49 protein-coding genes (1 of these 49 cut by a window edge) are annotated in these 57,428 nt (G+C 72.1%); 10 read left to right on the forward strand and 39 right to left on the reverse strand.

Annotated elements, in window-relative coordinates:
- The 6 genes from AC0QR5_RS03185 to AC0QR5_RS03210 form a co-directional block, all read right to left on the reverse strand.
- Nucleotides 1-638, reverse strand: the 5' portion of a protein-coding gene (locus tag AC0QR5_RS03185; protein WP_430970676.1) for a GntR family transcriptional regulator. The gene continues 151 nt to the left of window position 1, outside the view; only the first 638 of its 789 coding nucleotides appear in the window; it begins with the start codon at nt 636-638; the stop codon falls past the left edge of the window.
- Nucleotides 639-904: 266 nt separating this feature from the next.
- Nucleotides 905-1,306, reverse strand: coding sequence for a cytochrome c oxidase subunit 4 (locus AC0QR5_RS03190; protein WP_329861431.1), 402 nt, complete (start codon nt 1,304-1,306; stop codon nt 905-907).
- Between the two features lie 2 nt (nt 1,307-1,308).
- On the reverse strand, nt 1,309-3,027 hold the full coding sequence (gene ctaD, locus AC0QR5_RS03195) for an aa3-type cytochrome oxidase subunit I (protein ID WP_329861429.1): 1,719 nt from the start codon (nt 3,025-3,027) through the stop codon (nt 1,309-1,311).
- Nucleotides 3,028-3,032: 5 nt separating this feature from the next.
- Nucleotides 3,033-3,905, reverse strand: coding sequence for an aa3-type cytochrome oxidase subunit II (gene ctaC / locus AC0QR5_RS03200; protein WP_329861428.1), 873 nt, complete (start codon nt 3,903-3,905; stop codon nt 3,033-3,035).
- 201 nt (nt 3,906-4,106) lie between these two features.
- Nucleotides 4,107-4,481 carry a HesB/IscA family protein gene (locus tag AC0QR5_RS03205; protein WP_329861426.1) on the reverse strand — a complete coding sequence of 125 codons (375 nt, stop codon included), beginning with the start codon at nt 4,479-4,481 and terminating at the stop codon, nt 4,107-4,109.
- Between the two features lie 98 nt (nt 4,482-4,579).
- Nucleotides 4,580-5,992, reverse strand: coding sequence for a dipeptidase (locus AC0QR5_RS03210; protein ID WP_329861424.1), 1,413 nt, complete (start codon nt 5,990-5,992; stop codon nt 4,580-4,582).
- A gap of 64 nt (nt 5,993-6,056) precedes the next feature.
- Here AC0QR5_RS03210 and AC0QR5_RS03215 point away from each other — a divergent pair, with 64 nt between their 5' ends.
- Entirely contained in the window at nt 6,057-6,644 is a 588-nt protein-coding gene (locus tag AC0QR5_RS03215) for a DUF3043 domain-containing protein (RefSeq protein WP_329861423.1), read from the forward strand.
- Between the two features lie 224 nt (nt 6,645-6,868).
- Here AC0QR5_RS03215 and AC0QR5_RS03220 read toward each other — a convergent pair whose 3' ends face one another.
- Entirely contained in the window at nt 6,869-7,939 is a 1,071-nt protein-coding gene (locus AC0QR5_RS03220) for a quinone-dependent dihydroorotate dehydrogenase (protein WP_329861418.1), read from the reverse strand.
- A gap of 78 nt (nt 7,940-8,017) precedes the next feature.
- Between AC0QR5_RS03220 and AC0QR5_RS03225 the strand changes: the two genes are divergently transcribed.
- Nucleotides 8,018-9,364 carry an alpha/beta hydrolase gene (locus AC0QR5_RS03225; protein WP_329861416.1) on the forward strand — a complete coding sequence of 449 codons (1,347 nt, stop codon included), beginning with the start codon at nt 8,018-8,020 and terminating at the stop codon, nt 9,362-9,364.
- Here AC0QR5_RS03225 and AC0QR5_RS03230 read toward each other — a convergent pair.
- The 7 genes from AC0QR5_RS03230 to AC0QR5_RS03260 all read right to left on the reverse strand — a co-directional run bounded on the left by AC0QR5_RS03230 (nt 9,304) and on the right by AC0QR5_RS03260 (nt 16,864).
- Nucleotides 9,304-10,149, reverse strand: a complete 846-nt coding sequence (locus AC0QR5_RS03230) for an isoprenyl transferase (RefSeq protein WP_430970680.1) — start codon at nt 10,147-10,149, stop codon at nt 9,304-9,306. The two genes, AC0QR5_RS03225 and AC0QR5_RS03230, sit on opposite strands and share 61 nt — an antisense overlap.
- Nucleotides 10,149-10,901 (reverse strand): DNA repair protein RecO, encoded by a 753-nt coding sequence (recO, locus tag AC0QR5_RS03235; protein WP_329861413.1) that lies wholly within the window; start codon nt 10,899-10,901, stop codon nt 10,149-10,151. Before recO ends, AC0QR5_RS03230 begins: the two co-directional genes overlap by 1 nt.
- A 109-nt stretch (nt 10,902-11,010) precedes the next feature.
- Nucleotides 11,011-12,753, reverse strand: a complete 1,743-nt coding sequence (gene leuA / locus AC0QR5_RS03240; protein ID WP_329861412.1) for a 2-isopropylmalate synthase — start codon at nt 12,751-12,753, stop codon at nt 11,011-11,013.
- A 216-nt stretch (nt 12,754-12,969) separates the two neighbouring features.
- Nucleotides 12,970-13,941 (reverse strand): GTPase Era, encoded by a 972-nt coding sequence (era, locus tag AC0QR5_RS03245; protein WP_329861411.1) that lies wholly within the window; start codon nt 13,939-13,941, stop codon nt 12,970-12,972.
- Between the two features lie 5 nt (nt 13,942-13,946).
- Entirely contained in the window at nt 13,947-15,275 is a 1,329-nt protein-coding gene (locus tag AC0QR5_RS03250; protein WP_329861409.1) for a hemolysin family protein, read from the reverse strand.
- Nucleotides 15,272-15,745 (reverse strand): rRNA maturation RNase YbeY, encoded by a 474-nt coding sequence (ybeY, locus tag AC0QR5_RS03255; RefSeq protein ID WP_329861408.1) that lies wholly within the window; start codon nt 15,743-15,745, stop codon nt 15,272-15,274. Before ybeY ends, AC0QR5_RS03250 begins: the two co-directional genes overlap by 4 nt.
- Nucleotides 15,746-15,748: 3 nt before the next feature.
- Nucleotides 15,749-16,864, reverse strand: a complete 1,116-nt coding sequence (locus AC0QR5_RS03260) for a PhoH family protein (protein WP_329861407.1) — start codon at nt 16,862-16,864, stop codon at nt 15,749-15,751.
- A gap of 265 nt (nt 16,865-17,129) precedes the next feature.
- Between AC0QR5_RS03260 and AC0QR5_RS03265 the strand changes: the two genes are divergently transcribed.
- A complete protein-coding gene (locus tag AC0QR5_RS03265; RefSeq protein WP_329861406.1) occupies nt 17,130-18,071 on the forward strand; it encodes a GerMN domain-containing protein in 942 nt (313 codons plus the stop codon).
- A gap of 60 nt (nt 18,072-18,131) precedes the next feature.
- Here AC0QR5_RS03265 and AC0QR5_RS03270 read toward each other — a convergent pair whose 3' ends face one another.
- The 3 genes from AC0QR5_RS03270 to hrcA are packed head-to-tail and all read right to left on the reverse strand — an operon-like array spanning nt 18,132 to nt 21,112.
- Nucleotides 18,132-18,929, reverse strand: coding sequence for a 16S rRNA (uracil(1498)-N(3))-methyltransferase (locus tag AC0QR5_RS03270; protein WP_329861404.1), 798 nt, complete (start codon nt 18,927-18,929; stop codon nt 18,132-18,134).
- Complete coding sequence (gene dnaJ / locus AC0QR5_RS03275) at nt 18,929-20,047, reverse strand: molecular chaperone DnaJ (protein WP_329861403.1); 1,119 nt, start codon at nt 20,045-20,047, stop codon at nt 18,929-18,931. The genes AC0QR5_RS03270 and dnaJ overlap by 1 nt, the downstream gene beginning before the upstream one ends.
- A 51-nt stretch (nt 20,048-20,098) precedes the next feature.
- A complete protein-coding gene (gene hrcA, locus AC0QR5_RS03280; protein WP_329861402.1) occupies nt 20,099-21,112 on the reverse strand; it encodes a heat-inducible transcriptional repressor HrcA in 1,014 nt (337 codons plus the stop codon).
- Nucleotides 21,113-21,330: 218 nt separating this feature from the next.
- Between hrcA and AC0QR5_RS03285 the strand changes: the two genes are divergently transcribed.
- Nucleotides 21,331-22,182 carry a DUF3097 family protein gene (locus AC0QR5_RS03285; RefSeq protein WP_329861422.1) on the forward strand — a complete coding sequence of 284 codons (852 nt, stop codon included), beginning with the start codon at nt 21,331-21,333 and terminating at the stop codon, nt 22,180-22,182.
- A gap of 116 nt (nt 22,183-22,298) precedes the next feature.
- Complete coding sequence (locus tag AC0QR5_RS03290) at nt 22,299-22,715, forward strand: DUF4870 domain-containing protein (protein WP_329861401.1); 417 nt, start codon at nt 22,299-22,301, stop codon at nt 22,713-22,715.
- Nucleotides 22,716-22,732: 17 nt separating this feature from the next.
- Here AC0QR5_RS03290 and hemW read toward each other — a convergent pair whose 3' ends face one another.
- Together hemW and lepA are read right to left on the reverse strand one after the other, a co-directional pair.
- The gene (hemW, locus tag AC0QR5_RS03295; RefSeq protein ID WP_329861400.1) at nt 22,733-23,962 is read right to left on the reverse strand and encodes a radical SAM family heme chaperone HemW; all 1,230 of its coding nucleotides are present in this window, start codon (nt 23,960-23,962) and stop codon (nt 22,733-22,735) included.
- A 5-nt stretch (nt 23,963-23,967) separates the two neighbouring features.
- Entirely contained in the window at nt 23,968-25,821 is a 1,854-nt protein-coding gene (lepA, locus tag AC0QR5_RS03300) for a translation elongation factor 4 (RefSeq protein ID WP_329861399.1), read from the reverse strand.
- 121 nt (nt 25,822-25,942) lie between these two features.
- Between lepA and AC0QR5_RS03305 the strand changes: the two genes are divergently transcribed.
- Together AC0QR5_RS03305 and rpsT are read left to right on the forward strand one after the other, a co-directional pair.
- The gene (locus tag AC0QR5_RS03305) at nt 25,943-26,581 is read left to right on the forward strand and encodes a type II toxin-antitoxin system PemK/MazF family toxin (protein ID WP_329861398.1); all 639 of its coding nucleotides are present in this window, start codon (nt 25,943-25,945) and stop codon (nt 26,579-26,581) included.
- Nucleotides 26,582-26,769: 188 nt separating this feature from the next.
- A complete protein-coding gene (gene rpsT, locus AC0QR5_RS03310) occupies nt 26,770-27,030 on the forward strand; it encodes a 30S ribosomal protein S20 (RefSeq protein ID WP_329861397.1) in 261 nt (86 codons plus the stop codon).
- Nucleotides 27,031-27,197: 167 nt separating this feature from the next.
- Here the strand turns inward: rpsT and holA are convergent, their stop codons facing one another.
- The 7 genes from holA to AC0QR5_RS03345 all read right to left on the reverse strand — a co-directional run bounded on the left by holA (nt 27,198) and on the right by AC0QR5_RS03345 (nt 39,127).
- Entirely contained in the window at nt 27,198-28,211 is a 1,014-nt protein-coding gene (gene holA, locus AC0QR5_RS03315; RefSeq protein WP_329861396.1) for a DNA polymerase III subunit delta, read from the reverse strand.
- Between the two features lie 37 nt (nt 28,212-28,248).
- The gene (locus AC0QR5_RS03320; protein ID WP_329861394.1) at nt 28,249-30,786 is read right to left on the reverse strand and encodes a ComEC/Rec2 family competence protein; all 2,538 of its coding nucleotides are present in this window, start codon (nt 30,784-30,786) and stop codon (nt 28,249-28,251) included.
- Entirely contained in the window at nt 30,783-31,601 is an 819-nt protein-coding gene (locus AC0QR5_RS03325) for a ComEA family DNA-binding protein (RefSeq protein ID WP_329861393.1), read from the reverse strand. The genes AC0QR5_RS03320 and AC0QR5_RS03325 overlap by 4 nt, the downstream gene beginning before the upstream one ends.
- Nucleotides 31,602-31,814: 213 nt before the next feature.
- Entirely contained in the window at nt 31,815-32,873 is a 1,059-nt protein-coding gene (locus AC0QR5_RS03330) for a DegV family protein (protein WP_329861392.1), read from the reverse strand.
- A 50-nt stretch (nt 32,874-32,923) separates the two neighbouring features.
- Complete coding sequence (gene leuS / locus AC0QR5_RS03335; RefSeq protein WP_430632752.1) at nt 32,924-35,515, reverse strand: leucine--tRNA ligase; 2,592 nt, start codon at nt 35,513-35,515, stop codon at nt 32,924-32,926.
- A gap of 167 nt (nt 35,516-35,682) precedes the next feature.
- A complete protein-coding gene (gene glpK / locus AC0QR5_RS03340; RefSeq protein ID WP_329861390.1) occupies nt 35,683-37,200 on the reverse strand; it encodes a glycerol kinase GlpK in 1,518 nt (505 codons plus the stop codon).
- 175 nt (nt 37,201-37,375) lie between these two features.
- On the reverse strand, nt 37,376-39,127 hold the full coding sequence (locus tag AC0QR5_RS03345; protein WP_329861389.1) for a glycerol-3-phosphate dehydrogenase/oxidase: 1,752 nt from the start codon (nt 39,125-39,127) through the stop codon (nt 37,376-37,378).
- Between the two features lie 150 nt (nt 39,128-39,277).
- Here AC0QR5_RS03345 and AC0QR5_RS03350 point away from each other — a divergent pair, with 150 nt between their 5' ends.
- Together AC0QR5_RS03350 and AC0QR5_RS03355 are read left to right on the forward strand one after the other, a co-directional pair.
- Complete coding sequence (locus AC0QR5_RS03350; RefSeq protein ID WP_329861388.1) at nt 39,278-40,315, forward strand: sugar-binding transcriptional regulator; 1,038 nt, start codon at nt 39,278-39,280, stop codon at nt 40,313-40,315.
- A gap of 80 nt (nt 40,316-40,395) precedes the next feature.
- The gene (locus AC0QR5_RS03355) at nt 40,396-41,292 is read left to right on the forward strand and encodes an alpha/beta fold hydrolase (RefSeq protein ID WP_329861387.1); all 897 of its coding nucleotides are present in this window, start codon (nt 40,396-40,398) and stop codon (nt 41,290-41,292) included.
- On the opposite strand, the gene AC0QR5_RS03360 is transcribed toward AC0QR5_RS03355, so the two are convergent.
- From AC0QR5_RS03360 to pyrR, 13 genes are all read right to left on the reverse strand, one after another.
- Nucleotides 41,258-43,297 (reverse strand): primosomal protein N', encoded by a 2,040-nt coding sequence (locus AC0QR5_RS03360; protein WP_329861386.1) that lies wholly within the window; start codon nt 43,295-43,297, stop codon nt 41,258-41,260. The genes AC0QR5_RS03355 and AC0QR5_RS03360 overlap by 35 nt on opposite strands.
- Nucleotides 43,298-43,307: 10 nt before the next feature.
- On the reverse strand, nt 43,308-44,513 hold the full coding sequence (gene metK, locus AC0QR5_RS03365; protein WP_329861385.1) for a methionine adenosyltransferase: 1,206 nt from the start codon (nt 44,511-44,513) through the stop codon (nt 43,308-43,310).
- A gap of 9 nt (nt 44,514-44,522) precedes the next feature.
- Complete coding sequence (coaBC, locus tag AC0QR5_RS03370; protein ID WP_329861384.1) at nt 44,523-45,794, reverse strand: bifunctional phosphopantothenoylcysteine decarboxylase/phosphopantothenate--cysteine ligase CoaBC; 1,272 nt, start codon at nt 45,792-45,794, stop codon at nt 44,523-44,525.
- Nucleotides 45,795-45,804: 10 nt separating this feature from the next.
- Complete coding sequence (rpoZ, locus tag AC0QR5_RS03375) at nt 45,805-46,074, reverse strand: DNA-directed RNA polymerase subunit omega (RefSeq protein ID WP_329861383.1); 270 nt, start codon at nt 46,072-46,074, stop codon at nt 45,805-45,807.
- A gap of 45 nt (nt 46,075-46,119) precedes the next feature.
- Entirely contained in the window at nt 46,120-46,698 is a 579-nt protein-coding gene (gene gmk, locus AC0QR5_RS03380; protein ID WP_329861382.1) for a guanylate kinase, read from the reverse strand.
- Between the two features lie 42 nt (nt 46,699-46,740).
- Nucleotides 46,741-47,076, reverse strand: coding sequence for an integration host factor, actinobacterial type (gene mihF, locus AC0QR5_RS03385; RefSeq protein ID WP_329861381.1), 336 nt, complete (start codon nt 47,074-47,076; stop codon nt 46,741-46,743).
- 105 nt (nt 47,077-47,181) lie between these two features.
- Nucleotides 47,182-48,057, reverse strand: coding sequence for an orotidine-5'-phosphate decarboxylase (gene pyrF / locus AC0QR5_RS03390; protein WP_329861380.1), 876 nt, complete (start codon nt 48,055-48,057; stop codon nt 47,182-47,184).
- Nucleotides 48,050-51,346, reverse strand: a complete 3,297-nt coding sequence (gene carB, locus AC0QR5_RS03395; RefSeq protein ID WP_329861379.1) for a carbamoyl-phosphate synthase large subunit — start codon at nt 51,344-51,346, stop codon at nt 48,050-48,052. The genes pyrF and carB overlap by 8 nt, the downstream gene beginning before the upstream one ends.
- Nucleotides 51,346-52,530 carry a glutamine-hydrolyzing carbamoyl-phosphate synthase small subunit gene (gene carA, locus AC0QR5_RS03400; RefSeq protein WP_329861378.1) on the reverse strand — a complete coding sequence of 395 codons (1,185 nt, stop codon included), beginning with the start codon at nt 52,528-52,530 and terminating at the stop codon, nt 51,346-51,348. Before carA ends, carB begins: the two co-directional genes overlap by 1 nt.
- Nucleotides 52,527-53,051: a PH-like domain-containing protein gene (locus AC0QR5_RS03405; RefSeq protein ID WP_329861376.1), complete on the reverse strand. Its 525-nt coding sequence runs from the start codon at nt 53,049-53,051 to the stop codon at nt 52,527-52,529. Before AC0QR5_RS03405 ends, carA begins: the two co-directional genes overlap by 4 nt.
- Nucleotides 53,048-54,394: a dihydroorotase gene (locus tag AC0QR5_RS03410; protein WP_329861375.1), complete on the reverse strand. Its 1,347-nt coding sequence runs from the start codon at nt 54,392-54,394 to the stop codon at nt 53,048-53,050. The genes AC0QR5_RS03405 and AC0QR5_RS03410 overlap by 4 nt, the downstream gene beginning before the upstream one ends.
- 23 nt (nt 54,395-54,417) lie before the next feature.
- Entirely contained in the window at nt 54,418-55,386 is a 969-nt protein-coding gene (locus tag AC0QR5_RS03415) for an aspartate carbamoyltransferase catalytic subunit (RefSeq protein ID WP_329861374.1), read from the reverse strand.
- The gene (pyrR, locus tag AC0QR5_RS03420; RefSeq protein WP_329861373.1) at nt 55,383-56,024 is read right to left on the reverse strand and encodes a bifunctional pyr operon transcriptional regulator/uracil phosphoribosyltransferase PyrR; all 642 of its coding nucleotides are present in this window, start codon (nt 56,022-56,024) and stop codon (nt 55,383-55,385) included. Before pyrR ends, AC0QR5_RS03415 begins: the two co-directional genes overlap by 4 nt.
- Nucleotides 56,025-56,141: 117 nt before the next feature.
- Between pyrR and AC0QR5_RS03425 the strand changes: the two genes are divergently transcribed.
- Nucleotides 56,142-57,329 (forward strand): PrsW family intramembrane metalloprotease, encoded by a 1,188-nt coding sequence (locus AC0QR5_RS03425; RefSeq protein ID WP_329861372.1) that lies wholly within the window; start codon nt 56,142-56,144, stop codon nt 57,327-57,329.
- The last annotated feature ends 99 nt before the right edge of the window (nt 57,330-57,428 follow it).

Below are 57,428 nucleotides of genomic sequence, written 5' to 3' on the forward strand. Positions count from 1 at the left end.
GGGGCGCCGAGTTCCACGCCGAGGTGCGGCGCGTTGGAACTCGTCGCGGCCGTCGCCTCGATCTGGTCCTCGCCCCACTCCAGCACGAGGCCGTAGCGCTCGTTGAGGGTGTTGTAGAGCGACGTCGGCGGAGGCTCGTCGATCAAGCCCGGCACCTTGTCGGCGGGCAGGTAGTTCTCATCGAGGCTCATGGGGGCCCCGTCGGCGAGCAGGAGCCGGCGGAGGCGGATGACGGGAGTGCCCTCGGTCAGCTCCATCTCGCGCGCGAGGGCGCCGGCGGCCGGGATCTCCTCGAAGCGCAGCACACGCGAGGCCGGGACCATTCCGCGCCGCTGCATCTCCTCCGAGTAGGACGTGAGCTTGACCTGCAGGTCCATCTTGGGCCGGGCGACGAAGGTGCCGACGCCGATGATCCGCTCCAGGACGCCTTCCTCGACGAGCGCGTCGATGGCCTGGCGGACGGTCATGCGGGCGACGCCGAAGAGCAGCGTGAGCTCCCGCTCCGACGGAATCGCCTGGCCGGGCCGGCAGACGGCCGTGGCGTGCTCTCGCAGGATGGCCGCGAGTTGCTGGTGCTTCGCCACGGCCGAGGCGGGATCCAAACGACCCGCTATGGAGTCGACGCGGCTACCGGGCACGGCGGGAAGCGTCGCTGAGGGGCATCACTCCCCCATTCTAGGGCGGCGACAGCGCGCCGCGGGCGTCGGCACCGCGGCCCCTTCATCCACGGGCGCGGGCAGGAGGCGGTGTGCCTCCGCGCCGTGCCCCGGCAGGGACGTCGACCCGGGCCCGGGGGCAGGCGGCGGACATGCGAAACGCCGCGGGCGCCGCACCGGTGGTGGTGCGGCGCCCGCGGCGCTGTGATCGTGTCGGAAGGGCCCGTCGGCCCCACCGCTGATCCGGACTAGTGCGCGTGGTCTCCGCGGCTGTACTCGTAGGTCCAGCCGATCACGGCGATCACGGCCAGGCCGGCGCCGATGTACAGGACCCAGAAGCCGACGGCCAGGCCGAGGAAGCCGATCGCTGCGGCGGTGGCCAGGACGATCGGCCACCAGCTCCACGGGGAGAAGGCGCCGACCACGCCGGCGTTCTCGTGGATCTCACCGTCGAGGCGGTCCTCGGGGCGGGGTCCGACGCGGCGGGCCGTGTAGTACAGGTAGAAGCCGATCATCGCGGACAGGCCCGTGACCATGAACAGCGCCGGCATGCCGACCCACTCGTCCCAGTTGGTCATGTACCCGTAGACCAGGGCGACGGGGAGGAAGAAGAAGATGCCACCGAGGAAGAGCCAGGATTCGATCTTCATGCTTACTTGTCCTTCTGGTCGGCCGGACCAAAGACCTTGGCCACGGTGGTCGTCGGCGTGCTGCGGGCTCCCAGCTCGGGGTGGTGCAGGTCCAGCGCGGGACGCTCGGAGCGGATGCGCGGGATGGAGTGGAAGTTGTGCCGCGGCGGCGGGCAGGACGTCGCCCATTCGAGCGAGGCGCCGAAGCCCCACGGATCGTCGACCTCGACCTTCTTGCCGTGGCGGTGCGTGATCCAGACGTTCCAGAAGAACGGGATCATCGACATGCCGAGGACGAAGGCGAACACGGTCGAGAACTGGTTCATCGCGGTGAAGCCGTCCTCAGGCATGTAGTCCGCGTAGCGGCGCGGCATGCCCATGACGCCCAGCCAGTGCTGGATGAGGAACGTTCCGTGGAAGCCGATGAACAGGAGCCAGAAGTGGATCTTGCCGAAGCGCTCGTTGAGCATCTTGCCCGTCCACTTCGGCCACCAGAAGTAGAAGCCGGCGAACATCGCGAACACGACCGTGCCGAAGACGACGTAGTGGAAGTGCGCCACGACGAAGTAGGTGTCGGAGACGTGGAAGTCCAGCGGCGGGGCGGACAGGATGATGCCGGTCAGGCCGCCGAAGAGGAAGGTCGCCATGAAGCCGATGCTCCAGAGCATGGGCGTCTCGAAGGTGATCGAGCCGCGCCACATGGTGCCGATCCAGTTGAAGAACTTCACGCCCGTCGGTACGGCGATCAGCATGGTCATGAAGCCGAAGAACGGCAGCAGGACGGAACCGGTCACGTACATGTGGTGGGCCCACACGGCCACGGAGAGGGCGGCGATGGCGATGGTCGCGAACACCAGGCCCTTGTAGCCGAAGATCGGCTTGCGGCTGAAGACCGGGAAGATCTCCGAGACGATGCCGAAGAACGGCAGGGCGATGATGTAGACCTCGGGGTGGCCGAAGAACCAGAAGAGGTGCTGCCACAGGATCGGGCCACCGGCCTCGGGGTCGAAGATGTGCGCACCGAAGCGCCGGTCGGCGCCGAGGGCGAACAGGGCGGCCGCGAGCGGCGGGAAGGCCATGAGCACCAGGATGCCGGTGATCAGCGTGTTCCACGTGAAGATCGGCATGCGCCACATGGTCATGCCGGGGGCGCGGAGGCAGATGATCGTCGTGATGAAGTTGACCGCGCCGAGGATCGTGCCGAAGCCGGACAGGGCCAGGCCGAAGACCCAGAGGTCGCCGCCGACGCCGGGGCTGAAGGTCGTGTTCGACAGCGGTGCGTAGGCGAACCAGCCGAAGGAGGCCGCGCCCTGCGGGGTGATGTAGCCCGCGACGGCGATCGTGGAGCCGAACAGGAAGAGCCAGAACGCCAGGGCGTTCAGGCGGGGGAAGGCGACGTCGGGGGCGCCGATCTGCAGCGGCATGATGACGTTCGCGAAGCCCGCGAAGAGCGGGGTGGCGAACATGAGCAGCATGATCGTGCCGTGCATCGTGAACAGCTGGTTGTACTGTTCCTTGGTCTGCAGCAGCTGCATGCCGGGCTCGAACAGCTCGGCGCGGATCAACAGCGCCATGACGCCGCCGATGCAGAAGAACATGAACGAGGCGATCAGGTACATGTAGCCGATCGTCTTGTGGTCCGTCGACGTGATCCAGTTGACGATGATGCGGCCCTTGGAGACGGGGACGACGCGCGGGGCGATCTCCCGGGTCTCGTCGGTGGCGTATTCGTAGGTGGTCATGATGCCTACTCCCCTTCGCCGTGAATCTCGTTCCGGGCGACCTCGCCCGGCTTGCGGTCGTACTCTTCGCCGATGTGGCCGTCGTTCAGGGTGTCCAGGTGGGCCAGGAACTCCTGCTCCGACACGACCTCGACGTTGAAGAGCATCTCGGAGTGGTACTCGCCGCAGAGCTCGGCGCACTTGCCCTGGTACGTCCCCTCGACCTGCGGGGTGAGGTAGATGTGGTTCGTCTTGCCGGGGATCATGTCCAGCTTCTGCAGGAAGGCCGGAACCCAGAAGGAGTGGATGACGTCGCGGCTGTTGAGCTCGAACGTCACCGACTTGCCGACCGGCAGGTACAGGGTGGGAAGCGTCTCCTCGACGCCCTCCTCGCCCGTGAGGTGCGCCTGCGTGCCAGCGAAGTACTTCTCCTGGCCCTGGTAGCTGTAGTTGAAGTCCCAGGCCCACTGCTTGGCGCGGACGTCAACGACGAGCTCGGAGTCCACGGGGGTGTTGATCGCGCGCTCGGTGCTGTCGGAGAACGCGAAGAACGTCAGGATGAGCATGAGCGGAACGGCCGTGTAGAAGATCTCGATCGGCAGGTTGTAGCTCAGCTGGCGGGGGTATCCGGTGTCGTTCTTGCGGCGGCGGTAGGCCACGATGCACCAGATGATCAGCCCCCAGGTCAGCAGGCCGACCAGCAGGACCACGATCCACGAGTTGACCCAGAGATCCTGGATCGACCCGGTGTGGTTGGTGATGTCACGCTCCGCATTCGGGAGCCAGCCCCGCTGGACTTGTTCTGAACAACCCGTCAACAGCAGCGCCCCCGCGCCGGCGATGGCCAAGACCTTGGCCCTGCCCCCGCGGCTGCTGCTGGTTCGGTCTAGCGAACTCACAGACGGCCCTTCCTCTTTGTTAGTGCTGAATGAATCTCCGGCCCCTCCCCCGGGATTCCGTGCGGAGATCCCGGTGTGACAAGGCCAAAGGAAAGCTTGGTTTTACTACTCGCTGTAGAGCTTACCCGTTGCCGACCTTCTTTGCCGACCGAAACCCCGGCGGCGCGGCAAACGTGAAGCCGCGCCGCCGGGGCGTGTCGCCTAGTGGAAGGAATCGCCGCAGGCGCACGAGCCGCCGGCGTTCGGGTTGTCGATCGTGAAGCCCTGCTTCGAGATCGTGTCCTCGAAATCGATCGAGGCGCCGCTGAGGTACGGAACGCTCATCTTGTCGATGACGACCTCGACGCCTTCGAAGTCGCGCACGGCGTCCCCGTCGAGGAGGCGCTCGTCGAAGTAGAGCTGGTAGATGAGTCCGGAGCAGCCGCCCGGCTGCACGGCGACGCGCAGGCGGAGGTCGGTGCGTCCTTCCTGTTCCAGGAGGCTGCGGACCTTGGTCGCCGCGACATCGGAGAGCGCGACCTCGTGGGTCGGGAGCTCGGTGGCGTCGGCGTTGGTCTCGTTGGTCGTGGCGGTCATATGGGTCCTCCCTTGCTGCGGATGGAAGGGACCGGCGGCTTCACGCGGTCCTCTTCCCCTCTATGGTACGTCTGCCGGGGCGGCGATGCCTTCCGGCGTTACAGCCCCTGCGCGTCCAGGCGGGCGAGCAGGAGCGCCTCGGCGACGACGGCACGGCGGAAGTCGTCGAGATGAAGCGACTCGTTGGCGCTGTGCGCCCGGGAATCGGGGTCCTCGACGCCCGTGACCAGGATCTGCGCCTCCGGGTAGAGCTCGGTGAGGTCGGCGATGAACGGGATGGAGCCTCCGATCCCCGTCTCCACGGCGGGCACGCCCCAGGCCTGTTCGAGGGACCAGAGGCTCGCCTGCGCGGCGGGCGCCGAGGTGTCGGTGGAGAAGGCGTTGCCGAGCTCGACGGCGGTGAAATCGACCCGGGCACCGAACACGTCCTGGGACTTCACGTGGGCCTCGAGGGCCTCGGCGGCCGCTTGCGGATCCTGGCCCGGCGCGAGCCGGACGCTGACCTTGACGCGGGCCGTGGGCAGGAGCGTGTTGGAGGAGACCGCCACGGACGGGACGTCGATCCCGATCACCGAGAGGGCGGGCTTGTGCCAGAGGCGGTCCGCGAGGGGGCCGCTGCCGGCGAGCCGGACGCCGTCTAGGACGGAGGCGTCGCGGCGGAAGTCGGCCTCGTCGTACTCGACCTCGGCGCGTTCGCGGGCGAGGAGGCCGTCGACGGCGACGTTGCCCTCGGCGTCGTGGAAGCTCGCGATGATCCGGGCCGCGAGCGTCGGCGCGTCGAGCACGGGCCCGCCGAACATGCCGGAGTGGACGGCGTGCTCGAGCACGCGCACCTCGAACACTCCCCCGACCATGCCGCGCAGGCTCGTGGTCAGGGCCGGGCGGCCGACGGCCCAGTTGCTCGAGTCCGCCACGACGATGACGTCGGCGGCCAGGAGCTCCTGGTACCGCTCGAGGAAGGGCCTGAAGCTGGGCGATCCGGCCTCCTCCTCGCCCTCGAAGAAGAACGTCACGCCGACGCCGAAGTCCTCGACGGCCGCGAGCACGGCGCGCAGGGCCGCGATGTGGACCATGATGCCGGCCTTGTCGTCCGCCGCGCCGCGGCCGTAGAGGCGGCCGTCGCGTTCGGTGGCGGTGAAGGGCGGCGTGTCCCACAGCGCCGGGCCTCCCGGGGGCTGCACGTCGTGGTGGGCGTAGAGCAGGATGGTCGGCTTGCCTGCGGCGGCGGGGCGGCGGGCGACGACGGCGGGGCTGCCGGGAGTGCCGTCCGGGGCCGGGGCGGTGAGGGTGCGGACGTCGTCGACGCCGGCGGCGCGCACGAGCGCGGCGACGGCCTCGGCGCTGCGCCCGAGCTCGGCGGGGTCGAAGGCCTCCCAGGCGATGCCGGGGATCGAGACGAGCTCCTTGAGCTCTGCGAGGGTCCGATCGAAGCCGTCGAGCACGGTCCGGGTCACGGCCGCGACGTCGACGGCGCCGCTGCCCGGTGCGGGGGTGGTGTCGTGTGGGGTCATGGCACCACCCTACCGAGAGCCCGCCGGGTTCGGCCGTGCGCCGCCCAGCGGCTAGACTTGGCGGGTGTTTGGACGCAAGAAGGACGCGGACGCCGCTACGACGCCGGCCGCCACAGAGACCCCGACGGAGCCCGTAGTGGGCAAGGGCGCGCCGACGCCCAAGCGGAGCCGGCAGGAGGCGCAGAACAAGCGGCCCCTCGTTCCGACCGACCGCAAGATCGCGAAGGAGCGTGCCCGGCAGCAGCGGATCGAGGCGCAGGAACGCCTCCGCCTCGCCAACGAGACGGGCGACGACCGCTACATGATGCCGCGCGACAAGGGCCCGCAGAAGCGCTATGCCCGCGACTTCGTGGACTCGCGCTGGATGGTCGGCGAGTTCCTGATGTTCATCATCTTCGGCTTCCTGATCGTCGCGATCTCCGTGCCGAACCTGACGGTGCAGGCCTATGTCACGATCGGCCTCTGGGTGGTCCTCGGCATCACCATCATCGACGCGGTGATCATGACCCGGCAGCTCAAGTCCCGCCTGGCCGCCAAGTTCGGCGACACCGAGCGCGGCGTGCTCTGGTATGCGGCGATGCGCGGGCTCCAGTTCCGCAAGCTGCGGCTGCCGAAGCCGCAGGTCGCGCGCGGCGCGGGCCCGCGCGAGTAATCTCCGGTTCACTCCGGCACGCAGCGCCCGGACAGCCCGGGCCGGGCACGTGACGGCAGACGACGGCGGGGCGGCACCTGGAAAGGTGCCGCCCCGCCGTCGTCCGCGTCCTGGCCCCCGCCGCCCGCCGCAACTCGTCGCCGCGGCACCGCGCGCCGGCGCGGGGAGGGCGCCCCGCCCGCCGCAGCTTGGCAGGAGCCGGGGGTTGGCGTCGCGGGCACCCCTCAGCGCGTCCGGACCCGCTTGAGGTGCCGGTTGATCCGCCAGGCCCAGAACGGCCCCTCGTAGAGGAAGGCCGTGTAGCCCTGGACCAGGTCGGCTCCGGCGTCGAGGCGCTGCTGGACGTCCTGTCCGGTCTCCACGCCGCCGACGGAGACGATCGCCGTGCCGTGGTCCAGCTGCGAGCGCAGGCGCCGCAGCACCTCCAGGGAGCGTGCCTTGAGCGGAGCGCCGCTGAGCCCGCCGGCGCCCATCTCCTCGACCTTTCCGGGGTCGGTGCGCAGGCCGTCGCGGCCGATGGTCGTGTTGGTCGCGATGACGCCGTCGAGGCCGAGCTCGCGCACGAGCGCCGCGACGTCGTCGATGTCCTGGTCGGCGAGGTCGGGGGCGATCTTCACCAGCAGCGGAACATGGCGCCCCGCGGCGGCATCCGCCTCGGCGCCGACCGCGCTCAGGAGCGGGCGCAGAGCCTCGATGTCCTGGAGCAGGCGCAGCCCGGGCGTGTTGGGCGAGCTGACGTTGACCACGAGGTAGTCCGCCTGCGGGGCGAGCAGCCGCGTGCTCACGAGGTAGTCCCCCACCGCGTCCCCGAGGTCGACGGCCTTGGTCTTGCCGATGTTGATACCGAGGACGGGGCGGACCGTCCCGAAGCGTCCTTCGAGCGTGTCCCGCGCCCGGGCGGCGCGCGGCGCGACGGCCGCGGCGCCGTCGTTGTTGAAGCCCATGCGGTTGATGACGGCGCGGTCCTGGACGAGCCGGAAGAGCCGCGGGCGCTCGTTGCCCGGCTGTGCCTGGCCCGTGATGGTGCCGACCTCGACGTGGCCGAACCCCAGGTCCGCGAGGGCGGCGATGCCGTGCCCCTCCTTGTCGAAACCGGCGGCGAGGCCGAACGGCGAGGGGAACTGCAGGCCCAGGACCTGTCGGCGCAGCGACGGGTGGGGCCGGGTCACGCGGCGCAGGACGGCCGAGGCGCCCGCGCGTTCGGCGAGGCGGATCATCCGGAAGCCGATGTGGTGGGCCTTCTCGGGATCCATGCCGGAGAACACCACGCGGAAGAAGAGGGGGTAGAAGCGCATGGCCTCCAGTCTGACCTGCCCCCGCCACGGCTGCCAACTCCGGGCGCGCGCGCGTCGCTCGGTGGATATGCTCGGGTCATGGACAGAAGCAGCACGGGTACCCCCGACGACCGGGATCCGCGCCCCGGCGGGACCGGACGTGTTCCCACTGGGCCGGCACGGGATGCCCTCGCGCTGCTCGAGGACACCGCCCCCGGGCAGTGGGTTCCCGACGTCCTCGGGCCCGGCTTCTCGCACACGACCCTTCCCCAGGGGGCCGACGAGGAGGGGCCCGTGGTCTCGACGCTCGTCCGCTACCGCCCGGAGGACGCCGCGCCGGCCGGCCACGGGGACGGGGACGCGCGGCCGCCGTGGTGGGCCCCCCTTGCCCTGGACGTCCGCGCCGGACTGGACCGCATGCTCGCGACGGCCGCGCGGCGGCCCGGCACGCGGGGCGCGGGGCGCGCCGCGCCGGGGGGATCGCGCGACGCCGCGGCGGACGGCCCAAGCGGGCGGCCCGCCACCGACTCCGGGAGCGGCCCGACGGTCGTCCTGGCCCTGCACGGCTGGACCGACTACTTCTACAACACCGGGCTGGCGCGCTTCTGGGCCGCACGCGGGGCGCGCTTCTACGCGCTGGACCTGCGCCGCTTCGGCCGGAGCCTGCGCCCGTGGCAGACGCCCGGGTTCGTCACGGACCTGGCGGAGTACGACGACGACCTGGCCGCCGCGCTCACGGCGATCCGGGCGGACGTGGGCCGCGTCGGGCGGTTCGTCGTGTGCGCCCACTCGACGGGCGGGCTCATCGCCTCCCTCTGGGCCGACCGGCACCCCGGCACGGTCGACGCCCTCGTCCTGAACTCGCCGTGGCTCGAGATGCAGGGCAGCTGGCTGGTCCGCTACGCGGCGGCCGGGATCGTGGACCCGGTGGCCCGCTTGCGGCCGCGGGCCCGGCTGAAGCTGCCCGAGACCGACCACTACTGGCAATCGCTGAGTGGCGAGGCGCACGGCGAATGGGAGCTGCACCCCCTGTGGCGGCCCCGTCTCGCCTTCCCGGTCACGGCGGGCTGGATCTCGGCCGTGCTGGCCGGGCACGCCCGCGTCGCCCGCGGCCTCGACGTCGGCTGCCCCGTCCTGGTGCTCACGAGCGACCGTACCCATCTCGGCACGCAGTTCGACGCCGAGATGCTCTTGACCGACACCGTGATCGAGGTCGATACCGTCCGCCAGCGGGCGCTGAAGCTGGGACGCGAGGTCTCCGTCGTGGCGGTGCGCCACGCGATGCACGACGTCTTCACCTCCTCGGCGGGGCCGCGCGCCGAGGCCTACGCCGCCGTCGGACGCTGGGCCGACGGATACCTGCGCTCCGCCTCCGCCGCTCCCCGTCAGACGCCCGTCGCGGAGTCCGGCCGCGGCTCGAGCGGCGCGTCGACGGCGGCGCCGTAGCGGCGGTCCCGCCGCGCGTAGTCCTCGACGGCACGCCACAGCGTCCGCCGGTCCACGTCGGGCCACAGCACGTCCATGAAGACCATCTCGGCATAGGCGGACTGCCACAGCAGGAAGTTGGATGTGCGCTGTTCCCCGGAGGTGCGCAGGAAGAGGTCCACGTCGGGAAGCTCCGGCTCGTCCAGGTAGCGGGCAATGGTCTTCTCCGAGATCCCGGAGGGCTTGAGCCGCCCGGCCTCGACGTCCCGGGCCATCGCGGCGACGGCATCGGCGATCTCCGCGCGTCCGCCGTAGTTCACGCACATCGTCAGCTGGCAGACGGAATTGGCATCGGTCAGCCGCTCGGCCTCGAGCAGTTCGTTGACGACGCTGCGCCAGAGGCGCGGCCGGCGACCCGCCCAGCGGATGCGCACGCCCCAGCTGTCCAGGACGTCCCGTTGGCGGCGCAGCACGTCCCGGGAGAAGCCCATGAGGAAGCGGACCTCGTCCGGGCTGCGCTTCCAGTTCTCGGTTGAGAAGGCGTACACCGAGACGTACTCGATGCCGATCTCGACCGCCCCGGCGACGACGTCCAGGAGCGCGGCCTCGCCGGCGCGGTGACCCTCCGTCCGGGGCAGTCCCCGCTGGTTGGCCCAGCGCCCGTTGCCGTCCATGACGATCGCGACGTGGCGGGGCACGAGTCCGGCCGGCAGGCGCGGGGGCACGGCCCCGCTCGGGTGCGGCTCCGGTGCCACGGGTGCCTGGGTGGCGGCCTTCCGGCCGCGTGCTGCTTTCCTGACGGGGATCACGCTCTTTCCACGTGCTTGAGGGACTTCACGACCCGTTCCAAATGCCACTGCAGGTATCCTGCCACAATCCCCGCGGCCTCCTTGCGGGCCGGCGGCGGGGCCTGCGCGACGCCCGCCCAGTCCCCCGCGAGGAGGTCGGCGAGCAGGCGCAGGGACTCCGGCGCCGGGGAGCCGGAACCGGCGGGCCGGCAGTCCGCGCAGACCGCTCCGCCGAGCGGGATGTTGACCGCGGTGTGCGGCCCGGGGGCCCCGCAGCGAGCGCACGAGGTGAAGCTCGGGGCCCAGCCCGCCGTGGCCAGGGCCCGGAGGAGGTAGGAGTCCAGCAGGAGCGCCGGATCGCCGGCTCCCCGGGCCAGGGCGGCGAGGGCGCCGTGCAGCAGGCGGAACTGCGGCCCGGCGGAGTCGCCGTCGGCGTCGGTGAGCCGCTCGGCCGTCTCGACCATCGCGTGCGCGGCCGTGTAGCGCGCGTAGTCGGCGGCCAGGGCCTGGCCGTAGGGGCCGCTGAGCTGGGCCTGGGTGACGATGTCCAGGGAGCGGCCGTGGACGATCTGGGCGTCCACGAGCATAAAAGGCTCGAGCGTGGCTCCGAGCTTCGAGCTGGTCCGGCGCACGCCCTTGGCCACGGCCCGGATCTGCCCGTGGTCCGGGGAAAGCAGGACGACGATGCGGTCTGCCTCCCCCAGCTTGTAGGTGCGCAGCACGAGCGCCCGCGTCCGGTAGGACCTGGAGGCGAAGCTGGAGCGGGACACGCCTCCATTGTCTCAAAGGGCGTCCGCCCCGCCGGCCGCGACGCGACGGCGGCGCGCCCCCTCCCGGGTGCGCGCCGCCGTCGTCCGTCCTGTTGTGCCGTCCCGGGACTCAGCCGGCGTCGCGGACCGCCCGGTTCACGGCCGAGATGACGGCCTTGAGCGAGGACATCGTGGTGTTGGTGTCGATCCCGACGCCCCACAGGACCCGGTCCCCGACGGCGCACTCGACGTAGGCGGCGGCCTTCGCCGCGCCGCCCTCGCTCAACGCGTGCTCGGTGTAGTCCAGGACCCGGGCGTCGACGCCGTCCTCGGCCAGGAGGTTGAGCAGGGCGTTGATCGGCCCGTTGCCGCCGGCCGTGCGCTCGCGCGCCACGCCGTCGATGTAGAGGGTCGCCGTGAGCTCGAAGCCACCCGTCGCCGAGGTCTTTGTGTCCACCGCGCCGAGCTCGTAGCGCCCCCAGCGCTCGGTGCCGTCCACGTCGCGGCACGGCAGGTACTCGTCCTTGAACACGTTCCAGATCTCGGAGGCGCTGATCTCGCCGCCCTCGCCGTCGGTCTTGCGCTGGATGACGCCGGAGAACTCGATCTGGGCGCGCCGCGGCAGGTCCAGATGGTGGTCGTGCTTGAGCAGGTAGGCCACGCCGCCCTTGCCGGACTGCGAGTTCACGCGGATCACGGCCTCGTAGCTGCGGCCGATGTCGCGGGGATCGATCGGCAGGTACGGTACGGCCCAGACGAGCTCGTCGACGGACTTGCCCTCGGCCTGGGCGCGGGCGTCCATGGACTCGAAGCCCTTCTTGATCGCGTCCTGATGCGAGCCGGAGAACGCGGTGAACACCAGGTCGCCGCCGTACGGGGAGCGCTCCGGCACGGAGAGCTGGTTGCAGTACTCCGCGGTGCGCCGGATCTCGTCCATGTCGGAGAAGTCGAGCATCGGGTCGATGCCCTGGCCGAACAGGTTCATGCCCAGGGTCACGAGGTCGACGTTGCCGGTGCGCTCTCCGTTGCCGAAGAGGCAGCCCTCGATGCGGTCGGCGCCGGCCATGTAGCCCAGCTCGGCGGCGGCCACGCCCGTGCCGCGGTCGTTATGCGGGTGCAGCGAGAGGATGATCGAGTCGCGGTTGGCCAGGTTGCGGTGCATCCACTCGATGGAGTCCGCGTAGACGTTCGGGGTCGCCATCTCCACCGTCGCCGGCAGGTTCAGGATCATCTTGTTCTCGGGGCTCGCCTCGAGGATCTCGGCCACCGCCTCGCTGATCCGCTTGGCGAACGCGAGCTCGGTGCCCGTGAAGGACTCCGGGGAGTACTCGTAGGTGATGCGCGTGCCGGTCAGCTGCTCCTCGTACTTCTTGCAGAGCCGGGCGCCCGTCGTGGCGATGTCGACGATGCCGTCCTGGTCCTGCTTGAACACGACGTCGCGCTGCAGGACGGACGTGGAGTTGTAGAGGTGCACGATCGCCTGCTTCGCGCCGACGAGGGACTCATAGGTCCGCTCGATCAGGTGCTCGCGGGACTGCGTCAGGACCTGGATGGTGACGTCTTCGGGGATCCTGTCCTGCTCGATGAGCTGGCGGACGAAGTCGAAGTCCGTCTGCGACGCGGAGGGGAAGCCGACCTCGATCTCCTTGAAGCCCATGCCGACCAGGAGGTCGAACATCTTGTGCTTGCGCTCCGGGCTCATCGGATCGATGAGGGCCTGGTTGCCGTCCCGCAGGTCCACGGCGCACCAGCGCGGCGCCTGCGTGATGACCCGGTCCGGCCATGTGCGGTCAGGCAGCGAGACGGTGATCTGGTCCTGGAAGGGGACGTACTTGTGGATCGGCATGCCCGAGGGCTTCTGCGTGTTCTGCATGGTGGTGTCTGGCCTTTTCAGTGGTGGTTGAAAATGACGGCCGGCAGGACGGAACTCCGCAGCGAGGGGTCGGCCTCAGGACCGCTGGTCCCGCGTTGCCTCGCCGCGGCGGTTTAGAAGGAGCATCTCCGCACGCATGCCTGTCACCATAGCACCCGCCGGGCAGGCCGATTAAGCGGCTCCGCTATGTTGCGGCGGGCGCCCCGCCCCGGAGTCCTAGAAGCCGAGCCGCCCGAGCTGCTTGGGATCCCGCTGCCACTCCTTGGCGACCTTGACGTGCAGGTCCAGGTAGACGCGCGTGCCGAGAAGGGCCTCGATCCCCTTCCGGGCGCGCGTGCCGACCTCGCGCAGCCGCGCGCCGCCCTTGCCGATGATGATGGCCTTCTGCGAGGGGCGCTCGACGAAGAGGTTGACGTGGATGTCCAGCAGCGGGTTGTCCTCGGGGCGGCCTTCGCGGGGAATCATCTCCTCGACGACGACGGCCAGCGAGTGCGGCAGCTCGTCGCGGACTCCTTCGAGGGCCGCCTCGCGGACGAGCTCCGAGACCATCTTGGCTTCCGGCTCGTCGGTCAGCTCGCCGTCCGGGTACAGCGGCGGGGACAGCGGCATGAGCCCCGCCAGGACGTCGGCGACCTCCTGGACCTGGTAGCCGTCCTGGGCGGACACGGGGACGACGGCGGTCCATCCCCCGGTGCCGAGCGTCTCGGTTCCCAGGGCGGTCACGGCGAGCAGTTGTTCGGCGAGGGCTGCCCGGTCCACGAGGTCGGCCTTGGTCACCAGGGCCACGACGGGCTTGCGCCCGAGCCGGGCGAGCTGGGCCGCGATGAAGCGGTCCCCCGGGCCGATCTTCTCGTTGGCCGGGAGGCAGAAGCCGATGACGTCGACCTCGGAGAGCGTCTCGGCGACGAGGTCGTTCAGGCGCTGCCCGAGCAGCGTGCGCGGCCGGTGCAGCCCGGGGGTGTCGACGAGCACGAGCTGGGCGTCGTCCCGGTGGACGATCCCGCGGATCGTGTGGCGCGTGGTCTGCGGCTTGGCCGAGGTGATCGCGACCTTCTGCCCGACGAGCGCGTTGGTGAGGGTCGACTTGCCGGCGTTGGGCCGGCCGACGAAGGAGGTGAAGCCCGCGCGGAAGTCGTCGGGCCAGCTGCCCGGCACGATCGGCGCGGGGAGGTCTGGGGTCTGGGGCATGGCGTCTAGTCCTTCGTCTCTTCGGCCTCGGGGTCCTTGCGGCCCCTCGAGCCTTCGTCTGCGTGGTCGGGGCCCTCCGGGGCCTCCGAGGCGTCGATCCAGGCCAGGATCGTGCCGATCCGGTTCCGCCGTCCCTCGAGCCGTTCGGCATGGAGGCGGATCCCGTCGGCGGAGACCTCCGAGCCGACGATCGGCACGCGCCCGAGCGTCTTGGCGAGCAGGCCGCCGACCGTGTCGACCTCCTCCTCCTCGATGCTGCGGTCGAACAGCTCCCCCAGGTCGGCGATCGACATGCGCGCGCTGATGCGGTAGATGCCGTCCCCCGCCTCCTCGGTCTCGACGCGCCCGGCGTCGTACTCGTCGTCGATCTCCCCGACGATCTCCTCGATGAGGTCCTCCAGGGTCACGAGCCCGGCGGTGCCGCCGTACTCGTCGATGACGATCGCGACGTGCGTCGATTCGCGCTGCAGTTCCTGCAGCAGTTCGGCGACGGCCTTCGATTCCGGGACGTAGCGGACGTCGCGGCAGACGGCCTCGACGGTCCGCTGCTCCTCCGGATTGGCGTGCAGCCGTGCCGCGACGTCCTTGAGGTAGACGATCCCGACGATCTGGTCGGCGTTCTCCTTGATGACGGGGATCCGCGAGCAGCCGGAGCGCAGGAACAGGCTCATCGCCTGGGGCAGGAGGGTTCCCGCCTCGACGGTGACCATGTCCGTGCGGGGCACCATGACGGAACGCACGCGCGTGTCTCCGAGCTCGAAGACCGAGTGGATGAGGTCCGCCTCGACGTCCTCGATCATGTCGGCCTCGTTGGCCCGGTCCACCATGTCGCGGAACTGTTCTTCCGTGAAGAACGCCTCCTCGCCTCCGGAGGCCCCGGGCGAGATGGCCGTGCCGACGCGGACGAGCCAACCGGGGACGGGCCCCAGGATCACGCGCAGGAAACGGACCAGGGGGGCCGTGAAGGAGACGACGGAGGAGGCATGGACGCGGCCCAGGCGGCGCGGGGAGACGCCGACGAGGACGAATCCGACGGCGGCCATCGTCACCGTGGCGAGGAGGCCGGCGAGCCAGACGTTGTCCAGCAGGTCGTGGTAGAGGATCGCGATCGCGACGGCCGAGGCGGTCTCGAACCAGATGCGCCAGAAGCGGACGGCGTGGGTGTGGGGGGCCGGCTCGGCCAGGATCTGCCGCAGCCGCTTGCGGGGCCGCTCGGCGAGCATCTGCTCCGCCTCCTGCCGGGGCAGGAAGAGGTAGGCGGACTCCGCGGCGGTGAGCAGGGCGGCGCACGTGACGAACGCGACCGCGAGGGCCGTCAGGACGGCGGTGATCATCCGGTGGTCTCCCGCGGTGCCTCACGGCCCAGGAAGGCGGTGAGCAGCTCGCGCTGCAGGCCGAACATCTCCTCCTTCTCCTCCGGCTCGTGGTGGTCGAAGCCGAGCAGGTGCAGGAGCCCGTGCGTCGCGAGCAGCAGCACCTCGTCGTCGAAGGAGTGCCCGCCGCGGGCCGCCTGCTCCCGCGCGACCTGGGGGCAGATCACGATGTCGCCGAGCATGCCGGCGGGCGAGGGGCTTCCGGGGGCGCCGGGCCGCAGCTCGTCCATCGGGAAGGACATCACGTCGGTGGGGCCGGGAAGGTCCATCCAGTCCAGATGCAGCCGCTCCATGGGCTCCTCGTCCAGCAGGATGATCGAGACCTCGGCCTCGGGATGCACGTAGAGCGCGTCCAGGACGTGGCGTCCGAGCGCGCTGATGGCCTCGAGGTCCGCCGGGATCGCGGACTCGTTGTTGACTTCGACGGACACGGACTAGTCCTCGCTGTGGTGGGGGCGGGTGGTCTCGGGGCGCCGCGCACGGGCCGGCGCGCGGCGTGGGCGCGGCCCCCTGCTTTCGAGGAGCCGTTCGGCGACGGCCTCCTCCTGCGCGCTCCACGTCTCGTAGGCGGTCACGATGTCCGAGACGAGGCGGTGCCGCACGACGTCCTGCGCGTCGAGCGTGCAGAAGGCGATGTCCTCGACCCCGCGCAGGATCTCGGTGACCACGCGCAGGCCCGAGCGCGTCCCGCCGGGCAGGTCCACCTGCGTGATGTCGCCCGTCACGACGACCTTCGAGCCGAAGCCGAGTCGGGTCAGGAACATCTTCATCTGCTCGGGCGTGGTGTTCTGGGCCTCGTCGAGGATGATGAAGGCGTCGTTGAGCGTCCGGCCGCGCATGTAGGCCAGCGGGGCGACCTCGATGGTGCCGGCCGCCATGAGGCGCGGGATCGACTCGGGGTCGATCATGTCGTGCAGGGCGTCGTAGAGCGGGCGCAGATACGGGTCGATCTTGTCCGTGAGGGTGCCCGGGAGGAAGCCGAGCTTCTCCCCCGCCTCGACGGCCGGCCGGGTCAGGATGATCCGGCTGACCTCCTTGGCCTGGAGCGCCTGGACGGCCTTCGCCATCGCGAGGAACGTCTTGCCCGTGCCGGCGGGGCCGATGCCGAAGATCACGGTGTTCTCGTCGATCGCGTCGACGTAGGCCTTCTGGTTCACGGTCTTGGGCCGGATGCTGCGCCCGCGGCCCGAGAGGATGTTGAGCCCGAAGACCTCGCCCGCCCCGGAGGCCGGGACGGTGCGGCCGTCGACCATCCGCACGAGCTGTTCCACGAGATGGGCCGAGACGCGGGTGCCGCGCGAGGCGAGCCCCCGGGCCTCGTCGATGACGCGGCGCGCCTTGGCCGCCTGCTGCGGGTCCCCGGAGACGGTGAGCTCGTTGCCGCGCACGTGCAGCGCGGCGCCCGGGTAGACGCCCTGGACGATCCGCAGGACCTCGTCGTGGGCCCCGAGGGACGCGACCATTTCCTCGGTGGAGCCGAAGCGGACGATGCTGCCCCCCGTGGAGTCCTCCACGTCGGGGCCGGTGGTGCGATCGGGGTCCTGGGTCATGGGTGCGGCGGGGCCTCCCTCGTGCCGCGCCGACGGATCCGGGCCGGGCCCTTCCCGGCCGTTTGCGGCGCGCCTCCATCCTACTGGAACGGAGGGCTGGCGCCATCGCGGCGGCCCTGCTTCATCCATCCGGCGGAGTATCGGTCCTGCAACACTTGGGCCCGGATCCCCCCTTCCGGGGGACGCGGGTGGTCCCGCCTGTGCCAAGCTTGATGAGCGCCCCGTGCGCATCCTCCAGCCTCGATCCCGGAAAGGACGGTCGGACGTGGTCCATGCCAGCCGCAGCAGCCGCACCAGGTCACGCCTGGCCGTGCTCGTGCTGGTCGCCGGACTGGGCGCGGTCTCCGCGTGTTCCGGGACGTCGTCGGGGGCCGCCTCGACGATGCCGCCGGCCCCGTCGAGTGCCGCCTCCGCGGCCGTTCCCTCGGCGGGATCGGGCAGCCCGCTGGAGAAGCTGGCGAGCCACCGGCTCGCCCCCGTCTACTGGCTCGGCGAACGGGACTCGACGGTGTACCTCTACCGCGAGTACATCCAGGCCGAGGACCAGGGAGACCCGATCACGACGAGCCTCAAGCACATGCTCGAGCAGCAGCCGGGCGATCCGGACTACTTCAACCTGTGGAGCCCCGCGACCCGGATCGGCACGTCCATCAACGCGGACAACGTGATCACGGTCGACCTCTCGGCGGACGCGTTCCGCCGCCCGCTCGACGCCGGGCTCGCCGAGCGCGCCGTGCAGCAGCTCGTCTACACCGCGACGGCCGCCGCGGCCAATGCCGGTCTGCTCAGCGGAAGCATCGCCCCCCGCGTCGTCGTGGTCGTCGACGGGCACTCCGGCTACGAGGCGTTCGGGCACGTCCCGCTCTCCGGCCCGCTCGAGCGCGACGCCTCCCTCCGGGCGCCGATCTGGATCATCGACCCGCAACAGGACGCGGCGCGCACTGCCGGCCGGGTCGTCATCACGGGCCTGTCCGCCGAGTTCTCGGGCGGTGCCCGCTGGGAAGTGCGGAGGATGGCGGACGACGGCGCCGCGGACGTGGTCTCGACGGGCCGCCTGACGCTCGGGGCGGGACAGCTGCCCGACGACCAGTTCGAGCTCGCCGTGGACCTGCGTCCGGGCAACTACGAGGTCTCGGTGTGGGGCCAGAACGCGGGCAGCGACGAGCGCCTCAGCGAGGACACCAAGCACGTCGTCGTCTCCGACTGACCCCGTTTGACGGCTCCCGGCCGCGGAATCCGTCCCCGGCCCGACCCGCGATGGGGCCCGTCAGCCGGCGTCCACGAGGTGGCGCACGAGCACGAGCCCGACCGGACCGGCCGTCGAGGCCCGCAGCACGTTGGGGCCGAGCGAGGCGGTCACGGCCCCCGCGGACACGAGCCGCTCGACCTCGCGGTCGCCGATGCCGCCCTCGGGGCCGACGAACAACATGACCTCCTTCGCCCCCGCGGGGGCTCCGGCGACCCAGTGCGAGACGAGCTCGGCGAGCGGGGCGTCCGCCTCCTCGTGCAGCACGATGGCGAGCCGGGCGCGGGGTCCGGCCCCGCCGTCGTCCGCCGGGCCCTGCTCAAGGAGCGAGGCGAGCTGGGCCGTCGTGGCGGCGCCGGAGACCCCTGGGGCCCAGGCCCGGCGCGACTGCTTGACGGCCGCGCGCACCGTCGCGGCCCACTTCGCCCGGCCCTTGGCGGCCTTCTCGCCGCTCCAGCGCACGACGCAGCGCTCGGCCTGCCACGGGATCACGGCGTCGACGCCGATCTCCACGGCCGACTCGACGGCCTGCAGGTCGCGGTCGCCCTTGGCCAGGGCCTGGACGAGCACGGTGCGCACGGCGGGTGGCTCCTCCGTCCCCACGGCGAGGACCTCGGCCGTGAGCACGGACTGGCCCGTGGAGACGACGCGGCACGAGGCCCGGGTGCCGGAGCCGTCGACGAGGTCGATCTCCTCGCCGGCGCGCACCCGCTTGACGGCGACGGCGTGCCGTCCCTCGTCCCCGGTGAGGTCCACGAGGGATCCGGGCGCCGATTCGTCCAGCGTGCCGGCGTCGACGAGGAAGGCCTGGTTGCTCATCAGCCGCGGTGGCCCAGCTTGTCGCGCAGCCGTGAGAAGACGCCGCCGCGTTCGGCGAGCCGCCCTTCGGCGACCTCCTCGCCGCGCAGCGACGCGAGCCGCTCGAGCAGTTCGCGCTGCTCGGCGTCGAGGCGGGTCGGGGTCTCGACCTGGACGTGGACGATGAGGTCACCGCGGCCCGAGCCGCGCAGGCGCGGCACCCCGAGCTGGGCCAGGCGGAGCGTCTCCGTCGCCTGCGTCCCCGGCTCGATCCGGACCTCCTGCGGTCCGTCGAAGGTCTCCAGGGTGACGTCCGTGCCGAGCGCGGCCGCGGTCATCGGGATCGTGAGCGTCGCGTGCAGGTCGTTGCCCTCGCGTTCGAACACGGCGTGGCGGCGCACCTCGATCTCGACGTAGAGGTCGCCCGCGGGCCCGCCGCCCGGGCCCGCCTCGCCCTGCGCTGCCAGGTGGATGCGCGTACCCGTTGCGACGCCGGCGGGCACCTTCAGCTGCTTGCTGACGCGCTCGCGGACGCGGCCCTGGCCCATGCACTCGTTGCACGGCGAGGGCAGCGTGGTCCCGTAGCCGCGGCAGGCGCTGCACGTCTCGAGGGTCATCATCTGTCCGAGGAAGGAGCGTACGGGCCGCTGGATCTGGCCTCGGCCATGGCAGATCGTGCAGGTCTCGGGCGAGGTGCCCGGTTGGCAGCAGCTGCCGTTGCAGACGCCGCACGTCACGGCGGTCTCCATCTCGAGTGGGTAGACGATCCCCTGCACGGCGTCCTTGAGATCGATCGTGGCGGTGATCAGGGCGTCGCGCCCGCGGCTCGTGCGCGAGGCCGGACCGGCCTGCTGGCCGCCGCCGAAGAACTGCTCGAAGATGTCGTTGAAGCCGAAGCCCGCTCCCTGGCCGAAGCCCTGGGCGTTGCCGTTCTCGTTGCCCGTCGCATCGTAGTTGCGGCGCTTCTCGGGATCAGAGAGGACCTCGTAGGCTCGCGTGACCAGCTTGAACTGCTCCGCCGCGTCCTCGCCCGGGTTGACGTCCGGGTGGAGCTTGCGGGCCAGCTTGCGGTAGGCCTTCTTGATTTCCTCGGTCGTGGCGTCCTGCGCGACGCCGAGTACGTCGTAGTGGTTGCTCACAGTGGTCGCTGTGTCCTTTCCAAGGGGGGTGGAGCGGTGGGCATCCGCCGGTCAGCCGGCGAGGATGCGTGAGAGGTAGCGGGCGACGGCCCGAACGGCCGCCATCGAGCTGCCGTAGTCCATGCGGGTGGGGCCGAGGACGCCCATCTTGGCGGATTCGCCGGGGCCGTAGCCCGTGGCGATGACGGAGGTCTCCTCGAGCCCGCCGTAGCGGTTCTCGCTTCCGATCCGGACCGCGATGCCGCGGGCGTCGAGCTCCATCTCGGAGAAGAGCCGCAAGAGCACGACCTGTTCCTCCAGGACCTCGAGCACGGGGGTGATGGTCAGCGGGAAGTCGCCCGTCGCCCGGGCCAGGTTGGCGGTACCCGCCATGAGGATGCGGTCCACGACGGTGGAGTCCCCCAGCGCCGCCAGCGTCGCCGCGATCACGGCGCCCGCCGGGCGCAGCGGCTCGGGCAGGAGCGGTTCGACGGCGGCCGGCAGGACGCCGAGCCCGTCGAGGGACAGCCCCGAGGCCTGGGTCATGATCACGCCCTTGACGACGGCGAGGTCCTCCTCCGTGGGATCGGGAGCGACGCCCACGACGCGCTGCTCGACCTTGCCGCTCGAGCCGATCAGGACCACGAGCACCCGCCCGTGGCCGAGTCCGACGAGCTCGATGTGGCGGACCGTCGCGTCGCTGTAACCGGGGACCTGCAGCACCGCCACCTGATGCGTGAGCTGGGCCAGGAGCCGCACGGTGCGGTCGAGCACCTCGTCGATGTCGTCGGCCCCCGCGACGAGCGCCTGGATGGCCCGGCGCTCGGCCGGCGAGAGCGGCCGGACGTCCTCGATCCGGTCCACGAAGCGGCGGTAGCCCTGTTCCGTGGGGATGCGGCCGGAGGAGGTATGCGGGGCGACGATGAGCCCCTCGTCCTCGAGCGCGGCCATGTCGTTGCGCACCGTCGCCGCGGAGACCCCGAGGCTGTGGCGCTCCACGAGGGCCTTCGAGCCCACGGGCTCACGCGAGTGCACGTAGTCCTCGACGATCGCCCGGAGGACTTCGAGGCGTCTGGGTTCCGACATCGCGTCCTTCCGTGGTCTCAGGTAGCAGGTGCCGTGCGCGGGCTGCGCGTGTCCGGTGGCGGAAGCGGGCCGGCGCCCGCCGACGGTCTGGCACTCGACACGTTCAAGTGCTAAGTCTAATACCTTTCACCGGTTGTTAGCATGGTCAGCGCCCGGCGCGGGCGCGGAACCGCCGACCCGGCGGCTCCGGACGGGACCGGAAGGGCTGGGTGGACGCGGTGTTCGAGTACGGTTGGGGCGCCCAGGAGCTCTCCGGGGCCAAGAAGGCCCCCTTGCGGCAGGTTCCCGTGGCCGTCGGCCAGGTCCTGGAGGACGTCCAGTCCGGCTGGGTCGGGGAGGTCGTCGCCGTCGAACGCTCCGGCGGGATGCGCGTCGTCGTCCTGGAAGACCGCAAGGGCCGCCGCCGGTCCTTTCCCACCGGATTCGGCTTCCTCCTCGAGGGAGAGCCCATCGAGCTCACCGCCCCCCGGGCCACCGCCGCGCCGGCGGCTCCGGCGCGTACGGCGTCCGGATCCGTGCGGGTCGAGAACCTCCGGGCCCGCACCGCCCGGGCAAGCCGGGTCTGGGTCGAGGGCAAGCACGACGCCGAACTCGTGGAGAAGGTCTGGGGGCACGACCTGCGGGTGGAGGGCATCGTCGTCGAACCCCTCCACGGCGTCGACGACCTGGCCGCCGCCGTCCACGGCTTCTCCCCCGGTCCGGGCCGCCGGCTCGGCATCCTCGTGGACCACCTCGTCCCCGGATCCAAGGAGGAGCGGATCGCCCGCGAGGCCATGGCGGTTCCCGGGGCGCGCGGCAACGTACTGATCGTCGGCCACCCCTACGTCGACGTCTGGCAGGCCATCCGGCCCTCGGTGCTGGGGATCGACGCCTGGCCCGTGGTGCCGCGCGGGACCGATTGGAAGACCGGCATCCTGCGCGGGCTCGGCTGGCCGCACGCCACGCAGGCGGATGTCGCCCAGGGCTGGCGCCGGCTGCTCGGAGGCGTGACGAGCTACGCCGACCTCGAGGCGAGCCTCCTGGGCCGCGTCGAGGAGGTCATCGACTTCCTGACGGCTGACGGCAGCTGAGGGGACGCCGTGCGGCGTGGCCGCGCGCCGCGGCGCGGATCGTCCGTCCCGCGGCGGTAGACTGTCCAGCGCAGGAGCCTGCCCGGCGGCAGGCACGATCAACGGAGGATGACCGAGTGGCCCGAGGGTTCGACGAAACGGCGCGCAACGGATCCGGCGACGGCCGCCGCTACGAGGGGTCCTCTCCGGCCCCCCTGCCGCTGACGCCGTCCGAGGACCGCCAGTGGGCCACGATCGCGCACTTCGGGGCCATCCTCGGCTGCATTCCCTCGGCCGTCATCTACTTCGTCTACCGCAACCGCGGGCCCTTCGCCGCCCAGGAGTCGAAGGAAGCGCTGAACTTCACCTTCCCGCCCACGGTCGCGGCGATCCTGGCGAACCTGCTGACCCTGCTGCCCGTCGTCGGCGGGTTCTTCGCCGTCGTCGCCGTCGCGATCTGGGTCTTCCTCACCGTCAGCGGCGTCGTGGCGGGCATCGAGGTCAACCGCGGCCGCCCCTACCGCTACGCCTTCAACCTGCGGCTCATCAAGTAGGGCGGGGCCGTCCGCGCCTAGAAGTCGAGCAGCCGGCGCACCACGGCGTCGGCCATCAAGCGGCCCTGCAGCGTCGGCACCACGCGCCCCCGCACGGCCGCGGTGCCGTCGACGAGCCCGTCCGCGATCAGTCCGGCGACCGCGCGGCGGCCCTCCTCCCGCAGCCCGGCGATCCCGAAGCCCTCGCGGATGCGGGTCAGCAGCATCGTGCGTTCGAGATACCGGGCGTCGTCGTCCGGGCTCTCCCGGCCCGCCGCCGGCGAGACGCCCGCGTCGATGCGCTGCTGGTAGGCGGCGGGGTGCTTGACGTTCCACCAGCGCAGTCCGCCCACGTGCGAGTGCGCGCCCGGGCCCGCGCCCCACCAGTCCGCCCCTTGCCAATACGCCAGGTTGTGGCGGCAGCGGCTGGACTCGCCGCGGCTCCAGTTGCTCACCTCGTACCACTCGTAGCCCGCGGCGCCGAGCAGTTCGTCGGCCATTAGGTACTTGTCCGCGTGGTCGTCGTCGTCGATGTCGGGGACCTCGCCGCGCCGGATCCGGGCGGCCAGCTTGGTGCCCTCCTCGATGATGAGCGCGTAGGCGGAGACGTGGTCGGGATCGTAGGACAGCGCGGCCTCGAGGGAGGCGCGCCAATCGGCGAGGGACTCCCCCGGCGTGCCGTAGATCAGGTCGACGCTGACGTCGAGGCTGGCGTCCCGGGCCCAGCCCACCGCCTGGCCGACGCGCTCGGGCCGGTGCGTCCGGTCCAGGGTGCGCAGCACGTGGGGGACGGCGGACTGCATGCCGAAGGAGACCCGTGTGAACCCCGCCCGGGCCAGCTCGGCGAGCGAGTCCGGCGTCACCGAATCGGGGTTGGCCTCGGTCGTGACCTCGGCGCCGGCGGCCAGGCCCCACGCGGACCGGACGGCGTCCAGGACGCGGGCGAGGTCGGCGGAGGGAAGCAGGGTCGGGGTGCCCCCGCCGAAGAAGACCGTCCCGGCCGGGCGGGCGGGGACACCCGAGGCGAGCAGGGCCCCGGCGCCGAACCGCAGTTCGCGCGCGACGGCGTCGGCATAGCTTTCGCGGCTCGAGCCGTGCCCCAGCTCCTGGGCCGTGTAGGTGTTGAAGTCGCAGTAGCCGCAGCGGACCGTGCAGAAGGGGATGTGGACGTAGACGGAGAACGGGCGGCCGGCGGCGCCATCGGCGGGGCCGGCCGGCAGCAGTCCGTCGGCCGGCGCGGGATCGCCGAGGGGAAGGGCCGAGGGCATCGCGGCTACTTCTTGCCCTTGTCCTTGGACTCTCCGGAGGACAACGCGGCGATGAAGGCCTCCTGCGGGACCTCGACGCGGCCCACCATCTTCATCCGCTTCTTGCCTTCCTTCTGCTTCTCGAGCAGCTTGCGCTTGCGGGAGATGTCGCCGCCGTAGCACTTGGCGAGGACGTCCTTGCGGATCGCGCGGATCGATTCGCGGGCGATGATCCGCGAGCCGATCGCGGCCTGGATCGGGACCTCGAACTGCTGGCGCGGGATCAGCTCGCGCAGCTTTCCCGTCATCATCACGCCGTAGGAGTAGGCCTTGTCCTTGTGGGTGATCGCGCTGAACGCGTCCACCTGCTCGCCCTGGAGCAGGATGTCCACCTTGACGAGGTCGGCGACCTGTTCGCCGTCGGCCTTCCAGTCCAGCGACGCGTAGCCGCGGGTCTTGGACTTGAGCACGTCGAAGAAGTCGAAGACGATCTCGGCGAGCGGCAAGTGGTAGCGCAGCTCGACGCGGTCCTCGGAGAGGTAGTCCATCCCGCGCATGATGCCGCGCCGCGACTGGCACAACTCCATGATGGAGCCGACGAACTCGCTGGGCGCCAGGACCGTCGCGGCGACCATGGGCTCGTGCACCTCGAGGATCTTGCCCGAGGGGAACTCGCTCGGATTGGTCACCGTGGTCATCTTCTTGTCCTCGGTCATGACCTCGTAGACCACGTTCGGGGCCGTGGAGATCAGGTCGAGGCCGAATTCCGCCTCGAGGCGCTCCCGGGTGATCTCCAGGTGCAGCAGGCCGAGGAAGCCGACGCGGAAGCCGAAGCCGAGGGCCACGGAGGTCTCCGGCTCGTAGATGAGCGCCGCATCGTTGAGCTGGAGCTTGTCGAGGGCGTCGCGCAGTGCCGGGTAGTCGGAGCCGTCGATCGGATACAGCCCCGAGAACACCATGGGCTTGGGGTCCTCGTAGCCGCCGAGCGACCGCGTGGCCGGCTTCGCGAAGTTGGTGACCGTGTCGCCGACCTTGGACTGGCGCACGTCCTTCACACCCGTGATGAGGTAGCCGACCTCGCCGACGCCGAGGCCCTGGCTCGGAGTGGGCTCGGGCGAGCTGACGCCGATCTCCAGGAGCTCGTGGCTCGCCCGCGTCGACATCATCTGGATCCGCTCGCGCGGGGACAAGTGCCCGTCGACGACGCGGACGTAGGTGACGACTCCGCGGTAGGTGTCGTAGACGGAGTCGAAGATCATGGCCCGTGCCGGGGCGTCCGCGTCGCCCACGGGAGCGGGGAGATCGCGGACGATCTGGTCGAGCAGGGCCTCGACGCCCTGGCCCGTCTTGCCGGAGACGCGCAGGACGTCCTCCGGATCTCCGCCGATGAGGTTGGCGAGCTCCTCGGCGTACTTCTCCGGCTGGGCCGCGGGGAGGTCGATCTTGTTCAGGACCGGGATGATGGTGAGGTTGTTCTCCATCGCCAGGTACAGGTTGGCGAGCGTCTGGGCCTCGATGCCCTGGGCGGCGTCGACGAGCAGGATCGCGCCCTCGCAGGCGGCCAGCGAACGCGAGACCTCGTAGGTGAAGTCGACGTGCCCGGGCGTGTCGATCATGTTCAGGGCATAGGCGGTCCCGTCGAGCTCCCACGGCATGCGCACGGCCTGGGACTTGATGGTGATGCCGCGCTCGCGCTCGATGTCCATGCGGTCCAGGTACTGGGCCTTCATGTCGCGGGGCTGCACGACGCCCGTGGCCTGGAGCATGCGGTCCGCCAGCGTGGACTTGCCGTGGTCGATGTGCGCGATGATGCAGAAGTTCCTGATGATCGCCGGATCGGTGGCGGCGGGCACCGGTGCGGTGCGGGCCATGGGTGACACGTGGGTGACCTCGCTCTGGTACGGACTCGGGGTGCGGCCGGGAGGACCGCAAAACCCCATTGTCCCATGCCCGGGGCGCCCTCCGGACGCGCCCCGGGCCGCGGCTGGTAGCTTGGGGCCCATGCAGATCAACGGACGTACCGTGATGAGGTGGATCGACACGGCCGCACGCCTCCTGGCGGGTTCGCGCCGGAGCGGGACGGATACGACGACGGAGCCGCGTTCCCGGGGAGGCGTCGGCACAGTGCCCGGGAGCCCGGGACGGAACACCGTGCCGCCGCGTCCTTCCCCCGCGCGCGGGGCGGGATCCGCGGCGCCGCGCGGGCGGGGTGGGTCGAAGTCGGCCGGAAGCGGCGAGGCGGGATGGGCCGCTGGCGGCTATCCGGGAGACTTCACGGGGCGGTTCGTGCCGGCCTACGATCCGCATCCCGACGGGAGGCCGGACCCCGGAGAGGTCGTCTGGGCCTGGATTCCCTACGAGGAGGACCCCGCGCAGGGCAAGGACCGTCCCGTGCTCCTCGTGGGCCGGGATGGCGGCTACCTGCTGGCGGTGATGATGACCAGCAGGGACCGCAACAACGCACGTTCACGCGACGAGGACTACGTCGACATCGGCGCCGGAGCCTGGGACGCCCAGGGGCGCCCGAGCGAGGTCAAGCTGGACCGGATCGTGCGGCTGCTTCCGGAGGGGATCCGCCGCGAGGGGGCCGTTCTGGACCGGGACCGCTTCGAGGCCGTGGCGCGCCGGCTGCGTTCCTGAGGCGCCACGCCGCCCCCCTGCGTGAATCGCGTCGCGGCACGGAGCCTGCTACCATTGACTGCTGTGTGTCCGCGCAGGTCGACGGGCACTTCTTCGAAGTCGCCATAGGTATCCCCACGCCGCTCAGTCGATGGCTTCGGAGAGAACCCTCACCGACCGATTTCCGCGTAGCAAGAGAGTTTATTTCAGTGGCAAACATCAAGTCCCAGAAGAAGCGCATTCTCACCAACGAGAAGGCCCGCGTCCGCAATGCCGCGATCAAGTCCGAGCTGAAGACGCTCATCCGCAGCGTCAACACGGCGGTGGAGTCCGCCGACAAGGACGCCGCGAGCACCGCGCTGGCCACGGCCAACCGCAAGCTGGACAAGGCCGTCAGCAAGGGCGTCATCCACAAGAACCAGGCCGCCAACCGCAAGTCGGCCATCTCCAAGAAGGTCGCCGCGCTCTAAGCGCCGCACCGTCTGAGCACCGCGAGGGCCGCCCCGGATCAATCCGGGGCGGCCCTCGCTGCGTCGGCCACCGCTGCCGCGTCGCCGCGGGTCTTGCGGAGGATCCATCCCGGCGCGGCCGGGCTGGCGGTGGCCACCTGCGCGGCAGGGTCCGCTACCGGCTCGAATCAGCGGCGGGCGGCGAGGGCGATGCCCGTGACGGCCCGCTCCACGGCGTACTCGGGGTCGCGCGAGGCGCCCTTGACCTGGGCATCGGCCTCGGCGACGAGCCTGAGGCAGGACACGAGTTCGTCGTGGGACCAGTACTGGGCCTGTTCCTGCGCCTGCTGCACCTGCCACGGAGCCATGCCGAGTTCCTTGGCGAGCTGTCCCACCGGCTTGCGCTGCCCGGCGACCTTCGCGACCTGGCGCAGCTTCATGGCGAGAGCGGCGATGATCGGTACCGGATCGGTGCCCGTGGCCAGCGCATGGCGCAGCGTGCCGAGGGCGAGCGCGCCGCGACCGGTCAGGGCCGCGTCGGCGACCTTGAACCCGGTGGCCTCCACGCGGCCACCGAAGTAGCGGTCCACGGTGTCCTGGTCCACGTCGCCCGACGTGTCCTGGACCAGTTGGGAGCAGGCCGCGCCCAGTTCGGCGAGGTCGGAGCCCACGGCAGCCACGAGGGCGCGGGCGGCTTCAGGGTGGATGCGCCGGCGCGCGGCGGAGAACTCGGTGGAGACGAACTCCAGCTTCTCGGCGTCCTTCTTGAGCGGCTGGCACTCCACGATCGGTACGCGGGCTGCCTTGAGGGCGTCGAGGAGCTTCTTGCCGCGGTTGCCACCGGCGTGGTGCATGACGAGGGTGACGTCATCGGCGGGCTGCTTCAGGTACTCGAGCGCGTCCTGGAGGAAGTCGTCGCTCATCGCGGCGAGGGCCCGGACCTCAACGGCCTTGGACTCGCCGAAGAGGGACGGGCTCGCGGCCAGGAGCAGCTGCCCGCGTTCGTACCCCGAGGCATCGAACCGCGTCGTCTCGGTGGCGGGCTCGTCGGCGAGGAGGCGTGAGCGGATCGCGTCGAAGGCGCGGCCCGCGATGTACTCCTCGGGCCCCAGCAGCAGGACCACGGGCGCCGGGGCCGCCGATCGCCAGGCGGAACCGGAGCCGGCGGACGGCTTGCGTGCGTTGCTCTTCTGCGTTGCCATGCGTGTGTGCCTTTCCCTGCGCGCGTGCCCTTGCATCCTATCCCCTGCCCCGGCGTGGCGCCGGTGCGTCCGGCGGACCCCAGGAGCGCAGCTCGAGCACGCCGTCCCCGGCCGGGGAGACGAGGACGGTGCCGTCGTGGTCGGTGCGTCCCGTGAGCACCTCGGCGGCCTTGAGGGCCTCGAGTGTCTGGGGCGCGGGGTGGCCGTAGCTGTTCCCGACGCCGACGGAGATGAGCGCGATGGACGGCCGCAGCTGCTCGATGACCTCGGCTCCCCCGTTGCGGGCACCGTGGTGGCTGACCTTGAGGATGTCGGCGTCCAGTCCCGGGTGGCGCGCCAGCAGTGCCGACATGGCGCGCGCCTCGATGTCTCCCGTGGCCAGGACCGATGCGGTGCCACCGGGGACGGCGAGGTCCAGGCGCATGACGAGGGAGGCATCGTTCTCGGCGGCGGCCCCGGCGGCGGGAGGCGAGAGCACCGTCCATCCCACCGTTCCCAGCCGCCCGTGGGCCCCTTCCGCGATCCTCGTCGTCTCAGTACCGGCCGGAAGCCCCTGCGGCCGCGCGTCGGCGTCGGCGCTCGAGTAGTACACCGGGCCGACCGAGCGGCCGCCCATGAAGACGCCGCCGACCCCACCCGCGTGGTCGGCGTGCAGGTGGGTCAGGAAGACGGCGTCGACACGCTGCACGCCGAGGCGGTCCAGGCAGCCCCCGACGGCTTCGGGGACCTCCCCGGCGTCGATCACGATCGCGCTCTCCGGCCCCGTGGCGACGACGATGCCATCACCCTGGCCCACGTCGCAGGCGGCGAGGATCCAGGGCCCGGGATCCGGGCGGAGCAGCGCCGTGGCGGGAAGGGCCAGCCCGGCGAGCAGGGCGGTGGCGGCGCACGCCAGCAGGATCGGCGCATGCCGGTCGAGGGCGATGAGCCCCGGGCTCCGCGACGGGGACCGGACGCCCGCGGCGAGGCGTTCCCTCCTCGCCGACGACGTGGCGGCCCAGGAGGCGGCGACGAGCAGCACGCACAGCAGCACGGCGGTCGCGACGCCCGCCGTGCCGGAGGGCCACGGGATGGTGGCGCCGGGCCAGCCGGCCACGGCCCTGCCGATCCCGCCCACGGCGGCCGCGGGAAGCCCGGCGCACCAGATCATCGGCCACGTGGCCCAGGGCGGCAGCGCGGCCAGCAGGAGCCCGGCCGTGCCGACCACGGTGACGACGGGAACGAGCGGCGCGGCGGCCACGTTGGCCAGGACGGCGTAGACGGAGACCTCCCCGCTGAGCCCAACGAGGACGGGAAGGCAGAACACCTGGGCGGCGAGGCTGATCGCGATGCCCTCGGCGAGCCAGCGCGGAAGGAAGCGGGTCATGATCAGCGCGAGCGGACGGCCGAGGACGACGATCCCGGACGTCGCGAGGACGGAGAGCTGGAAGGCCGGTTGGCCCGCATACCAGGGATTCCAGGCCAGGAGGGCCACGATGCAGACGCAGAGCGAGGCGAAGGCCTGGCGTCCGCGCCCCAGGTACACGGCCACGGCGGCGATCGAGCCCATCACGGCGGCCCGGACGACGCTCGGCTCGGGATGGACGAGCAGGACGAAGCCGGCCAGGGCGGCCAGGGCCCCGACGAGAGCACCGGTCCGTCCCAGCCGCAGGGCACGGGCCAGCCACAGCACGGCCCCGAGGATCATCGCGCAGTTCGCACCGGACACGGCCGTCAGGTGCACGAGCCCCGAGTCCTTCATGTCCTGCGTCAGCTGCTCGTCCTGGCCCGAGCGCTCCCCCATCACCATCCCGGGCAGCAGGGCGGGCCCGTCCCCGGGCAGGGCCGCCGCGTGCCCGCTGAAGCGGCCCCGCAGGTGCTCGACGGGGCCGCTGGCGACCGCGCCGTCCACATCGACCGGCGCGCTGGCCCGGATCCAGTAGTCGTGCCGGTCACCGGGCCGTGCGGGGCCCGCGCGGCCGATCCCGCTGATGCGCGCGCCCGCCCTGGGGGCGGCCGCGCCGAACTGGTCCCTGGAGAGGAGCAGCATGACCTCGTTCCGTGCGGGATGCCACGCGTCGCCGGAACGGTACCGCTCGAGGGTCGCGGGAACCATCCACTGGCCTCCGGCCTCGGAGGAGCCGGCGTCTGCGTCGTCGAAGCGGCCGGGAGCGGAGGCCAGGAGGGAGGCCGTCCCGGTGGCGACGGCCGTGAAGCGCAGCGACGCCCCGGCGGACAGGTGCGCGTCGAGGCCCGGCGAACTGGTCTGCACGCCGTGGACGGCTACCGCCGTGGACACGAGGGCCGCGCCGGCCAGGGCCGCCGCGAACGGCGACCACCAGTGGTGGGCCCACGCGAGCAGACCACGGTTGCCCAGGAGCGACCATGCGAGCCATGCCGTTGCCGCCGCCGCCGCTACGGCGGCCCCGGCCGCGATCAACGGCTCCACGTGGACCAGGCCGGCGGCGGCAGCCCAGGCTCCGCACACGGCCCAGAGCCCCCGGATGTCGAGGACCTCCGTGCGGGGCACTCCCGGTTCGGCCGGATCGGCCCGCACGAGCGGGCCCAGGCGTGCCGCCAGCCGTGCCCGGCTCATCCGAACACGACCAGGCCCTCGAGGCGACCCATCATGGCGGGGCCGATGCCGGAGACGGCGTCGAGCTCGGCGATCGACGCGAACGGGCCGTTGCGTTCCCGGAACTCGATGATGCGTCCCGCCAGTGCCGGGCCGATGCCGGGAAGCGTCTCCAGTTCCGCGGAGGATGCCCGGTTGACGTCGACGGGGCCTCCGCCGCCGGCGGGAGGCGCGGCGCCCGGGGCTGCAGGCGCCGCACGGGCCGGGGCGGTCCCCTGCGCGGGGATGAGCAGTTGCTGGCCGTCCTGCAACGGCGCGGCGAGGTTGACGGCCGAGGGTTCGGCCGTGGTCGTCATGCCGCCGGCGGCCTCGACGGCGGTCGCGCCGCGGGTGCCCGCCGGAAACGTGTAGACGCCGGGGTCCTCGACTTCACCGGCGACGTGGACGACGACGGTGCCGGCCTCACCGCTCGCGGGTGCGGCGGACGTTGCCGTGCCCGCCCCGGCGGATTCGCCGGATCCCGCGGCCCGGGCTCCGGCGTCCGCATCGGGTTCGGTGTCGGCCCCGGCCCCGGCGTCGAGGTTCGGTCCGGATCCCGTGTCCGCCGCGCCGTCGCGCCCTTCCTCGGTGGCGGCGCTCGGCTCGAGTTCGACGCGGCCCAGCAGACCCCCTGGGCCGGCCAGGGGATGGAACAGAAGGCTCACGGCGATCCACGCGAGCGCGCCGAAGAGCAGGCATAACAGGGCGCCGCGTCCCACCCGGGCCCGTACGCGCGTCGCGAGGCGGGCCGGCGCCGACTGCGATTGCTCCCTGACTTCCCACCGGTGCCGCACCATGGACCCACGGTAGGGCGGGCCGTGCCACGCCGATCCGGCGTCCGTGTCCCTTGTGGACGATGCCCACCGTCCCGAGGCTGTGGAGGGGGAAGGCTCCGCGGACGGACGGTAGCTACCGCGTGGCGCGCCCCGCCGAACGTCCGGGGAGGCCGGGTCTCCGAGGCCGTGTATGGGGCGGCGCGCCGGCGGGCCGCAGCTTCGATGGGCCCGCTGCTACGAGCGGTCGGTGTCGGACGGCTCGGAGGGGCCGCTGCCCGTGGTCTCGTCGCCTTGGACCGCCGGCGAGGGGCCCGTGTGTTCCGGAGTGCGGGGACGGCTCGGAGCGTCCACCGCGACGGCCAACACGCCCGCACCCGTGTGCGCCGCGAGGACGGCGGGCAGGGAGACGCACCACACGTCGCCGTGGGCGCTGCCGGCGAGCTCGTGGACGAGTTCCAGGGCCTGGGCCCGGTTGCCGAAGTACTGGACGGCCATGCGGGCGCCGTCGTGCCGGTCCGCGGCCGCCGATCGGGCCAGGTCGACGAGCCGGGCGAGCGCCTTGGGCAGGGTGCGGACCTTGTCCTTGACGACGACCTGCCCGTCCGCGATGCCCAGGATCGGCTTGACGGCCAGGAGCGTTCCGATCATCGAGGCTGCCGTCGTGATGCGCCCGCCCCGCCGCAGTTGTTCCAGGCTCGGCACGGCGAAGCAGATCAGGTGGTCGGCCGCGTGCGCGGCCGCGCCAGCGACCTCTTCCGGCCCCGCGCCCGCCTCGGCGGCGGCGACGGCGTCCATGACGGCGAAGCCCTGGGCCAGCGCGACGGTCTGCGTGTCGATCACCGTGACGGGAACCGGGCCGTCGGCGCCGGCCAGCCGCGCGGCGTCGACCGTGCCGGAGAGCCGCCCGGAGATGTGGATGGAGACGATGTGCGTCGCGCCGGCCTCCGCGAGCTCCCGGTAGCTGCGCGCGAAGAGCCCGGGGGCCGGACGGGAGGTCTGCACGGTCTTGCCCATGGCGAGGGCCAGCGCGAGTTCGGTCTCGACGTCGTCGAGTCCCTCCGTGTAGATCTGTCCGTCGATCATCACGGGCATGGGAACGACCCGCAGCCGGTCCGCATGCGCCGCGGCCCACTCGGGCGGGACCGCGGCGGCGCTGTCCGTCACCACGGCGACGTGCGCCGGGGGTTCCCGCCGCGGGCGCGCGGACGCGACCGGACGGCCGCGCAGCCGGTCCAGCCACCCCGCGGAGGGGGTGCGCCGGACCGGACGCTCGGAATCGCCGTTGCTGTCCATGGCTCCAGTCTGCCTTGTGGGATCCGCGGACGGTAGCGGCCCGTGCCGGGTCAGGCCGGGACGATGTTGACGAGCTTGGGTGCGCGGACGATCACCGTGCGCAGGCCGCGGCCGTCGAGGACGCGTTGGACGGCCGGAGAGGCCAGGGCCAGCTCGCGCAGCTCGTCCTCCGCGATGCCCGGGGAGACCTCGAGACGGTCGCGGACCTTGCCCTGGACCTGGACGACGGCGACGACCGTCTCCTGCACGAGCAGCGCCGGATCGACCTCCGGCCAGCCGGCGTTGGCGACGGAGGGCTCGTGGCCGAGCCGGGCCCACATGTCCTCCGCGGTGTACGGGGCGAACAGGCTGAGCAGGATCGAGACGGCCTCGACGGCCTCGCGCACCGCCGGGTCGGCCGCGCCGGGGCCGGCGTCGATGGCCTTGCGGGTCGCGTTGACGAGCTCCATGGTCTTCGCGACGACGACGTTGAACTTGCCCGAATCGAGCAGCTCGGCCGCCTCGTGCAGCGTGCGGTGGGTGGCGCGGCGCAATGCGGCGTCACCGCCCGCGGCCGGCGTTCCGGCCGGGCTCGAGACGTCGCCGGCCAGGCGCCAGGCACGGGCCAGGAACTTCGCGGAGCCCGACGGGGACACGTCGGCCCAGTCCACGTCGTCCTCGGGCGGCGAGGCGAAGATCATCGTCAGCCGGATGGCATCGACGCCGAAGAGGTCCAACTGCTCGCCCAGGTCCACGCCGTTCCCGAGCGACTTGCTCATGGCCTTGCCGCCGTTGAGCACCTGGCCCTGGTTCAGCAGGGCCGAGAAGGGCTCGGTGAAGCCGACCAGGCCGAGGTCGAACAGGACCTTGGTGAAGAACCTCGAGTAGAGCAGGTGCAGGATGGCGTGCTCGACGCCGCCGACGTATTGGCCGACGGGCAGCCAGTCCTTGGCCGCCTCGAGGTCGAACGGGCCCTCCGTGTAGTCGGGCGAGGCGAAGCGCAGGAAGTACCAGGACGAGTCGACGAACGTGTCCATGGTGTCGGTGTCGCGCTGCGCGGCCCCGCCGCACCGCGGACACTCGGTGTTCACCCACTCGGTCGCCGCCGCGAGCGGGGACGTCCCCTTCGGCGCGAGGGCCTCGCCGCGCAGGTCGGAGGGCAGGGTCACGGGCAGCTGCTCGTCCGGGACGGGCACCTCGCCGCAGTCCGGGCAGTGCACGATCGGGATCGGGGTGCCCCAGAAGCGCTGGCGGGACAGGAGCCAGTCGCGCAGCCGGTAGTTGACCGTGTGGCGGCCGGTTCCGGCGGATTCCACGATCTCGATGGCCCGGGCGATGGCCTCCGCCTTGCCGAGGCCGTCGAGCGGACCCGAGTTGACGAGCGTGCCGTCGCCGCCCGTCGCGGTGCCCGAAACGGCCGGGTCCTCCTCGCCCGTGTCGACGACGAGCCGCACGGGCAGGTCGAAGGCGCGGGCGAAGTCGAGGTCGCGCTGGTCGTGTGCGGGCACGGCCATGATGGCCCCCGTGCCGTAGTCGGCGAGCACGTAGTCCGCGGCCCATACGGGCAGCTTCTCGCCGTTGAGCGGGTTCACGGCGTAGCGGCCGAGGAACACGCCGGTCTTCTCGCGCTCGGTGGACTGCCGTTCGATCTCGCTCAGGGCCTTGACCTGCTCCTGGTAGGCCTCGAGCTCCGCGCGGTGCTCCGGCGCGACGATCTCCCCCGCCAGTTCGGCGTCCGCGGCCACGACGAAGAACGTGGCTCCGTACAGGGTGTCCGGCCGGGTCGTGAAGACGGTGACCGTGCGCTCCGCGGCGCCGTCGGCGGCCTCGATCGCGAACTCGACGTGCGCTCCCTCGGAGCGGCCGATCCAGTTGCGCTGCATGGCGAGCACGCGCTCCGGCCAGTGGCCGGCGAGCTGCTCCATGTCCTCCAGCAGGCGGTCCGCGTAGTCGGTGATCTTGAAGTACCACTGGTTCAGGGCCTTCTTGGTCACGGGGGTTCCGCAGCGTTCGCAGGCGCCGTTGACGACCTGCTCGTTGGCCAGGACGGTCTGGTCCTTCGGGCACCAGTTGACGGGGTGGTTCTTGCGGTAGGCCAGGCCCTTCTCGTGGAAGCGCTTGAAGAGCCACTGGGTCCACCGGTAGTACTCGGGGTCCGAGGTGTGCAGCCGGCGGGACCAGTCGGCGCTGATCGCATAGCGCTTGAACGAGGCGGCCTGGGTCTCGATGTTGGCGTACGTCCACTCGGCGGGATGGGCGTCGTGCTTGATCGCGGCATTCTCCGCGGGCAGGCCGAAGGAATCCCAGCCGATCGGGTGCAGGACGTCGTAGCCGCGCTGGCGCCAGTAGCGGGCGACGACGTCGCCCATGGCAAAGGCCTCGGCGTGGCCCATGTGCAGGTCGCCCGAGGGGTAGGGGAACATGTCCAGGACGTAGCGTCGCTCCCGCGTGCCGTCGTCGACCGGCGCGAAGACGTTGAGCTGCTCCCAGACCGGGGCCCAGGTGGCCTCGATGGAGGCGAAGTCGTAGCTCCGGCCTTCGTCCGCCGAGTTCCGGATGGTGGTGCTGTTCTCGCTGCTCACTGGTGGTCTTCCTCGTTCAGTCGGTGCCTCGCGGGCCGTGCCCGCCGTGTGCCCCTCGGGGCAAACAAAAACCCCTTGCATGCAAGGGGTTGCCGTACGGGGTGCGGTGCTGTCAGCGCACTTCGTACGGCAGGCGGCGTAGGGACGTCCGTTCCATGGCTCCATGGTACCCCAGCGGGGCCGCGGGGACGCCCCGGCCGCCCGCTCCGCCCGCGGTGCGACGGCGGGGCGTGGCCGGCCGCCGCCGTTCAGACGACGTCGTCGTCGATCCAGTCGAAGGTCCGGGTCACGGCCTTCTTCCAGAGCCGCAGGCGTCGATCGCGCTCCGCCGGGTCCATGACGGGTTCCCACCTCTTGTCCTCGGCCCAGTAGCCCTCGAGCTCGCCCAGGTCCTTCCAGAATCCGACGGCGAGCCCCGCGGCGTAGGCGGCGCCGAGGGCCGTGGTCTCGATGACGCGCGGCCGGACCACGGGCACTCCGAGCAGGTCGGCCTGGAACTGCATCAGCGCGTCGTTCGCGACCATGCCGCCGTCGACCCTCAGCTCGGTCAACGGGACCCCGGTGTCGGCGTTGACGGCGTCGAGGACCTCGCGGGTCTGGAAGGCCGTGGCCTCGAGTGCCGCCCGCGCGATGTGGCCCTTGTTGGCGAAGCGGGTGAGCCCGACGATCGCCCCACGGGCATCGGGCCGCCAGTAGGGCGCGAACAGCCCGGAGAACGCGGGGACGATGTAGACGCCGCCGTTGTCCTCGACGGAGGAGGCCAGCTCCTGGGCCTCGGCGGCCGAGGAGACCAGGCCGAGGTTGTCGCGCAGCCACTGGATCAGGGAGCCGGTGACCGCGATCGAGCCCTCGAGGGCGTAGACGGGTCGCCCGTCGCCGAGCTTGTAGGCGACGGTGCTCAACAGCCCGTTCCCGCTGCGGACGATCTCGTCGCCCGTGTTGAAGATGAGGAAGCATCCGGTGCCGTAGGTGTTCTTGGCGGCTCCCCGCCCGAAGGCGGCCTGTCCGAAGGTCGCGGCCTGCTGGTCCCCCAGGATGCCCGCGACGGGGACCTCCCGCAGGAGCTGGGAGCCGTGGACCTCTCCGTACACCTCGGAGGAGGACCTGATCGCCGGCATCATGGAGCGGGGAACGCCGAAGTCGGCCAGGATCGACTCGTCCCAGTCGAGCGTCTCCAGGTCCATGAACAGCGTGCGGGACGCGTTCGTCACGTCGGTCACGTGCACGCCGCCGTCGGGACCCCCGGTCAGGTTCCAGGTCAACCACGCATCGGTGTTGCCGAAGAGCAGCTCGCCCCGCTCCGCCTGCTCCCGCGCTCCCTCGACGTTGTCCAGGATCCACTTGATCTTGGTTCCCGAGAAATAGGTGGCCAGCGGGAGCCCGACCCGGGGTTCGTAGCGGTCGATGCCGCCGTCGGCAGCGAGCTCGTCGACGATGGGCTGCGTCCTGGTGTCCTGCCAGACGATGGCGTTGTAGACGGGCCGGCCCGTCGACTTGTTCCACACGACCGTCGTCTCGCGTTGGTTGGTGATGCCGACCGCGGCGATGTCGTGGCGCGTCAGGTTCGCCTTGGACAGGGCGCTCCCGACGACCTCGCGCGTGTTCCGCCAGATCTGAAGGGGATCGTGTTCCACCCACCCGGCCTGGGGAAAGACCTGCTCGTGCTCGAGCTGCCCGGTGGAGGTGATCCGGCCTTCGTGGTCGAAGACGATGGCGCGCGTGCTGGTGGTTCCTTGATCGAGAGCGATCACGTACTTCTCACTCATGTGTTTCACCTCGTGTTTCACGTCGATGTGCAGGCAGGGAACGGGCGGGCCGCGACCAGGACGCTGTCGGGCGGACGAAGGCCGGGGACTCAAGGCTATCCCGGCCACGAAGGGGCGGGGTGGCCGGCCGGGCCGGTCGCCTGGCGCGGGGCCGGGCACCGGTTCCCGGCGCGGGCTAGGCAGGCAGCGGGTCGCGTCCCGAAGCCGTGGCCCGGGCCGGTGTCGCCTCGTCGGAGAGCCGGACGCCGTGGCGTCGCCGCAGGACGTCCCGGGCGTGCTCGACCTCCGCGGCGGTCTCCGCCTCGTCCCACCCGTGGTGCCGCGCCAGGACGGTGGCCGCTTCCTCGAGCAGGGCGTTCGTGACGAGGCCGCGGAAGGCGAGCGACGTACGCCGGATGAAGACGTCGACGAGCCGTGCCGCCTGCTCGTGCCGGGCCAGGTACCCCAGCTCCCCCACTGTGAGCTCGTCGCAGGCACGGAGCGGACGGTCCCCCGCTCCGCAGTGCTCGAGGACGCGGTCGGCCCCCGTTCCGTAGCGTTCCAACAGGACTTCGAGCCGCCGCCGGTCCGCACGGCCGACCCGCCGGGTGAACCAGTCCTCGAGCGCGGCCGGATCGAGGGGGTAGTCGCGGCCTCCGCCGATCGCGAGGTCCTGGGTCTGGACCGTCCGCGTCCGTCCGCTCTCGGCCAGGACGTCGCGGGCCAGGTGCTCGGCCAGGGCCCGGAACGTCGTCCACTTCCCCCCGACGAGGGTGAGCATCGGGGTCCCGCCCGCCAGGAGCGTGCGCTCGATCCGGTAATCCCGGGACACGAAGCCCGGCTGCGTGTCGGCGTGCCGGGGCAGCGGCCGGACGCCGGAGAAGGTGTAGACGATGTCGTCGCGGCCGACGGCGATGTCCGGGAACACGTGGCGGATCAGCTCGAAGAAGTACCTGGTCTCGTCGTCGGTGCAGACGGGGTCCTCGGTCATGTCCGCCTCGATGTCCGTGGTGCCGACGAGCACCCGGTCGCCGATCGGGTAGATCAGCACGATCCGCCCGTCCCGGTGCTCGAAGAAGATCTCCCGCCCGCCCGTGGCCCGCAGGAGCTCCGGATGGTCCAGGACGATGTGGCTCCCCTTGGTTCCGCCCATGAACGCCGACGGCCGGCCGACCGAGTCGTTGGTGAGATCGGCCCACGCTCCCGTCGCGTTCACGACGACGTCGGCCTGGAACCGGAACTCCTCGCCCGTCAGCTCGTCGCGCAGCACCGCGCCGTCGGCGTCGTGGCGCACGAGGCCGAGGTAGTTGGAGGCCCGTGCCGCCGGATGGGCCTCGAGCCCGGACTGCAGCACGTCGAGCGTGAGCCGTTCCGGGTTGTGCACGGAGGCGTCGAAGTAAGTGGCGGTGTACTTCACGTCCGGACGGAGCCGAGGCAGCGCCGCGAGCGACTTCCGGCGCCCGTGGAAGGAGTGCCAGGGCGTCCTGCGGCCGGCGCGGAGCCCCGCGAAGCAGTCGTACATCACGAGCCCGGCCTTGATCAACACGGCGCCGCGTTCGGTGGGGCGCCCGTTACGGTGCCGCAGGAAGCGCAGGGGCGCCCCCAGGATGCCCGAGAACGTCGAGAACACGGGGATCGTGGTCCGCAGGGGCTTGACGTGGTGCGGTGCGATGGCGAGGAGCCCGTTGCGCTCGGCCACCGACTCCTTGACGAGCCGGAACTCGCCGTTCTCGAGGTACCTGATGCCGCCGTGGATCATGTGCGACGACGCCCCCGAGGCCCCTTGGCAGTAGTCGCCTCGTTCCACGAGGGCGACGTCGACTCCCTGCAAGGCGAGGTCGCGGAACGTGGCGACGCCGTTGATACCTCCTCCGACGACGAGGACCTCGGCGCGGGGCCGGTCCTTGAAGGCCTGGACGTGGGCGCGGGGTGGAAGGCTCTGGGGCACGGGGAATCCTCACGGGCGGGAGTCGGTAGCTGGCTTCGGCGGGCCGAAAGACGGCCCGTACCAGTAGTCTTGAAGGCGCTGGGATGTTGCGTCAACGCCTGTGCACAAACGTGCAGAATTCGCGGGCGGAGCACGGGAGGAGGGGATCGGATGGCCGTGAAACGGCTCGGAAATGAGCGGATCCACCAGGGCCGCCCAGAGGACGCCGACCCGGTACGGGACGCGCAGGTGCTGCGCTCGGCGCAGTTGTACTACCTGCAGGACCTCACCATGGACGCGATCGCCCGCGAGCTGCGGGTCTCCCGGTCCACGGTCTCGCGCCTGATCGCGCGCGCCCGCCAGACCGGCGTCGTGAGCTTCGTGATCAACAAGACGGGGTCACCGGTACCCGAGCTGGAAGGCCGCATCGCGGACCGCTACGGGATCTCCGTCCACGCGGTCCCCACGGACCGGGAACTGGGCGAGGCACAGGTGCTCGAACGCGTCGCCGTGCAGGCCTCCGAGGTGCTGGCGAACCTCGTCGGCTCCGACATGATCGTCGGCGTCGCCTGGGGCGCGACGGTCAGCGCGATCAGCCGCCACCTCAAGCCGCTCCCGACGCGCGGCACCGTCGTCGTCCAGCTCAATGGCTCGGGGAATGTGCAGTCCTCCGGGATCGCCTACGCCTCCGACATCCTGCAGCGCTTCGGCGCGGCCTTCGGAGCGCGCATCGAGCAGTTTCCCGTGCCGACGTTCTTCGACGACGCGCGCACGCGGGACATGATGTGGCGTGAACGCTCGGTCCGCCGCGTCCTTGACCTGCAGGGACACATGGGGCTCGTCGTCTTCGGCCTGGGCACCGTGGACGCGGACGTCCCCAGCCACGTCTACCGGGGCGGATACCTGACGGCGGAGGACCTGGCGGAGATCCGGGACCGCGGCGTCGTCGGCGACGTGGCCACGACGTTCTTCACCTCCGACGGATCGACGGATGCGGTGGGGCTGAACCGGCGCTCCACGGGTCCCTCGCTCGAGGTCCTGCGCCGCGTCCCGCGCCGGGTCTGCGCCGTTGCCGGGCGGTCGAAGGTCCCCGCCCTGGCGGCCGCACTGGAGATGGGCCTCGTGACGGACCTGGTCCTCGACGAGGCCGCCGCGGCAGCGCTCCTGGACCTCCTCGACTCGCGGGACGGCGCGGGAATGCGGGCCTGACCCGTCGGGGAGGCCACGCGCCGCGACGGAGCGGCGGGCACGGCACCCGGAGCAGGCGCCGCCGCCGATACAGTGGAGCCATGGATTCCCCGCGCACGGCCCTGACCACGAGCCACGACGTCCTGGGCGCCCGGGTCAAGTGCTGGACCTACCCGGCGGCCGGGCCCTCCCGCGGGACGATCCTCGCGGTCCACGGCTTCCGCGGCGACCACCACGGCCTGCAGCGGATCGTGGACGCGCTGCCCGGGTACACGATCGTCGTCCCGGACCTGCCCGGCTTCGGCGCCTCCTCCCCCCTCGTCGGGACGGCCCACGACGTCGCGGGCTACGCGCGCGCCGTCGACGCCCTGCGCGTCGAGCTCGGCGTCCCCGGGGACGCGGTGCTGCTGGGCCACTCCTTCGGCTCGCTCGTCGCCTCCGCCCTCCTCGCGACGCACCCGGGGGCGTTCTCCCGGCTTGTCCTGCTCAACCCGATCTGCGAACCGGCGCTCGAGGGCGGCAACGCCCTGATGTCCCGCGGAGCCTCGCTCTTCTACGCCGCCGGCGCCGTACTGCCCGCCGGGCCGGGCGACGCCCTGCTGCGCTCGCGCGCCGTCACCGACCTGATGAGCCGCGCGATGACGAAGTCCTCCGATCCCGGCGTCCGCGCCTACGTCAAGGACCAGCACCGCCGCTACTTCGGCCGGTTCAGCGACCGGGCGACGCTGCGCGAGGCCTTCGAGGCCTCCATCTCCGGCACGGTGGGGCAGTATGCCGCGGCGATCGGCGTCCCCGTCCTGCTCGTGGCCGGCGCGCTCGACGAGCTCGGCTCCGTCGCGGGGCAGGAGGCGCTCGCCGCGCGCTTCCCGGAGGCGCGCCTGACGGTCCTGCCCGGCGTCGGCCACCTGGTCCACTACGAGACGGCCGCCGCGGCCGCCGCCGCCGTGGACGGCTTCCTCGCCGCTACAGCGCCTCTTCCGGGTCGACCCGGACGGTGACGACGGGGGCGCGCTGGGCCGAGGCCACCGCGCGCCGCTCCCTCAGGGCCGCCGTGACCGCGGCCCCGTCGGCGTAGGAGAAGAACACGATCCACTGGTGCCGGCCCTCGTCCTGCAGCACCGGTCCCGCCGTGCGGGCGCCGGCCGGCAACGCGAGCCCGTCGATGAACGCGTCGGCCGCGGCCGCGGGGCCGGTGACGACGGCGGAGCGCACCGCCGGGGGCAGGCCGAGCCCGCGGCGCTCCTCGAGCTCGCGGGCGGCGAATCCCGCGGGATCCCAGCGCACGAGCGCCCGCAACGGATCCGACTCCCCCGCGCTCGCGACGACGACTGTTCCCCCGTCCGTTCCCGCGCGGGCGAGCGAGGCAGCCGCGAGCCACCGCTGCAGCACGTCCTCGGGAGTGCGCAGCCCGTCCCGGGAGAGCATCCGGTCGCCGTCCAGCAGCAGCACCGCGGCGTAGCCGTCCGCGCAGACGGGTTCGACGCCTGGGGTCGAGACGACGAGCGCGGGCCGGCCGTCCACCTCCGCGCGCGGCTTCGCCCCCGTGGAGGAGACCACCGGCACGCGGGGGAACGCCCGGCCGAGCTCCTCGGCCGTCCGATCGGCGCCGACGCTGCCCGCACGCAGCCGCGGCGAGCCGCACTCGGCGCACCGCCAGTCCAGGGCCTGCCGGCCGCACCACCGGCAGCCCGGGGCGGCTCCGGAGCCGGCCATGGCGAGGGGGCCGGAGCAGTGGCCGCAGCGCGCGGCGGTTCGGCAGTGCTGGCAGCGCAGGGTGGGAACGAATCCCGTGCGGGCGACCTGGACGAGGACGGGGCCCCGCTCGAGCGCCGCGGCCGCCGCCTTCCACGCCGCCTGCGGCAGCCGGGCCGCATGGAGCAGGGGGTCGCGTTCCTGCTCGTAGCTGTCCGAGCTCGCGACGACGCGGGGCGCGGCGCGGCGCAGCGCCGGGCGCGGGAGGGAGATGTCGCCGGCCCAGCCCGTGAGCACAAGCCGCTGGGCCTCCGCGCTGCGCCCGTGGGAGGCGATGAGCAGCGCGCATCCACTTTGCCCGGCCCGCAGCAGGAGCGTCTCGCGGGCATGGTGATAGGGGGCGCGCGGCTCGGCGTGGCTCGCGTCGTGGTCCTCCCACAAGACCACGAGGCCGAGGTCCGGCAGGGGCGCGAAGGCCGCCGAGCGGGTGCCGACGACGACGCGGACCTGGCCCCGCGCCGCGCGCAGGAAGGAGCGGTAGCGCGGCGTGGCGCCGTCGTCCGCGGTCAGCCTCACGTGCACGTCCGGGCCCACGAGGTCCGTGAGGACCGGGTCCAGCCGGGCGAGGTCCCGGGCATCGGGGACGACGACGACGGCGGTGCGCCCGGAGGCGAGGCACGCGGCAACGGCGGTGGCCAGCAACAGGGGCCAGCCGCCCGTGTTGGGCGCGACGGTCGCGACCGCACGGGGCGAGCCGCCCGAGGCGAGGGCGGAGAGGAAGGCGGCCCCGCCGTCGTACGCGTCCCAGGGGCCCGGCCCGGACCCGTCCCGGGCGGTCCCGTCCGGCGCGTCGCCTTCCGCGGTGGTCCGTTCCGGCGGGGCCGGCGCGGTGTCCTCCTTCTCGACGCGGGCCATGCGGGGCGGCACGGCGCTGCGGACGACGTCGGACACGCTTCCCGCGTAGCGCGCGGCCACCGCCTCGCACAGCGCGAGCACGCCCGGCTCCAGGACGCGTTCCGGGGACACGACGCGTCCGAGCGGCTGCAGCTTCACGCCCGCGTCGGACTCCGCGCGCCGCTCGACGATGAAGCCGGGCAGCTCCTGGCCGCCGAAGCGGGCCTTGATCCGCACGCCCGGCTGCGCCTCGTCGGCCAGCTCGGCCGGGACCAGGTAGTCGAAGTAGCGGTCCAGATGCGGGACCTGGGTCTCCAGCAGGACGCGCGCGACGGGAAGCTCCCGGGCCGCGGCGGGGCGGGCGATCGGCCGCGTCGTGTCGAAGCCCGTCAGCAGCGAGGGCTGGCTGGCATCCACGGCGTTGCGGCTAGGCGTTGAACCAGGAGCGCAGGGCCTCGACGCGGTCGGTCTGCTCCCACGTGAAGTCCGCGTCCTCGCGGCCGAAGTGGCCGTGCGCGGCCGTGCGCTGGTAGACCGGCCGCTTGAGGTCCAGGTCCTCGATGATGCCCAGCGGCCGCAGGTCGAAGACCTCGTTGACGGCCTCGGCGATGCGGGCCGGGTCGACGGTCTCGGTGCCGAACGTCTCGACGTACAGCCCCACGGGCCGCGCGACGCCGATCGCGTAGGCGACCTGGATCTCGACGCGGCGGGCGAGCCCGGCGGCGACGACGTTCTTGGCGATCCAGCGCATGGCGTAGGCCGCCGAGCGGTCCACCTTCGAGGGGTCCTTGCCGGAGAACGCGCCTCCCCCGTGGCGGGCGAAGCCGCCGTAGGTGTCCACGATGATCTTCCGCCCCGTCAGGCCGGCATCGCCCACGGGGCCGCCGATGATGAAGGGCCCCGACGGGTTCAGGATGACGCGGGTGTTGGAGGTGTCCAGACCGGCGTCCGCGAGGACGGGGTTGACGACGAGGTCGCGCAGCTCCTCGCGCAGCTGCGGCAGCAGGAGCTCGCTCGCGTGCTGGGAGGAAACCACGACGGTCTCGACCGAGACCGGCGTGTCGCCGTCGTAGCCGATCGTGACCTGCGTCTTGCCGTCCGGGCGCAGGAGCGGCTGGGAGCCGTTCTTGCGGACCTCCGTGAGCCTTTCGGAGAGCCGGTGGGCCAGGAAGATCGGGGTGGGCATGAGCACGTCGGTCTCATCCGAGGCGTAGCCGAACATGATGCCCTGGTCCCCGGCGCCCTGCAGGTCGCGGGGGTCCTTCTGCAGGCCCTCGCGCGCCTCGAAGGAGTTGAACACGCCGTCGGCGATCTCCTGCGACTGCTGCCCGATCGAGACGGAGACGCCGCAGCGGGCGCCGTCGAAGCCGTTCGCGGAGGAGTCGTAGCCGATGTCGAGGATGGTCTGCCGCACGAGCTGCGGGATCTCGACGTAGCCGTTGGTCGTGACTTCGCCGGCGACGTGGACGAGGCCCGTGGTGGTCAGGGTCTCGACGGCGACCCGGGAATCCGGGTCCTGGGCGAGCATCGCGTCGAGGATCGCGTCGCTGATCTGGTCGCAGATCTTGTCCGGGTGGCCCTCGGTGACCGACTCGGAGCTGAACAGGCGCAGGGCGGGGTTAGCAGAAGTCACCCGACCACTCTACCGGTTCAGCCGCTCCGCGATGACGGCGACGAGCCCCTCCCCGACCTGGTCCTTCGTGCCCTCCAGTCGCCGCGGCGCGGATCCGTCCGCGGCCAGCACGGTCACGGTGTTGACGTCCTGGCCGAAGGCCAGCTCCTCGCCGACCTCGTTGACCGCGAGCAGCTCGCAGCCCTTGCGGAGCAGCTTGGCCCGGGCGTGGTCCAGGACGGAGCCCTCGGCGTCGCCCGTCTCCGCGGCAAAGCCCACGATCAGCCCCGGGAGCCCGGAGGCGCCGGCCGCCCGGTCCGCGACGAGCCCCGCGAGGATGTCCGGGTTGCGCACGAGCTCGATGACGGGGGCCCCGCCGTCGTCCTTCTTCTTGATCTTGGCCGCGGCGTACTCGGCCGGCCGGAAGTCCGCGACGGCGGCCGTCATGACGAGGACGTCCGCCCCCTCACAGGCCGCGCGGACCGCTTCCCGCAGCTCGACCGCCGTGCGTCCGTGGCTGAGTTCGACGCCCTCGGGCACGGGGGCCTCCAGATGGGCGGCGACGAGCCGCACGGCCGCCCCAGCCGCGAGCGCGGCACGGGCGACGGCGATCCCCTGCTTGCCGCTCGAGCGGTTGCCGAGATAGCGGACGGGATCGAGCGGCTCGCGGGTGCCGCCGGCGCTGACGACGACGGTGCGGCCCTCCAGGGGACGGGCGCCGGTCGCGTCGGGGGCCGGCCCGCCGGGTGCCGGGGTGGTCCCGGGCCCATTGAGGAGCGCCTGGACGGAGTCGAAGAGCTCTTGCGGTTCGGGCAGCCGGCCGGGCCCGGAGTCCCGGCCCGTCAGCCGGCCGGAGGCGGGCTCGATGACCGTGACGCCGCGGGCGCGCAGCGTGGCGACATTGGCCCGGGTGGCGGGGTGCTCCCACATCTCCGTGTGCATGGCCGGGGCCATGACCACCGGGGCGCGGGAGGCGAGGAGGGTGTTGGCCAGGAGGGAATCGGCGATCCCCGCCGCGGCCTTGGCCAGCAGGTCGGCGGTGGCGGGGGCGACGACGACGAGGTCGGCCTCCTGCCCGAGCCGGACGTGGTTGACCGTGTCGACGGCGTCGAAGACGTCCTCGGTCACCGGGCGGCCGGAGAGCGCCTCCCACGTCGGCCGGCCGACGAAGCGCAGCGCGTTCGCGGTCGGGACGACGTCGACGTGGTGGCCGGCCTCCTTAAGCAGCCGCAGCAGCGACGCGGCCTTGTAGGCGGCGATCCCGCCGGACACTCCAAGGACGATCCGCTGCTGCACGGCCACGGTCCCGCTGCTACTCGGCGGGCTCTTCGGCGGCCACCGGGGTGACCTTCAGGAGGCCGTCGTTGATCTCGCGCAGCGCGATCGACAGCGGCTTCTCGTTGAGCTTGGTATCCACGAGCGGGCCCACGTACTCGAAGAGCCCCTCGTGCAGCTGCGAGTAGTAGGCGTTGATCTGGCGCGCGCGCTTGGCCGAGTTGATGACCAGTGCGTACTTGGAGTCGGTGGTGGTCAGCAGCTCGTCGATCGGCGGATTGATGATGCCCTCAAGGTTCGTGGACACGAAGCCTCCAAATTCTGTGTGTTGTGCGTCGGTGCCGGCAGCCGGCTACCGCGTGTGCGGGGCCAGGCCCATGTGGGAAACCAGCTCGTCGGCCGCACGCCGGACGTCGTCGTTCACGATCGTGACATCGAATTCCGGTTCGGCGGCAAGTTCCAGTTTAGCGGTATCCAGGCGCCGCTGTTGTTCCTCGGGTGTTTCCGTGCCGCGGCCGATGAGCCGGCGGACCAGCTCGTCCCAGCTCGGGGGCGCCAGGAAGACGAACTTCGCCTCCGGAAGCGACGCCTTGACCTGCCGCGCGCCCTGCAGGTCGATCTCCAACAGGACGTGCCGCCCGGCGGCCACGGCCTCCTCGACCTTGGAGCGGATCGTGCCGTAGCTGTTGCGCCCGTGGACGACAGCCCACTCGAGCATCTGGCCCTCGTCGACGAGCCGGGAGAATTCGTCGGGGCCGACGAAGAAGTAGTGGGTTCCGTCGCGCTCCCCCGGTCGTGGATCGCGCGTCGTCGCCGAGACGGACAGCCAGACCTCGGGATAGTTGTCCCGGATGTAGGTCGAGACCGTCCCCTTGCCGACGGCGGTCGGTCCTGCGAGCACGGTCACGCTGGGCGTTGCAGATGCGGTCATGGTGTCCTTTGTTCGTTTCCGGCCGGACGCTCCGGGACCGGCTCAGCCCTTCTCGCTGCCCCGTGGCGCCGCGAAGTGCCTCCGCAGGGCGTCCTGCTGCTTGCGGCCCAGGCCGCGCAGACGCCGGTTCGGGGAGATGCCGAGGCGCTCCATGAGCGCCGCGGCACGGATCCGGCCGACGCCCGGGACGGCCTCCAGCAGGTCGGCGACCCGGAGCCGCCCGACGGCCTCCTCGGCGGCGCCCAGCCCGAGCACCTCCTCGATGCCCAGGCGCCCGGCGCCGAACGCCGACTTGACCTCGGCCCGGCGGGTCCTCGACGCGAGGGCCTTGGCCCGGGCCCGGGCGCGGTCCTCGTCCGACAGTGACTTCAGTACCATAGCGTGCGCCCCCTGTTGACGTGGAATCCCCAACGATCCAGAACATACGGCTGACCTCGAACTTAGCGAACCGCCGGGGTTGGCGCAATGGGCGGCGCGCCCCGTTCAGCCCAGTTCGTCCCGCGTGCGCAGCGCCCGTTCCAGGAGGGCGCCCGCGTCCGGGCCGGCCGCGAGCACGCCGCGGCTGCTCGTGGCCAGGAGCTGGCCGAAGCAGTCCGCGAACGCCGCCTTGAGGTCGGCCCCCGTCGCGCCCTGGGCGCCGAGCCCGGGGGCGAGGAGCGGGGCGGAGGAGGCCGCGAGGTCGATGCCGAGCCCGGCGGCCGCGGTGGCCGTCGTCGCGCCGACGACGAGGCCGGTCGAGCCGAACGGCACCGCCCCGGCGTTCTCGGCCGCCGCCGCCTCGACGATGCGCTTGGCCACGGAGTCCGCTCCCCCGGCGTGCTGGACCTGCGCGCCCTCGGGATTGGACGTGAGCCCCAGGACGAACACGCCGCGACCGCTCGCCCGGGCGAGGTCCAGCGCGGGGCGCAGCGACTCGAAGCCGAGGTACGGGCTCAGCGTCACGGCGTCGGCCGCAAGCCGGGAGCCGTCCCGCAGCCAGGCATCCGCGTAGGCGGCCATCGTGGATCCGATGTCCCCGCGCTTCGCGTCGGCGATGCTCAGGAGCCCGGCCTCGCGGCACGCCGCGAGGGTCTCCTCGAGGACCGCCATCCCCGCCGAACCGTGCCGCTCGTAGAGGGCGACTTGCGGCTTCACGGCCGGCAGTCGCCCGGCCAGCGCCTCGACCGTGCCGAGCGAGAAGGCCCGCAGGCCGTCGACGTCGTCGCCGAGTCCCCACGCGGACAAGAGCGACGGGTGGGGGTCGATGCCGACGCAGAGCCGGCCGTGGCGGGCGATCGCGGCGGCGAGGCGCGCGCCGAAGGAGGCCCCGGCGTCGTACTGCCCCGCGGCCGTCCCCACTGCGGCGTCCGCGTCAGACACCGGCCGAGGCCTTCAGCCGGGCGGCGTGTTCCTGCAGGCTCGCGACGTTCCACTCGAACTGCCGCATGGCCTCGATCGCCTGGATCGCGGCGCCGAACTCGGCGACCGTGGTGATCACCGGGGTGCCGACCGAGGTCGCCGCCGCGCGGATCTCGTAGCCGTCGCCGCGGGCATCGCCGCCCGAGGGCGTGTTCAGGATCATGTCGATCCGGCCCTCCGTGATCAGGTCCACGATGTTGTCCTCGCCCGCGGCGCTGCCCTCGCGCACCTTGCGGACCACCGTCGCGGGGATCCCGTTGCGGCGCAGGACCTCCGCGGTGCCTCCCGTCGAAACGATCTCGAAGCCGAGGTCGGCGAGGTGCTTGACCGGGAGCACGATCGAGCGCTTGTCCCGGTTGGCCACCGAGACGAACACCCGGCCCGACGTCGGCAGCGGGTTGCTCGCGGCCGCCTGGCTCTTGGCGAACGCCGTGTCGAAGTGCTTGTCGATGCCCATGACCTCGCCCGTGGAGCGCATCTCCGGGCCGAGCAGCGAATCCACGACGCGGCCCTCCGGCGTCCGGAAGCGCGCGAAAGGCAGGACGGCCTCCTTGACCGAGACCGGGGCGTCGGCCGACAGCAGGGAGCCGTCGCCCGTCGCCGGCAGGAGCCCGCCCGGCGCGCGCATCTGCGCGATCGTCGTGCCCGTGCCGATGAGCGCGGCGGCCTTGGCGAGCTGGACGCCCGTGGCCTTGGAGACGAACGGGACGGTGCGCGAGGCGCGCGGGTTGGCCTCGATGACGTAGAGGACGTCGGAGGCGAGCGCGAACTGGATGTTGATCAGGCCGCGGACGCCGACGCCGGCGGCGATCGCGCCGGTTGCGACGCGGACGCGCTCGACGACGTCCGCGCCGAGCGTGATCGGGGGCAGCACGCAGGCCGAGTCGCCGGAGTGGATGCCGGCCTCCTCGATGTGCTCCATGATCCCGCCGATGTAGAGCTGGGTGCCGTCGTAGAGGGCGTCGACGTCGATCTCGATCGCGTCCTCGAGGAAGCGGTCCACGAGCACCGGGTGGTCCTCGGTGATCTCGGTGGCGTTGGCGATGTAGCGGGAGAGGTTCGCCTCGTCGTAGACGATCTCCATGCCGCGCCCGCCCAGGACGTAGGACGGCCGGACCAGGACCGGGTAGCCGATCTCGTCCGCGATCCGCTTGGCCTCCTCGAAGGACACGGCCGTGCCGTTCTTCGGCGAGGTCAGCCCGGCGCCGTCGAGCACGCGGGAGAACGCCCCGCGGTGCTCGGCCAGGTCGATCGCCTCCGGAGAGGTGCCGAGGATCGGCACGCCCGCGTCGGCGAGGGCCTGGGCGAGCTTGAGCGGGGTCTGGCCGCCGAGCTGGACGAACACGCCGAGGACGCCGCCCGTCGCCTCTTCGGCGGCGATGACCTCGAGGACGTCCTCGAGGGTCAGCGGCTCGAAGTACAGGCGCGTGGAGACGTCGTAGTCCGTCGAGACGGTCTCGGGGTTGCAGTTGACCATGACCGTCTCGTAGCCGGCGTCGCGCAGCGCCATCGTGGCGTGGACGCACGAGTAGTCGAACTCGATGCCCTGGCCGATCCGGTTCGGCCCCGAGCCCAGGATGATGACCGACGGCTTCTCGTGGCGGCCCACCTCGGTCTCCTCGTCGTAGGAGGAGTAGTGGTACGGGGTGAAGGCCTCGAACTCGGCGGCGCACGTGTCGACGGTCTTGTAGACGGGGCGGATGCCGAGCGCGTGGCGGACGCCGCGCACGACGGCCTCCGGGGTGTGCGTGATCTGCCCGATCTGCGCGTCGGAGAAGCCGTGGCGCTTGGCGAGGCGCAGGACGTCCTCCGTGAGCGCGCCCGCGTCGCGGACGGTCGCGGCGGTCTCGTTGATCAGCGCGAGCTGGTCGAGGAACCAGGGGTCGATCCCCGTGGCCTCGTAGAGCTCCTCCAGGCCCGCGCCGCCGAGCAGCGCCTGCTGGACCTGGGCCAGGCGGTCGGTGGTCGGCCGCCGGGCCGCCTCCACGAGGCCCGGGACGTCGGCCGCGTCGGGGATGTCGAAGCGCAGTTCCGAGCCCTTCTGCTCGAGCGAGCGCAGGGCCTTTTGCAGGGCCTCCGTGAAGTTGCGGCCGATCGCCATGGCCTCGCCGACCGACTTCATGGTGGTCGTCAGGGTCGGGTCGGCCGCGGGGAACTTCTCGAACGCGAAACGCGGCACCTTGACGACGACGTAGTCCAGGGTCGGTTCGAAGCTCGCCGGGGTCTTCAGGGTGATGTCGTTCGGGATCTCGTCCAGGGTGTAGCCGAGGGCCAGCTTGGTGGCGATCTTCGCGATCGCGAAGCCCGTGGCCTTCGAGGCGAGCGCGGAGGACCGGGAGACGCGGGGGTTCATCTCGATGACGACGACGCGGCCGGTGTCCGGCTCGATCGCGAACTGGATGTTGCAGCCGCCCGTGTCGACGCCGACCTCGCGGATGACGGCGATCGAGATGTCGCGCAGCCTCTGGTACTCGCGATCGGTCAGGGTCATCGCCGGGGCCACGGTGATCGAGTCGCCCGTGTGCACGCCGACGGGGTCGAAGTTCTCGATGGAGCAGACGACCACGACGTTGTCGTTCTTGTCGCGCATCATCTCCAGCTCGTACTCCTTCCAGCCGAGGATGGACTCCTCCAGGAGCACCTCGGAGGTCGGCGAGTACTGCAGGCCGGCGCCGGCGATGCGGCGCAGGTCCACGGCGTCATACGCGAGGCCGGAGCCGAGGCCGCCCATCGTGAAGGAGGGCCGGACGACGACGGGATAGCCGAGCTCCTCGACCGCGGCGAAGGCCTCGTCCATGGTGTGCACGATCACGGAGCGCGCCGATTCGGCACCGCAGCGCTCGACGACGCCCTTGAACTTCTCCCGGTCCTCGCCGAGCTCGATCGCGGCGATGTTCGCGCCGATGAGCTCCACGCCGTACTTCTCGAGCACGCCGTTCTTGTCCAGGGCGATCGCCGTGTTCAGGGCCGTCTGCCCGCCGAGCGTCGGCAGGACGGCGTCCGGGCGCTCCTTGGCGATGATCTTCTCGACCACCTCGGGGGTGATGGGCTCGATGTAGGTCGCGTCGGCGAACTCCGGGTCGGTCATGATGGTGGCCGGGTTGGAGTTCACGAGGATGACGCGCACGCCCTCCTCCTTGAGCACGCGGAGGGCCTGGGTGCCGGAGTAGTCGAACTCGGCGGCCTGGCCGATGACGATCGGCCCGGAGCCGATGACCAGGACGGAGCTGAGGTCGGAGCGCTTGGGCATTACTTGTCTTCCTTGCTGTCGGCCGGGCCCTGGGCGGCGGCCATCACGTCGATGAAGCGGTCAAAGAGGTAGGCGGAATCGTGCGGACCCGCCGCCGCCTCCGGGTGGTACTGGACGGAGAAGGCCGGCAGGTCCAGGCAGCGCAGGCCCTCGACGACGTCGTCGTTCAGGCTCACGTGGCTGACCTCGACGCGGCCGAAGCGCGCCTCGGGGGCCGTGGAGACGCCGTCGCGCGGGGCGTCGACGGCGAAGCCGTGGTTCTGGCTCGTGATCTCGACCTTGCCGGTCGTGCGGTCCAAGACGGGCTGGTTGATGCCGCGGTGGCCGTAGCGCAGCTTGTAGGTGCCGAAGCCGAGCGCGCGGCCCAGGATCTGGTTGCCGAAGCAGATGCCGAAGAACGGGATCCGCTCATCGAGCACGCGGCGCAGGAGGCCGACCTGGGCGTCGGCCGTGGCCGGATCGCCGGGGCCGTTGGAGAGGAACACGCCGTCCGGGGCCGTGGCCGTGACGTCCTCGAACGTCGAGGACGCGGGCAGGACGTGGACGCGGACGCCGCGCTCGGCGAAGCGCTGCGGGGTCATGGCCTTGATGCCGAGGTCGAGGGCGGTGATCGTGAACCGGGGCTCCCCCTCCCAGCCGTGGTCGGCGGGCTCGACCGTGTAGGCGGAGTCGATGCTGACCTCCTCGGCGAGCCGGGCCCCCTTCATGGGCGCCTGGCCGGCGACCTGGGCCAGCAGCTCGGCCTCGGAGCGGTCCGCGGCGTCGCCGGAGAAGATCCCGGCCTTCATGGCCCCGCGCTCGCGCAGGTGGCGTGTGATGGCCCGCGTGTCGACGCCCTGGATGCCGACGACGCCCTGCTCGGCGAGCTCGTCGTCGAGGGAGCGCTCGGAGCGCCAGTTCGACGGTCGACGGGCGGCGTCGCGGACGATGTAGCCGGCGACCCAGATCCGGCGGGATTCGGCGTCCTCGCGGTTCACGCCCGTGTTGCCGATGTGCGGGGCGGTCTGCACCACGAGCTGGCGGGCGTAGGACGGATCGGTGATGGTCTCCTGGTAGCCCGTCATGCCGGTCGCGAAGACGGCCTCGCCCAGGGCGGTGCCCGTGGCGCCGTATCCGCGGCCGCGGAAGACGCGGCCGTCCTCCAGCACCAGGACGGCGGGTTCGGTCAGGGGGTGTGCGCTCACTTCGTGTCCTTCTTTTCTGCGGGGCCGGCTGCTGTGCCGGAGATCAGTGATTCGACGGCGGCCACGAGCGGCGCGGCCGCGTCGGGGCGCCGCGGGCGGAAGCCCGTGTCGACGTCGTGCCCGCCGAGGCGCCACGCGACGACGACGAGTCCGTCCTTCTCGACGAACTTGCCGGCCATGCCCGACTCGCGGCGGACGGAGTCGAGGTCGGCGGCGGGGATGAAGACGTCGGGGGCGCCCGTCCGGGCGTAGAGGACGCCCTCGAGATGGATCGACAGTGCGCCGTTGGCCTTGAAGCCCAGCTGGTGCACGGCGATGCGGTCCAGCCAGTCTCCGGCCGTCGTGGTGCTCACGTACTGCCCCTCGGCCGCGGCCAGGGGGGCGGAGAGCTGCCACGGCGGCGCGGCGGGGGCGGCAACGTCCTGCTGACGGCGGATGCGGTGGCGCCACCCGGCCCAGATCAGCCCCGCGAGCACAAGGCAGACCGCGAGGGTCGTGACGATGGCGGGGAGGTACTTCACGCGGCGTCCCCCGCCGGGCGTGGCGTGTCCAGCACGCCGTCGAGGACGGTCGGCCAGCCGTGGAAGAACGTCGCGCGGACGGAGCCCGGCAGTTCCATGCCGGCGAACGGCGAGTTCCGTCCCATGGTGGCCATCGTGGAGGGGTCGACCGTCCAGCGGGCGGCGGGATCCACGAGGACCAGGTGCGCCGGCTCGCCCGCGGCGATCGGACGGCCCTGGCCGGCGACGCGGCCGATCCGGGCCGGCGTGGCCGAGGTGATCCGGGCGAAGTCCTCCCAGCCGATGAGGCCCGTCTCGATCATCGTGTGCTGGACGACGGACAGCGCGGTCTCCAGGCCGGTCATGCCCATGGCGGCCTGCGCCCACTCGCACTCCTTGGCCTCGGAGGGGTGCGGGGCGTGGTCCGTGCCGATGATGTCGATCGTGCCGTCGGCGAGGGCCTCGCGCAGGGCCATGACGTCCGCCTCGCGCCGCAGCGGCGGGTTGACCTTGTAGACCGGGTCGTAGCTGCGCACGAGCTCGTCGGTGAGCAGCAGGTGGTGGGGCGTGACCTCGGCGGTGACGTCGATGCCGCGGGACTTCGCCCAGCGGATGATCTCCACGGAGCCCGCCGTGGAGACGTGGCAGACGTGCAGCCGCGAGCCGACGTGGTCGGCCAGGAGGACGTCGCGGGCGATGATGCTCTCCTCGGCGACGGCGGGCCAGCCGGCCAGCCCGAGGACCGCCGAGACATCGCCCTCGTTCATCTGGGCGCCCTCGGTGAGCCGCGGCTCCTGCGCATGCTGGGCGATCACGCCGTCGAACGCCTTCACGTACTCGAGCGCGCGGCGCATCAGCACGGGGTCGTGGACGCAGATGCCGTCGTCGGAGAAGACGCGGACGCCGGCCCGGGAGTCGGCCATGGCGCCGAGCTCGGCGAGGCGCTCGCCCTGCAGCCCCACGGTGACGGCTCCGACGGGGCGGACGTCGACCCAGCCGCTGCGGCGGCCGAGGCTCCAGACCTGTTCGACGACGCCGGCGGTGTCCGCGACGGGATGGGAGTTGGCCATCGCGTGGACGGCCGTGAAGCCGCCGAGGGCCGCGGCGCGCGTGCCGGTCTCGACGGTCTCGGCGTCCTCGCGGCCGGGCTCGCGCAAGTGGGTGTGCAGGTCCACGAGGCCGGGCAGGGCGACGAGCCCCGCGGCTTCCACGACGGCGGCCCCGGCGGCGCGGGGGTCGGCGGCGGCCGCGGGGCCGGTGGCGGCGATCACGCCGTCGACGAGCAGCAGGTCGCTCGGGGCGCCGCCGTAGGGGGCCGCGCCGCGGACCAGGTGGACGGGGGCGGACGTGGTGTCGGTGTTCACGGGCTTCTCCATGGTGGTGTGGCTTATCCGCGCTTCTCGCCGGAGAGCAGCAGGTACAGCACGGCCATGCGGACGGCGACGCCGTTGCTGACCTGCTGCAGGACGGTCGAACGGGCAGAGTCCGCGGCTGCGGAGGAGATCTCCAGGCCGCGGTTCATCGGGCCCGGATGCAGGATGACGGTATCGGCGTGGCCGCGCTCGTCGAGCCCGGCGACGCGGACGTCGTCCAGACCCCAGCGGCGGGAGTACTCACGGGTGCTCGGGAAGAACGACGCGTTCATCCGCTCGCCCTGCACGCGCAGCATCATGACGGCGTCCGGTCCGGCGGCCAGGGCCGCGTCGAGGTCGTAGCTGATGGTGCAGGGCCAGGCTTCCGCGCCGACGGGCAGCAGCGTGGGCGGCGCCACGAGCACGACCTCGGCGCCGAGCGTGCGCAGGAGCCAGAGGTTGGACCGGGCCACGCGCGAGTGGAGGACGTCGCCGACGATCACGACCCTCATGCCGCGCAGGTCCCCGCCGAGCGAGGGCCCCCCGGTGACGCGGGCCCAGTGCCGGCGCAGCGTGAACGCGTCGAGCAGGGCCTGCGTGGGGTGCTCGTGCGTCCCGTCGCCCGCGTTCACGACGGACGCGGAGATCCAGTCGGTCGCCGCGAGCCGGGCCGGCGCGCCGGAGGCCCAGTGGCGGATGACGACGGCGTCCGCGCCGATCGCCTCGAGCGTCTGGACGGTGTCCTTGAGCGATTCCCCCTTGGAGACGGAGGAGCCCTTGGCGGCGAAGTTGATGACGTCGGCCGAGAGGCGCTTGGCCGCGGCCTCGAAGGAGATGCGCGTGCGCGTGGAGTCCTCGAAGAACAGGTTCACGACCGTGCGTCCGCGCAGGGCCGGGAGCTTCTTGATCTCCCGGGTGCCGACGGCGGCCATTTCCTCGGCGATGTCGAGGATCCGCACGGCGTCCTCGCGGGCCAGGTCGAGCGTGGACAGCAGGTGCTTCATGCGCCGGCCTCGATCACGACGTCGTTGACGGGCACGCCGTCGAGGGCGTCGACCTCTCCGACGCGGACCCGGACCTTCTCGCTCGTCGCCGTGGGCAGGTTCTTGCCCACGTGGTCGGCCCGGATGGGCAGTTCGCGGTGGCCGCGGTCCACGAGGACGGCGAGACGCACGATGCGGGGCCGGCCGATGTCCGCCAGGGCGTCGAGGGCGGCGCGGATGGTGCGTCCCGAGTACAGGACGTCGTCGACGAGCACGACGGTCTTGCCGTCGATGCCGCCGGGCGGCAGGAGCGTCGGCGCGGGCGTGCGGGACGTGCCGTGGCGGAGGTCGTCGCGGTACATCGTGATGTCGAGCTGGCCCACGATCGGGGCGGGGTCGAGACCGTCCACGGTCGTCGCGATGCGGGCGGCGAGGCGCTGGGCGAGGGGGAAGCCGCGGCGCGGGATGCCGAGCAGCAGGAGGTCCTGGGTGCCCTTGTTGGCTTCGATGATCTCGTGGGCGATCCGGGTGAGCACCCGTTCGATGTCGGCCCCGGACAGGACGGTCCGGGCTGCTGGGGACACGGGGGAATCCCCGGTACCGGTGGTGTGGCTCGGCGCAGTGGCGTCGCGACGCGGCGTGGCGTCTTCTGAATCCATGATGCCGCCTCCTTTCCCGCCTCACGGGACGGAACTTAAAGGGTGACTGACGCGTCCAAGCTACCACAGTGCACCCCGCCACAGGGCTTGCGTGACGGTGGCCCTAGGCTGGTGGACATGAGCTTTCCGCCACATCCCGCCGGCCCGGGGGGCGCGCCCGTCGAGCCGGCCCGGCAGCCCGCCGCTTCCGTCTGGTCCGGTCCCCCGCGGCACCGTGTGCCGACCGGGACGGGGACGGTCCTGGCCGTCGTCGCCTGCACCGTCGTCCTCGTCGCCGTCGCGCTCGCCCTCGCCTCCAGCCTGGGGTCCTCCTCCTTTGCCGCCGTCGGACTCGCGGCGCTCGTCCCCCTTGGGATCTGCCTCACCGGCCTGTGGTGGGTGGACCGCTGGGACCCCGAGCCCAAGTCCTTCGCGGCGCTCGCGCTGCTGTGGGGCGCCGGCGCGTCCGTCGTCGTCACCCTCGCCCTGAACCTTCCCGCGTCCTGGCTCCTCTCCGCCGCCGCGCCCGGGCTCGACGCCGAGCTCGCCTCGGCCGTGGTCCTGGCCCCCGTCACCGAGGAGCTCGCCAAGGGCCTCGGCCTGCTGCTCGTGTTCTGGCTGGCCAGGTCCCACTTCGACGGCCCCGTCGACGGGATCGTCTACGGGGGGCTCGTCGGGGCCGGTTTCGCCTTCACGGAAAACATCCTCTACTTCTCGGGGGCGCGGGCCGAGGGCGGGGCGGAGCTCGCCGCAGTGTTCGTCCTGCGGGGCCTCATGTCGCCCTTCGCGCACGTGCTGTTCACGGCCTGGACCGGGTTCGCGCTCGGGATGGCGGCCTCGCGCGGGCGGCGCCGCGCCTGGCCCGCCTACTTCCTGCTGGGTCTCGCCCCGGCCACGGCGGGACACTTCCTCTGGAACGGCGGCCTGGCCCTGTTCTTCGAGGACTTCTTCAGCTTCTACTTCCTCCTCCAGGTCCCCCTGTTCCTGGCCTCGATCGCCGCCGTGTGGATGCTGCGCCGCAGCGAACGCCGGCTCACCGAGGAACGCCTCGGCGACTACGCCCGCGCCGGCTGGTTCACCGAGCAGGAGGTCGCCATGTTCGCGACGGGTCCGGGCCGCCGCGCGGCCGCCGCCTGGGCGCGCGGGCGCGGAGCGCACCGGCAGATGCGCGCGTTCACGACGACGGCGCTACGGCTGGCCGCCGTCCGGCACCGGATCCTGCGCGGACACCACCCGGAGCGGGACCGGGCCGAGGAGCACCGCCTGCTGGAGGCCTCCCTGAGCCAGCGCGGCGAGCTGCTGGGACTGCTCGCGGCCGGGCGCTGATCACGCCCGGGCGCGCCGGGCCGCACGCCCCGGGACGGCGACGGCCCGCCGTCGTCCCCTGGACGGGGAGGACGGCGGGCCGTGGGATGGACGCGGGAG

It is taken from the genome of Arthrobacter sp. J156 (assembly GCF_056172865.1).

Excerpts from the sequence above, each read along its gene's own strand:
- era (WP_329861411.1), bottom strand. The coding sequence starts at position 13,941 with ATGCCCCAGACCCCAGACCTCCCCGCGCCGATCGTGCCGGGCAGCTGG.
- leuS (WP_430632752.1), bottom strand. The coding sequence starts at position 35,515 with ATGCAAGGGGTTTTTGTTTGCCCCGAGGGGCACACGGCGGGCACGGCC.
- holA (WP_329861396.1), bottom strand. The coding sequence starts at position 28,211 with ATGGCAACGCAGAAGAGCAACGCACGCAAGCCGTCCGCCGGCTCCGGT.
- AC0QR5_RS03330 (WP_329861392.1), bottom strand. The coding sequence starts at position 32,873 with ATGGACAGCAACGGCGATTCCGAGCGTCCGGTCCGGCGCACCCCCTCC.
- hrcA (WP_329861402.1), bottom strand. The coding sequence starts at position 21,112 with ATGTCGGAACCCAGACGCCTCGAAGTCCTCCGGGCGATCGTCGAGGAC.
- pyrR (WP_329861373.1), bottom strand. The coding sequence starts at position 56,024 with ATGGATTCAGAAGACGCCACGCCGCGTCGCGACGCCACTGCGCCGAGC.
- AC0QR5_RS03415 (WP_329861374.1), bottom strand. The coding sequence starts at position 55,386 with ATGAAGCACCTGCTGTCCACGCTCGACCTGGCCCGCGAGGACGCCGTG.
- AC0QR5_RS03205 (WP_329861426.1), bottom strand. The coding sequence starts at position 4,481 with ATGACCGCCACGACCAACGAGACCAACGCCGACGCCACCGAGCTCCCG.
- ctaD (WP_329861429.1), bottom strand. The coding sequence starts at position 3,027 with ATGACCACCTACGAATACGCCACCGACGAGACCCGGGAGATCGCCCCG.
- AC0QR5_RS03425 (WP_329861372.1), top strand. The coding sequence starts at position 56,142 with ATGAGCTTTCCGCCACATCCCGCCGGCCCGGGGGGCGCGCCCGTCGAG.
- AC0QR5_RS03220 (WP_329861418.1), bottom strand. The coding sequence starts at position 7,939 with ATGCGCTTCTACCCCCTCTTCTTCCGCGTGGTGTTCTCCGGCATGGAT.
- AC0QR5_RS03225 (WP_329861416.1), top strand. The coding sequence starts at position 8,018 with ATGGACAGAAGCAGCACGGGTACCCCCGACGACCGGGATCCGCGCCCC.
- AC0QR5_RS03270 (WP_329861404.1), bottom strand. The coding sequence starts at position 18,929 with ATGAGCAACCAGGCCTTCCTCGTCGACGCCGGCACGCTGGACGAATCG.
- AC0QR5_RS03305 (WP_329861398.1), top strand. The coding sequence starts at position 25,943 with ATGCAGATCAACGGACGTACCGTGATGAGGTGGATCGACACGGCCGCA.
- gmk (WP_329861382.1), bottom strand. The coding sequence starts at position 46,698 with ATGACCGCATCTGCAACGCCCAGCGTGACCGTGCTCGCAGGACCGACC.
- carB (WP_329861379.1), bottom strand. The coding sequence starts at position 51,346 with ATGCCCAAGCGCTCCGACCTCAGCTCCGTCCTGGTCATCGGCTCCGGG.
- AC0QR5_RS03350 (WP_329861388.1), top strand. The coding sequence starts at position 39,278 with ATGGCCGTGAAACGGCTCGGAAATGAGCGGATCCACCAGGGCCGCCCA.
- leuA (WP_329861412.1), bottom strand. The coding sequence starts at position 12,753 with ATGCAGAACACGCAGAAGCCCTCGGGCATGCCGATCCACAAGTACGTC.
- AC0QR5_RS03355 (WP_329861387.1), top strand. The coding sequence starts at position 40,396 with ATGGATTCCCCGCGCACGGCCCTGACCACGAGCCACGACGTCCTGGGC.
- AC0QR5_RS03260 (WP_329861407.1), bottom strand. The coding sequence starts at position 16,864 with ATGACCCAGGACCCCGATCGCACCACCGGCCCCGACGTGGAGGACTCC.
- AC0QR5_RS03320 (WP_329861394.1), bottom strand. The coding sequence starts at position 30,786 with ATGAGCCGGGCACGGCTGGCGGCACGCCTGGGCCCGCTCGTGCGGGCC.
- AC0QR5_RS03210 (WP_329861424.1), bottom strand. The coding sequence starts at position 5,992 with ATGACCCCACACGACACCACCCCCGCACCGGGCAGCGGCGCCGTCGAC.
- hemW (WP_329861400.1), bottom strand. The coding sequence starts at position 23,962 with ATGCCCTCGGCCCTTCCCCTCGGCGATCCCGCGCCGGCCGACGGACTG.
- AC0QR5_RS03250 (WP_329861409.1), bottom strand. The coding sequence starts at position 15,275 with ATGATCACCGCCGTCCTGACGGCCCTCGCGGTCGCGTTCGTCACGTGC.
- AC0QR5_RS03190 (WP_329861431.1), bottom strand. The coding sequence starts at position 1,306 with ATGAAGATCGAATCCTGGCTCTTCCTCGGTGGCATCTTCTTCTTCCTC.
- mihF (WP_329861381.1), bottom strand. The coding sequence starts at position 47,076 with ATGGTACTGAAGTCACTGTCGGACGAGGACCGCGCCCGGGCCCGGGCC.
- AC0QR5_RS03325 (WP_329861393.1), bottom strand. The coding sequence starts at position 31,601 with ATGGTGCGGCACCGGTGGGAAGTCAGGGAGCAATCGCAGTCGGCGCCG.
- glpK (WP_329861390.1), bottom strand. The coding sequence starts at position 37,200 with ATGAGTGAGAAGTACGTGATCGCTCTCGATCAAGGAACCACCAGCACG.